General features: G+C 51.4%; 38 protein-coding genes, 3 tRNA genes and 1 pseudogene (1 of these 42 running past the window's edge). 24 read left to right on the forward strand and 18 right to left on the reverse strand.

Translation table 11 applies throughout. The features are described from left to right. Nucleotides 1-372 precede the first annotated feature (372 nt). The 7 genes from psbZ (at nt 373) to NDI52_RS23455 (ending at nt 3,626) form a co-directional block, all read left to right on the forward strand. On the forward strand, nt 373-564 hold the full coding sequence (psbZ, locus tag NDI52_RS23425; protein WP_190770969.1) for a photosystem II reaction center protein PsbZ: 192 nt from the start codon (nt 373-375) through the stop codon (nt 562-564). A gap of 166 nt (nt 565-730) precedes the next feature. Continuing rightward, the gene (gene ribH, locus NDI52_RS23430; RefSeq protein ID WP_190770968.1) at nt 731-1,291 is read left to right on the forward strand and encodes a 6,7-dimethyl-8-ribityllumazine synthase; all 561 of its coding nucleotides are present in this window, start codon (nt 731-733) and stop codon (nt 1,289-1,291) included. 53 nt (nt 1,292-1,344) lie between these two features. Next, a tRNA-Gly gene (locus NDI52_RS23435) sits at nt 1,345-1,416 on the forward strand. Nucleotides 1,417-1,495: 79 nt separating this feature from the next. Continuing rightward, nucleotides 1,496-1,567: transfer RNA gene (locus NDI52_RS23440), tRNA-Gly, on the forward strand. 79 nt (nt 1,568-1,646) lie between these two features. After that, nucleotides 1,647-1,718: transfer RNA gene (locus NDI52_RS23445), tRNA-Gly, on the forward strand. Between the two features lie 233 nt (nt 1,719-1,951). Then, the gene (locus NDI52_RS23450; protein ID WP_190770967.1) at nt 1,952-2,359 is read left to right on the forward strand and encodes a hypothetical protein; all 408 of its coding nucleotides are present in this window, start codon (nt 1,952-1,954) and stop codon (nt 2,357-2,359) included. Nucleotides 2,360-2,375: 16 nt separating this feature from the next. Continuing rightward, nucleotides 2,376-3,626, forward strand: a complete 1,251-nt coding sequence (locus NDI52_RS23455; RefSeq protein WP_199307607.1) for a glutamate-5-semialdehyde dehydrogenase — start codon at nt 2,376-2,378, stop codon at nt 3,624-3,626. A 368-nt stretch (nt 3,627-3,994) separates the two neighbouring features. Here the strand turns inward: NDI52_RS23455 and NDI52_RS23460 are convergent, their stop codons facing one another. From NDI52_RS23460 to lepA, 4 genes are all read right to left on the reverse strand, one after another. Further along, nucleotides 3,995-7,222, reverse strand: a complete 3,228-nt coding sequence (locus tag NDI52_RS23460; RefSeq protein ID WP_348256527.1) for a PAS domain S-box protein — start codon at nt 7,220-7,222, stop codon at nt 3,995-3,997. A gap of 627 nt (nt 7,223-7,849) precedes the next feature. Further along, a complete protein-coding gene (locus NDI52_RS23465; RefSeq protein ID WP_190770965.1) occupies nt 7,850-9,232 on the reverse strand; it encodes a UDP-glucose/GDP-mannose dehydrogenase family protein in 1,383 nt (460 codons plus the stop codon). An 83-nt stretch (nt 9,233-9,315) separates the two neighbouring features. Next, complete coding sequence (locus NDI52_RS23470) at nt 9,316-10,281, reverse strand: UDP-glucuronic acid decarboxylase family protein (protein ID WP_190770964.1); 966 nt, start codon at nt 10,279-10,281, stop codon at nt 9,316-9,318. Nucleotides 10,282-10,830: 549 nt separating this feature from the next. Beyond that, nucleotides 10,831-12,636: a translation elongation factor 4 gene (gene lepA, locus NDI52_RS23475; RefSeq protein ID WP_190770963.1), complete on the reverse strand. Its 1,806-nt coding sequence runs from the start codon at nt 12,634-12,636 to the stop codon at nt 10,831-10,833. Nucleotides 12,637-13,021: 385 nt separating this feature from the next. On the opposite strand from lepA, the gene NDI52_RS23480 reads away from it, so the two are divergent. The 8 genes from NDI52_RS23480 to NDI52_RS23515 all read left to right on the forward strand — a co-directional run bounded on the left by NDI52_RS23480 (nt 13,022) and on the right by NDI52_RS23515 (nt 23,575). After that, nucleotides 13,022-13,270 carry a hypothetical protein gene (locus NDI52_RS23480; RefSeq protein WP_190770962.1) on the forward strand — a complete coding sequence of 83 codons (249 nt, stop codon included), beginning with the start codon at nt 13,022-13,024 and terminating at the stop codon, nt 13,268-13,270. Nucleotides 13,271-13,495: 225 nt separating this feature from the next. Continuing rightward, nucleotides 13,496-15,385, forward strand: coding sequence for an ATP-binding protein (locus NDI52_RS23485; RefSeq protein ID WP_242035608.1), 1,890 nt, complete (start codon nt 13,496-13,498; stop codon nt 15,383-15,385). Between the two features lie 509 nt (nt 15,386-15,894). Next, a complete protein-coding gene (locus tag NDI52_RS23490) occupies nt 15,895-16,896 on the forward strand; it encodes a hypothetical protein (protein ID WP_190770961.1) in 1,002 nt (333 codons plus the stop codon). 61 nt (nt 16,897-16,957) lie between these two features. Beyond that, nucleotides 16,958-17,350, forward strand: coding sequence for a hypothetical protein (locus NDI52_RS23495; RefSeq protein ID WP_190770960.1), 393 nt, complete (start codon nt 16,958-16,960; stop codon nt 17,348-17,350). Continuing rightward, complete coding sequence (locus NDI52_RS23500) at nt 17,322-17,813, forward strand: hypothetical protein (protein WP_206754891.1); 492 nt, start codon at nt 17,322-17,324, stop codon at nt 17,811-17,813. Before NDI52_RS23495 ends, NDI52_RS23500 begins: the two co-directional genes overlap by 29 nt. Nucleotides 17,814-17,970: 157 nt before the next feature. After that, a complete protein-coding gene (locus tag NDI52_RS23505; protein WP_190770958.1) occupies nt 17,971-19,062 on the forward strand; it encodes a hypothetical protein in 1,092 nt (363 codons plus the stop codon). Nucleotides 19,063-19,457: 395 nt separating this feature from the next. Then, entirely contained in the window at nt 19,458-21,455 is a 1,998-nt protein-coding gene (locus NDI52_RS23510; protein WP_190770957.1) for a S8 family serine peptidase, read from the forward strand. 110 nt (nt 21,456-21,565) lie between these two features. Further along, entirely contained in the window at nt 21,566-23,575 is a 2,010-nt protein-coding gene (locus tag NDI52_RS23515; RefSeq protein ID WP_190770956.1) for a S8 family serine peptidase, read from the forward strand. 148 nt (nt 23,576-23,723) lie between these two features. Here the strand turns inward: NDI52_RS23515 and NDI52_RS23520 are convergent, their stop codons facing one another. The 3 genes from NDI52_RS23520 to NDI52_RS23530 form a co-directional block, all read right to left on the reverse strand. Further along, nucleotides 23,724-24,131, reverse strand: a complete 408-nt coding sequence (locus tag NDI52_RS23520; RefSeq protein WP_190770955.1) for a peptide chain release factor 1 — start codon at nt 24,129-24,131, stop codon at nt 23,724-23,726. Nucleotides 24,132-24,155: 24 nt separating this feature from the next. Beyond that, complete coding sequence (gene dxr, locus NDI52_RS23525; RefSeq protein ID WP_190770954.1) at nt 24,156-25,337, reverse strand: 1-deoxy-D-xylulose-5-phosphate reductoisomerase; 1,182 nt, start codon at nt 25,335-25,337, stop codon at nt 24,156-24,158. Between the two features lie 113 nt (nt 25,338-25,450). Then, nucleotides 25,451-26,641, reverse strand: coding sequence for a DUF3095 domain-containing protein (locus NDI52_RS23530; protein WP_190770953.1), 1,191 nt, complete (start codon nt 26,639-26,641; stop codon nt 25,451-25,453). A gap of 675 nt (nt 26,642-27,316) precedes the next feature. On the opposite strand from NDI52_RS23530, the gene pabB reads away from it, so the two are divergent. After that, nucleotides 27,317-29,110, forward strand: coding sequence for an aminodeoxychorismate synthase component I (pabB, locus tag NDI52_RS23535; RefSeq protein ID WP_190771479.1), 1,794 nt, complete (start codon nt 27,317-27,319; stop codon nt 29,108-29,110). A gap of 152 nt (nt 29,111-29,262) precedes the next feature. Here pabB and NDI52_RS23540 read toward each other — a convergent pair whose 3' ends face one another. From NDI52_RS23540 to NDI52_RS23555, 4 genes are all read right to left on the reverse strand, one after another. Continuing rightward, entirely contained in the window at nt 29,263-30,102 is an 840-nt protein-coding gene (locus NDI52_RS23540; RefSeq protein ID WP_190771480.1) for an alpha/beta hydrolase, read from the reverse strand. Nucleotides 30,103-30,463: 361 nt separating this feature from the next. Beyond that, nucleotides 30,464-31,666, reverse strand: coding sequence for a hypothetical protein (locus NDI52_RS23545; protein WP_190771481.1), 1,203 nt, complete (start codon nt 31,664-31,666; stop codon nt 30,464-30,466). 139 nt (nt 31,667-31,805) lie between these two features. Next, complete coding sequence (locus NDI52_RS23550; protein ID WP_190771482.1) at nt 31,806-33,074, reverse strand: DNA double-strand break repair nuclease NurA; 1,269 nt, start codon at nt 33,072-33,074, stop codon at nt 31,806-31,808. Between the two features lie 426 nt (nt 33,075-33,500). Continuing rightward, nucleotides 33,501-34,976 carry a carotenoid oxygenase family protein gene (locus NDI52_RS23555; RefSeq protein WP_190771483.1) on the reverse strand — a complete coding sequence of 492 codons (1,476 nt, stop codon included), beginning with the start codon at nt 34,974-34,976 and terminating at the stop codon, nt 33,501-33,503. On the opposite strand from NDI52_RS23555, the gene NDI52_RS23560 reads away from it, so the two are divergent. Next, a complete protein-coding gene (locus tag NDI52_RS23560) occupies nt 34,975-35,100 on the forward strand; it encodes a hypothetical protein (protein ID WP_277874356.1) in 126 nt (41 codons plus the stop codon). The two genes, NDI52_RS23555 and NDI52_RS23560, sit on opposite strands and share 2 nt — an antisense overlap. Here the strand turns inward: NDI52_RS23560 and NDI52_RS23565 are convergent. After that, complete coding sequence (locus NDI52_RS23565; RefSeq protein ID WP_190771484.1) at nt 35,097-36,542, reverse strand: folate/biopterin family MFS transporter; 1,446 nt, start codon at nt 36,540-36,542, stop codon at nt 35,097-35,099. The genes NDI52_RS23560 and NDI52_RS23565 overlap by 4 nt on opposite strands. A gap of 243 nt (nt 36,543-36,785) precedes the next feature. Here NDI52_RS23565 and NDI52_RS23570 point away from each other — a divergent pair, with 243 nt between their 5' ends. Then, entirely contained in the window at nt 36,786-37,487 is a 702-nt protein-coding gene (locus tag NDI52_RS23570) for a hypothetical protein (RefSeq protein ID WP_199307606.1), read from the forward strand. A 134-nt stretch (nt 37,488-37,621) separates the two neighbouring features. Here NDI52_RS23570 and NDI52_RS23575 read toward each other — a convergent pair whose 3' ends face one another. Continuing rightward, the gene (locus NDI52_RS23575; RefSeq protein WP_190771485.1) at nt 37,622-38,197 is read right to left on the reverse strand and encodes a hypothetical protein; all 576 of its coding nucleotides are present in this window, start codon (nt 38,195-38,197) and stop codon (nt 37,622-37,624) included. Nucleotides 38,198-38,888: 691 nt separating this feature from the next. Here NDI52_RS23575 and NDI52_RS23580 point away from each other — a divergent pair. Then, on the forward strand, nt 38,889-39,404 hold the full coding sequence (locus NDI52_RS23580) for a 2TM domain-containing protein (protein ID WP_190771486.1): 516 nt from the start codon (nt 38,889-38,891) through the stop codon (nt 39,402-39,404). A gap of 285 nt (nt 39,405-39,689) precedes the next feature. Here the strand turns inward: NDI52_RS23580 and NDI52_RS23585 are convergent, their stop codons facing one another. After that, complete coding sequence (locus NDI52_RS23585) at nt 39,690-39,812, reverse strand: hypothetical protein (RefSeq protein ID WP_277874838.1); 123 nt, start codon at nt 39,810-39,812, stop codon at nt 39,690-39,692. A 17-nt stretch (nt 39,813-39,829) separates the two neighbouring features. Between NDI52_RS23585 and NDI52_RS23590 the strand changes: the two genes are divergently transcribed. Together NDI52_RS23590 and NDI52_RS23595 are read left to right on the forward strand one after the other, a co-directional pair. After that, nucleotides 39,830-40,153 (forward strand): (2Fe-2S) ferredoxin domain-containing protein, encoded by a 324-nt coding sequence (locus tag NDI52_RS23590; RefSeq protein ID WP_347280192.1) that lies wholly within the window; start codon nt 39,830-39,832, stop codon nt 40,151-40,153. Nucleotides 40,154-40,184: 31 nt separating this feature from the next. Then, the gene (locus NDI52_RS23595) at nt 40,185-42,950 is read left to right on the forward strand and encodes an SMC family ATPase (protein ID WP_190771487.1); all 2,766 of its coding nucleotides are present in this window, start codon (nt 40,185-40,187) and stop codon (nt 42,948-42,950) included. A 256-nt stretch (nt 42,951-43,206) separates the two neighbouring features. On the opposite strand, the gene NDI52_RS23600 is transcribed toward NDI52_RS23595, so the two are convergent. From NDI52_RS23600 to NDI52_RS23615, 4 genes and pseudogenes are all read right to left on the reverse strand, one after another. After that, complete coding sequence (locus tag NDI52_RS23600) at nt 43,207-44,082, reverse strand: hypothetical protein (RefSeq protein ID WP_190771488.1); 876 nt, start codon at nt 44,080-44,082, stop codon at nt 43,207-43,209. 33 nt (nt 44,083-44,115) lie between these two features. Beyond that, complete coding sequence (locus NDI52_RS23605; protein WP_190771499.1) at nt 44,116-44,703, reverse strand: DUF1517 domain-containing protein; 588 nt, start codon at nt 44,701-44,703, stop codon at nt 44,116-44,118. A gap of 187 nt (nt 44,704-44,890) precedes the next feature. Continuing rightward, nucleotides 44,891-45,799 (reverse strand): annotated as a pseudogene (locus NDI52_RS23610) (ATP-binding protein); the annotation flags it as partial. A gap of 1,215 nt (nt 45,800-47,014) precedes the next feature. Continuing rightward, the gene (locus NDI52_RS23615) at nt 47,015-48,067 is read right to left on the reverse strand and encodes an oxidoreductase (RefSeq protein ID WP_190771490.1); all 1,053 of its coding nucleotides are present in this window, start codon (nt 48,065-48,067) and stop codon (nt 47,015-47,017) included. 544 nt (nt 48,068-48,611) lie between these two features. Between NDI52_RS23615 and NDI52_RS23620 the strand changes: the two genes are divergently transcribed. From NDI52_RS23620 to NDI52_RS23630, 3 genes are all read left to right on the forward strand, one after another. After that, nucleotides 48,612-51,395 carry an S-layer homology domain-containing protein gene (locus NDI52_RS23620; RefSeq protein ID WP_190771491.1) on the forward strand — a complete coding sequence of 928 codons (2,784 nt, stop codon included), beginning with the start codon at nt 48,612-48,614 and terminating at the stop codon, nt 51,393-51,395. 1,343 nt (nt 51,396-52,738) lie between these two features. Next, the gene (locus NDI52_RS23625; protein ID WP_190771492.1) at nt 52,739-56,737 is read left to right on the forward strand and encodes an Ig-like domain-containing protein; all 3,999 of its coding nucleotides are present in this window, start codon (nt 52,739-52,741) and stop codon (nt 56,735-56,737) included. Between the two features lie 177 nt (nt 56,738-56,914). Continuing rightward, a protein-coding gene (locus tag NDI52_RS23630) for a P-loop NTPase fold protein (RefSeq protein WP_190771493.1) crosses the window boundary here: on the forward strand, nt 56,915-57,671 show its 5' portion. The gene runs 596 nt beyond the window's last position; only the first 757 of its 1,353 coding nucleotides appear in the window; its start codon is at nt 56,915-56,917; its stop codon lies beyond the right edge, outside the window.

Raw genomic sequence — 57,671 nt, forward strand, 5'->3', positions numbered from 1 at the left:
AATGTTGGTGCTTTGCCCGCGAAGCGGGCAAAGCACCAACATTCTGGGGGTAATTTCATTACTGGAAATCTCCTTAACGTAGCCCGAATTTACGCAAGCTCACCCTAACGGCTGCATTTTTGGAGCCTGTTTTACCCATCGTAAAAATGCCCCCACCATCATGGCCAAAATAGAGGTTCCACTCAGGGGAACCCTCATGCCTTAGCTGCGTTTACTGGGGACAATCTATTTAACGAAAATGAATGTGAGTATAGAGGCCAGTTTTTTGATAGCTTAACTAGTGGAGCGATGGACGGTGAGCAGAGATAGGCTTTGCCTCTATTCGGATCCGACTAAATTTGCTTTGTTGGGAAACTGCTGGGAGAACCGCTGATGTTTACAATCCTGTTTCAACTTGCCTTGGCGGCACTGGTTGCCATGTCCTTCATTATGATCGTGGGTGTGCCAGTGGCCTATGCCAGCCCCCGGAACTGGGAACAATCCAAGCGCTTGCTTTATCTTGGCTCTGGAATTTGGGTGGTGCTGGTGTTGCTAGTGGGCGCGTTGAATTATCTGGTAGTGTAATCATCGGCCCAGTTTGGCAGGGAAGGGTTAAATTCCTGACTAGGCTTCCAACCCTTTCTCTGCCAAGCTTGCGACCCTGCGTGTGAGCCTCCCACCAAGTGGAGCCGCAGTGCAGTTTCACTGAGTGTCACAAGAAACAACTATGTTTCTGGAGGAGTAACGATTCATGGCGGTTTTTGAAGGTAATTTTTCCTCGACTGAGCCTCTGCGGTTCGCGATGGTCATTGGTCGTTTTAATGACCTGATCACCAACAAATTGCTGGAGGGTTGTCAGGACTGCCTGAAACGACATGGAGTTGACCCTGATCCCCAGGGACAACAGGTCGATTATGCCTGGGTGCCTGGATGTTTCGAAATTCCGCTAGTGGCCCGGCAGCTGGCTCTGAGCGCTCGTTATGATGCCATCATCTGCCTGGGTGCTGTGATTAAAGGACAAACGCCCCACTTTGATTTTGTGGCGGCCGAAGTTTCTAAAGGTATCGCAGCAGCCTCCTTTCAGACAGGTGTACCCGTCGTGTTTGGCGTTCTAACGACCGATACAATGCAGCAGGCTTTGGAACGGGCTGGCATCAAGAGCAATAAGGGTTGGGATTACGCCATGAATGCTCTAGAAATGGCTAGCCTGATGCGACAGATGCGCTCGCTTCCTGGGTATGACCCTGCGATCGCCGCATCTAGCAACCCTGTTGCGAGTTTGAAGAGTGCTGTCGCCCCCGATTCTCCTTAAAAAAACCTTGACAAGTGCACGGTCAGTTTGGGAGGATAGTAAAGCTGAAGTTTGCGGGTATAGCTCAGCGGTAGAGCGTCACCTTGCCAAGGTGAATGTCGCGCGTTCGAATCGCGTTACCCGCTTGGTTCCCCCAAAACGGGGTTAGAGATGTATGTCATGCATCTTTCACTCCAGGAACCGCTTGAAAACTAAAGAATAAATGCGGGTATAGCTCAGCGGTAGAGCGTCACCTTGCCAAGGTGAATGTCGCGCGTTCGAATCGCGTTACCCGCTTGGTTCCCCAAAGTGGGATTACAAGTGTGTCAAGCATATTTGTATCTCCAGGAGCCTACCGGTGAAAGTTGAAATAGATGCGGGTATAGCTCAGCGGTAGAGCGTCACCTTGCCAAGGTGAATGTCGCGCGTTCGAATCGCGTTACCCGCTTAGGGAAAAGGGATGAGCCTTGCTCATCCCTTTTCTTTTAATTCGTTGAGGTAGCAGGAGAGCGTGAACTCCAGGGATAAATGTAACGGCTTTGTCCAGTTTTTCTCTATCCCCTTGAGCCTTTCGATGGGAATCGTTAGAATCGAACTGACTTAAAGCTGACCGCGTTCGTTTTTTCATCGATAGTTTTCATCTATCCGTTATTAACCCCTTATTTGCTGAAGTGGCTGCCTGTGCAAGCGCAAAAACCTCAGAAGATTGATCTCAACGAAGAATACCCCTGTCCCTGTCGGCGGCGGGGTCAGCTGACTCCAATTGCGCTGACTGAAGCCTTTGGGTGTAACCGCTGTCAGCAGATATTTGTCGTCCAAGACAACGGCCATAGTATTGAGCAACTGTCCACCAACTACCCCTACAAGCGGGTATGGCGCTGGAACGGCTATCAGTGGAATGTGGTAAACCCATCTCTGGGCAAAGGGTACATTCCCCTGACGCTATTGATTATTTTCGGCCTGGTTTTCCTACTCCTGGTCACTACCCTCCAATCGCCGCTGATTTCCAGCGTGACATTTCGGGTGATTGCAGCGCTGGCACTATCGCTTATGCTGGTGTTTATGTTGTGGTTGGCCTGTAGGCGTTAGTCATTGGTATCGGCTCTTGGACTCTGCGCCCGATTTGCTGGAAGTTGTACAACGTGCCCGTGAGGCCGCTAGTGAGCTTGCCCTGGAGAAAGGGGTCAAGCGCAGTGCGGCATTACAGAGCATGGCAAAAGCCTTACTGGAATATCAAGATCACATTCTGGAAGCTAACACCCTCGACCTGGAAGCGAGCCGGGAGATGGCTATCCCAGAGTTGATTTTGGAGTGGTTGCGCTTAACTCCGGAGCGCCTGCACAGTGCAGTTCAAATCTTGCAGCGTCTGGCCGAAACCCCCGATCCCTTTCAACAATTAATCAACGTGTCGCAGCCCCTGTCCCTTGGACAGACTTATGGCCGGCTCATGCCCTTGGGGGTGATTGCCCTCGTATATGAGTCATTTCCGGAGCTTGGGGCGATCGCTGCTGGGATGTGTCTTCGCACGGGTAACAGTCTGGTGCTACGGGGCGGGAGTGAGGCCAGCCAATCGAATCTGGCGATCGCTGAAATCCTACGAACTGCCCTGGAGAATGTGGGCCTACCCACAGGATGCCTGGAACTGCTTCCCCCAGATCAGAAGGACTCCATACGGGAACTGATTACCCAGGACGACAGTATTGACCTGGTTATTCCCTATGGTCGGGCCAGCCTGGTACAGCAGGTTGTAAGGCAAGCAAGTGTACCTGTGCTCAAAACCTCTCTGGGCAACTGCTATCTGTACTGGGCTCCTTCGGGTTCCCTAGACGTCGTGCGTTGGATGATTTTAGACAGCCATCGCAGTGAGCCTGATCCCGTCAATGCCATTGAGAAGGTACTGGTTCACCATCGTCACGACCCCACTACGCTGCAAAGCCTGTGGCGCAGTTTGCGAGAAGAAGGATTTCAGCTGCGGGGGGATGGCGATCTGGTGGCTGACTTTCCTGATCTCGTGATTGCTGAGTCAGAGGATTGGGGCCGTCCCTACCTGAATCAAACTATCGCCTTCCGAGTGGTTGATAGTCCTGAGCAAGGGATTGCCTGGATGAACCGATATAGCAGTGGTCATGCAGATGCCCTGGCCACCGAATCCTATAGCGAAAGCCAACAATTTGCCACTCACCTGAACAGCGCTACGCTGTTTATCAATGCGTCCTCGCGGTTTTATCGCAATCCCCGCCAGGCAACACCAGTCGCGTTGGGGATGTCAAATCAAAAGGGACACCACCGAGGCTTCATTACACTCAATAGTCTGATGACAGTAAAACATGTTGTTCAGGGTTCTGGCATGATTTAGTAGGCTGAGGCCTCAGTTCGCGACCTATGCTTTTGTGTGGGGTGCGAAGCACTCCACACAAAAACATAGGTGATGAATTTCCGCCGCAGCGTACTAGTTACTTTTTGGACAATCGGCTAGTACTTGAGCACACGAACTTTGACAGGTAGGATGTGGCGGGTAAAGCCCGCCACATCCTACCTGTCAAAGTTCGTAACTTAACCTCAGTTCAGGATAAGCTGAAGTGCTCATTTTGGCGTGCGCAAAGCGCACGCCAAAATGAGCGTTTTCGAGTGCCGCGCAACGCGCGGCACTCGAAAACACCCTTAACCCGAACTCAGGTTAACTTATCAAAATCGGTGGGATGAACTACTCGTTGGATGGTGGCCTTAAGCAAGGTACTCAGAGATGAGAGCGACCAGACGCTTTAGACTAACAGGTTTGGTGAGGTAATCAACGGCTCCAGCTTCGATGCAGCGTTCGCGATCGCCCGGCATTGCCAAGGCCGTCAATGCCAGGATAGGAATGCTCCGCAAATCCGCTTCTGCCCGGATTTGGCGAGTCGCTTCTAAACCATCCATCTCCGGCATTTGAATATCCATCAAAATCAAATTGGGCCGATATTGATGAGCCATCTGCACAGCTTCGATCCCATTACGGGCTAATACAACCTCAAACCCATGGGCCTGCAAGTACCCACTCAAGGTGATAATATTCGCTTCGCTATCCTCAGCTAGCAAAATTGTTGGAGCTGTGCTTACCGGCGGAGAAGTTAGCGTTGCAGCCAACTCGTTTGCTTGAGCCGTACCCAAAGCCTGGCTGAGGGTTAGCTGAAACTGTTGGCGCACAATGGGTTTGAGCAAGTAAGCTGCGGCTCCCAATTCCAATGCACAAGAGCGCTCATCCACAACGGAGACAACAATAACTGGGATGTTCTGGGTAGCTGGATTTGTTTTTAATTCTGTCAATACGTCCCAACCCGAACGATCCGGCAGCAAAATATCCAGAATAATGATGTCAGGGCGTAGTTGTATAGCGGCTTCTACGGCTCCGCTGCCTATCGGGTGAATGAGCGTGGCTGCCCCTAATTCTGTTAAGTAGCGAGCAACTTGACTAGCAGCGGCTTCCGAGTCCTCTACGATAAGGACTTGCCGAACATGCTGCGCTAATTCTCCTAAAGGAACCGCTTCCGCTGGCAATTCTGAAGTAGCTGTTCGCGATTGCCACGGCAATGTAACCGTAAAACGGCTGCCTTTTCCTTCTTGGCTTTCCAACGTCACGCTTCCTCCATGCAGTTCTGAAATGCGGCGTACTAGAGCCAGACCCAGGCCTGTCCCGGCATATCGCCTAGAGAGAGAACTGTCCAACTGCACAAAGGGTTGAAAGAGCCGGGGGATATTTTCCTGGGAAATTCCAATACCTGTATCGGTGATGCTAAAGTCAACAGTTTCGCGGAAGGCATCGGCCCGCACTTGCAGTTGGATACTGCCCCCTTCTGGGGTAAATTTGACCGCATTACTTAATAGATTGACGAGCAACTGCCGGATGCGACGTTCATCCACCTCGATCTCAGTTAATTCATCGTCAATTCGACAATGAACCTTGATGCGTTTGTGGTGGGCCTGTTGCTTGACGAAATTCAGGCTGGAATCGCATAGTGCCTGCACACTGACAGGAGCGATCGCCAACTCCATCTTGCCAGATTCGACCTTCGACAAATCGAGGATGTCATTAATCAATTCCAATAAGTGCTTGCCACTTTGCTCAATCGTAGTCAGGTGTTCTCGTTGAGCCGGGGTGAGGGTTCCAAAAATCTCTTCGAGTAAGGCTTCCGAAAGCCCCAAAATAGCGTTGAGAGGGGTTCGCAGCTCATGGCTCATACCGGCCAAAAACTCATCTTTTAAGCGGGCAGCGCGAGCTAATTCTGCATTCGCCAGACTGATGCGTTCGCTACTCAAGCGCACCTGTTCTTCGGCTTGTTTGCGCCGCTTAATATCTCGCGCAATTTTTGACATTCCAATCAGCTCACCCTTCCGATTGCGAATCGGGGAAATCGTCAGGGAAATGTCGATGAGATGGCCCTTCTTGTGCTGTCGTACGGTCTCGAAATGGTCAATGCGATCGCCGTGTTTTAACCGTTCCAAAATTTGCACTTCTTCATGGGAACGATCGGCAGGCAGCAGTTTGGTAATGGATTGGCCTATGATTTCCTGGGCGGAGTAACCATAAATTTCTTCTGCCCCACGGTTCCAGCTATTGATGGTGCCATCTAAAGTCGTACTCAGGATGCCATCACCAGATGATTCAATAATCGCAGCCAACCGGGCATGGCTCTCCTCGGCTCTCTTCCGTTCAGTAATATCATTATTGATCTCTAGAACCTTGAGGGGTTGCCCCTCATCATTGCGCTGTAGAACCCAACGGCTCGCAACCCTAATCAGACCTCCATCCCGGCGTTTATGGGTAAGCTCACCTTCCCAATAGCCATTTGCCAATAGTTCTGCCTCAACCTCGGGCTGAGGTTGAGGAAACTGAGTCTGGAGTAATTGATGAGTCAGCTGCCCCAAAGCTTCTGTCCGAGTCCACCCATACATAAGCTCAGCCCCACGATTCCAAAAGGTAATCACCCCATCAAAATCACGGGCCATGATCGTGTCATGGGCCAGGTCTAATAGATGGGTTTGTTCTTCTAGAATCTGCTGAGTGCGTTGTCGCTCCGTCAGTTCCTGCTGCAACTGATGATTCATTTGGGACAGCTCAGTGGTGCGTTCCAAAACTCGCTTTTCCAACTCCTGGTTGGCTTCCCGCAGGGCAGCTTCAGTTTGGCGCAGAATGTCTTCGGCTCGTTTGCGATCGCTAATATCCGTTAGGAAGGTCAACACAAAGCGCTCGTCTCCAACTTGCACAGCGCTTAATCCTGCTTCGATGGGGAATTCTGATCCATCCTTGCGTTGTGCAAACAGGTTGCCGGCGTGGCCCATGGAACGCCGCATGGGCTGGTTGTAGTATTCAGCTCGAAAATGCTGATGTCCCTGACGAAAACGTTCCGGCATTAAGGATTCAATAGGTTGGCCCAATACCTCGTTGAACGCATAGCCAAAGATTTCTTCGGCCTTCGCATTGAAAATAACAATCTCCCCTTGGGCATTGGAAATAATGACAGCTTCCGAGGCCATTTCAAGGAACGTACGAAATTTGGTTTCGTTCTCTTGCAGTGCAAGGTTAAGATGCTCTTGATACTGGTCCGATTGCTTACGCTCGGTAACATCCTCTGCCAAGACAACGATTTGTTCGGGTACTCCAGTCGGGCCGTTGAGAGAAGCAGAGCGAGCATAGATCCAGCGTAGGGAGCCGTCCGGGCGGATAATGCGGTACTCCTGACGATAGGAGTTTCCCTGCCCTTGGGAGGCGATCGCCTCCATCACCCTATCCCTATCCTCAGGATGCAATGCCTCCATCCACGACAGAGGATTTTCATAAAGACTGGCACACGAACGGCCCCAAACCTGTTCATAGGTTGGGCTAACCTGAAGCAACTGATTACGATTTCCAGAGTAAATAAAAAAAATGTCTTGAACGCTCTCCACCATTCGTGTCAGCCTTTCCTGTTTGGCGATCGTTCCTGCATTAGTCTAACGACAGTCTAAAGCTTGTTGTAAAAGGAAATAATTACAAGTGGCGACGGTGTAATAGGTTCTTATATTTCAACCTGATGATTTCTAGTGGTGCGATATGTTTCACATACCGTACTGAATAAGATGCGTAATTTCTGTAAATATAGCAGTTCTCAACTGAAGGCATTATGGGCCAGTTCATGGGAGAATTGCATACTACCCATAAGCCAATTCTTCATAACTACATCCTCACTATTTTTCTCAAGCCCTTGATTTTGTATATGCGTCGCACAAAATCAAGGGCTTGAGAAAAATAGCGAAAGTATTGTGATAGCAAACATCATTGAAACTCGTTGAAAGGAGAGAAAAAGAAGCAGCCGTAGGTTGCCTCTTTTTACATGGAGTTCTTGACATTCAAACCCATCACAAGAAGACAGGACTGACGCATTTGTGCTGTGGGTGGAATGCTTCACATCCCCACCTACAACACAAATGCGCCAAGCCCAAGAGGAGAAAAAGAGGCAACCTATGGTTGCCTCTTTTTACATGGAGTTCTTGACGCTGATGCAGATGACAAAGGTTAGTAGTCGGCCGAGTTCAGATTTTCTGAACTCGGCCAACCTGATAAGTTTAACGGCCTACGCCAACATATAGGAACCCAGCACTTTCTAGGGTTTCCCGGTTGAGGAAGTTACGGCCATCAATTATCACAGGATTGTTCATCAGCTTAGCCATCTTGGTGTAATCCAGGGTATTAAACTGAGCCCAATCCGTTACCAACACCAGGGCGTCGCAGCCATCGGCCAGACGCTCAGGGTCAGTTTCAACTAGTACATTAGACAGACCATGACGCAGTCCGGTTTGAGAAACCAGGGGGTCATAGGCTTTCACTTTGGTACCAAGACGGGTCAGGTGCTCAATCAAATCCAACGCAGGTGCGTCCCGCATATCATCGGTGTCAGGCTTAAAGGTGAGACCCAGTAAACCGACAGTTTTGCCCTTCAGGATCTTCAGCACTTGCTGGAGTTTCTCCAGAGCAATCAACCGCTGACGCTTGTTGACCGTAACGGCTGCATTTAGCAACTGAGTTTCATAGCCGTAGTCGCTCGCTGTATGAATCAACGCTGCTACGTCTTTGGGGAAGCAAGAACCACCCCAGCCAATTCCGGCTTGCAGGAACTTGCTGCCGATACGGGAATCCAAGCCAATCCCCTTGGCAACCTGCGTGACATCCGCACCAACGCGATCGCAAATATTCGCAATCTCGTTAATAAAGCTAATCTTGGTGGCTAGAAAAGCATTGGACGCGTACTTCACCATCTCTGCCGAACTGAGGTCGGTCACGACCACAGGAACAGTGGGAGCACTCTTGTCTTCAGCAAATTGGCGCGACACGATAGGGGCATACAGCTCCTTCATCATGGCGATCGCCTTCGGGTTGTTGCTACCCAGTACGATGCGATCGGGGTTGAAGGTGTCATACACCGCCGAACCTTCCCGCAGAAACTCAGGGTTACTCACCACGTCAAATTCCGCTTGAGGCTCAGCCAGTGCAGTACCACCACCAGCGCTTACCAGTTCAGCCTGGCGTTCCCGCACGCCATCCAGCACCAGCATCCGTACCCAGTCGCCAGAACCGATGGGTACTGTGGACTTGTTCACAATCACCTTGTAACCACCATTGAGATGGCTACCAATGCCCCGAGCTACAGCTTCCACATAGCGGGTGTCGCTTTCTCCGGTAGGGAGTGGAGGTGTGCCAACGGCGATGAACAGAACTTCACCATGCTCTACACCAGCGGCCAAATCCGTCGAGAATTCAATAGTGCCGCTCTGAATGCAGGAGGTCATCAACTCGGAGAGACCCGGCTCATAAATGGGCGATTGGCCCGACTTCATCAGCTTGACCTTCTCTTCGTTGTTGTCGATGCAGATCACATGATGACCAATGTTGGCCAAGCAAACTCCTGTGACCAAACCTACATACCCAGTTCCGATGACACAAACGCGCATTAGACTGACCTCCTTAACAACAATTAGGACGTAGCGAAGAGGCTTGCGATAGGTTCACAAGCCGGATGAAAACCTTCCCCAAATTAGAGGGCAGATACCGAGCGAGCCGGTACGACCACGCGATCGCCCAACCGCTCCCGGAAATCGTCAATCGTCAGCTTCAGACCTTCCCTTAGGGGAATGGTGGGTTCCCAGCCAAGCCAGGTTCTAGCGCGGGTGATGTCGGGTTGACGACGGCGCGGGTCATCCTGGGGCAGGGGTTCGTACTTAAGAGCGACATCAGGGTTGATCATGTCCTGAATGGTCTGCGCCAATTGCAGAATGGTGTACTCATCGGGGTTACCCAGATTCACAGGGCCCATGTGTTCACCATTCATCAACCGCATCAGTCCTTCCACCAGGTCAGATACATAACAGAAGCTTCGGGTTTGAGAACCATCTCCATACACGGTCAGAGGCTTGCCCTGGAGCGCCTGCACCACCAGATTGCTCACAACCCGACCGTCATTCTCAAGCATCCGAGAGCCATAAGTGTTAAAAATCCGGGCGACACGGATTTCCACATCGTTTTGACGATGGTAGTCAAACGCTAGCGTTTCAGCCACCCGTTTGCCTTCGTCATAACAACTGCGAATACCGATGGTATTGACATTTCCCCGATATTCTTCAGATTGGGGATGAACCTCTGGATCGCCATACACTTCTGAGGTAGACGCCAGCAGAAACCGTGCTTTAACCCGTTTGGCTAACCCCAACATGTTCAGGGTTCCCATAACGTTGGTTTTAATCGTCTTTACTGGGTTGTATTGGTAATGAACGGGGGAGGCCGGGCAAGCCAAATGGTAGATCTGATCGACTTCTAACCGAATGGGTTCCGTAATGTCATGGCGGATCAGCTCAAAGTAGGGGTGCCCTATCCATTTCAGAATGTTGCGCTTATCCCCAGTGTAGAAATTATCCAGGCAGATCACCTCATGGCCTTGTTGCATTAATCGATCGATGAGGTGCGACCCGATGAAGCCTGCGCCGCCAGTAACGAGAATTCGCATAGACCTTCCTAACTAAAGATGTTTCAGGTGCAAGAACCGAAAAGTGCCCCGCCACCGATTGAGGTAGAACGCCCTTCCCATGCATTTGGATTCGGGGCAACGATAGGTGCTGACGTTTTTTTAATAACTTTCGTCTAGCAACTTAACAGAATATAAAAAGAAGGCGAAATCAGAAAATCGAGAGTTTACGGAATCTTTACTTCTGAATGAACCGTTGCTGAAGTTCGAAGAACAATCACAAAGTTTAGAGAGGAATTCTTGATAACAAGCTATTGATAACCAAGCTAAGTTTTGATGAGCATTTTGTCAGAAAAAACTCTAAGCTTTCCACCTAAAAACCTTACAGGACAAAGCTTCTAGAACATCTCAAACAGCAGCACAAGTCGATCAAAAAAGCTTCTCTACCTAAAGACAGAGAAGCTTTTATGTCTAGAAGTATTTGCAATGACCTCAACAATAGAACTGCAATTTCCTTGCGAAATTAGCACCGTAATCTGCGTGTGTGGGAGGTCTAAAACACTACTTCAAGAAAACATTTTTCAAGTAGAGCTACTGAAGTTTTAGAACTGCCATGAACGCTTCTTGGGGCACATCTACGGTGCCAATTGCCTTCAAACGCTTCTTACCCTTGGCTTGTTTCTGGAGCAGTTTTTTCTTCCGAGAAATATCGCCACCGTAGCATTTTGCTAATACATCCTTCCGTAGGGCTGGGATATTTTCGCTAGCGATAACTCGACTCCCAATGGAGGCTTGAATGGGAATCTTAAACTGGTGACGAGGAATCAATTCCTTCAGCTTCTCCACCAGAGCTTTACCCACGTAATAGGCTTTATCCCGATGCACGATGGTAGCCAGGGGGTCAACCGGATCGCCGTTGATCAGAATATCCAGTTTCACTAGAGGGTTTTCTCGGTAACCGATGAGCTGGTACTCCATGCTGGCATAACCGCGCGATCGCGACTTCATCTGGTCAAAGAAGTCTGTCACAACCTCAGCCAATGGCAGCTCATAAGTAATCGTGGTACGGCCCTGAGCCAGGTAACGCATGTCTTTGAAGACACCCCGGCGGCTTTGCCCCAGCTCCATTAAGGTACCGACAAAGCTTTCTGGCGCGATCATCTCGACCTTGACGTAAGGCTCCTCAATTTTTTCGCGATGCTGTGGGTCAGGCAAGTGACTGGGATTGTCAATCATCAGAATTTCCCCGTCAATCTTCGTCACCCGATAAATTACCGATGGAGCTGTTGTGATCAGATCCAGGTTATATTCCCGCTCCAGTCGCTCCTGCACAATTTCCATGTGCAGCAGTCCCAAGAAGCCGCATCGGAAACCAAAGCCCATAGCGCTGGAGGTTTCAGGCTCAAATTGCAGAGCCGCGTCGTTGAGGCGCAGCTTTTCCAGGGCCTCCCGCAGGTCTTCGAACTGCTCCGAGTCCGTTGGAAAGAGGCCACAGAACACCATCGGCTTAGCTTCGGTGTAACCCGGTAGGGGTTCCGCTGCCGGAGTTTTTGCCAGTGTAATGGTATCCCCCACACGGGCGTCTTCCACCGCTTTAATTGAGGCGGCCAGGTAACCCACCTCTCCTGCATGGAGCGAGTCCACTTGGATTTGGGTAGGAGATAGTACGCCTAATTCGTCAATTTCGTACTCCTTGCCGGAGGCCATTAGACGAACACGATCGCCCTTCTGCAACGTTCCATCCATCACCCGGAAGTACACTACTACACCCCGATACGGATCGTAGTAGCTGTCAAAAATCAGCGCCCGCAACGGTTGGCTTACCGTATCCTGAGGCGGTGGCACCAAATGCACAATGGATTCGAGAATGTCTTGAATCCCAATACCTTCTTTAGCAGACGCCAGAATGGCGCCACTGCAGTCAAGGCCAACAATTTCTTCGATTTCTTCTTTGACGCGATCGGGCTCAGCCCCTGGCAGGTCAATTTTGTTCAGAACAGGGATAATCTCGAGGTCATGCTCCAGGGCCAGATAGACATTAGCCAGGGTCTGCGCTTCGACCCCCTGGGAGGCATCCACCACGAGCAACGCCCCTTCGCAGGCCGCGAGAGAGCGGGATACCTCATAGGAGAAATCGACGTGGCCCGGAGTGTCGATCAGGTTGAGGACATACTCTTCGCCATCCAGGCTGCGATAGTTCATGCGAGCAGCCTGAAGCTTGATGGTGATGCCGCGCTCCCGCTCCAGTTCCATATTGTCGAGGAACTGTTCCTTCATATCGCGATCGCTCACGGTACCCGTATATTGCAGCAAGCGATCGGCTAGGGTGGATTTCCCGTGGTCAATGTGAGCGATGATGGAGAAATTGCGAATACGTGAGACAGGTACGTCAGTCATAGTGTTTGGGAGCCAGCCCGGTGGTCATTAAGTCTCTTGGAGCTAGGATGCCGTTTGTTTTTCCCAGCTTAAGATATTGTAATGCCTTCCCCTCTTCCTGATGGAGGGTGGATGGGCTTCCATAAGCCGGAGCAATCAGCCTTTCAAGTCTTAATTCACCCTAACAGTTGGCGCGGGGCATCTCACAATGAAGGGAATAATACGGTTAGGCATGCTTCGGAAAACTCTGGGTGCACGGTCAGGCTCCGAGCTCATCAGGAGAGATGCCTTAATCGGAACTCCATCCCTTGTGGGTCTCTGTTTTCGTTGCTTTAACGACAGCATATTCATGGGATTTGATTTTAGTTAGCCATTAACCATTGATTCTGAGCCAGGAGAAACCTCAATGACCGAGTCCACCGTGCAATCTGAACCCCCGTCCGAGAAAGAATCGCCAACCACCAAAGTCGAAATCTCGGTGCAAATCGATCCCGAATTGCTGGATCAAATCAATCACCTTACCTCTGACCCGAGCAAGGTTATCGAAGTCGCTGTTCGGCAATGGCTTAAGGGGGGTAACCGCCGCGATGACGACCTGACCCGTAGCCTCCGCCGGAACCCACCCGTGCCGCCCCGAGGTGAATGGAACGATTAATCTCCTGATTCTTAAACTGTAGGCTTGAAGAACTGCTTTGATCTGCATCTTCTCAGCACAAGGTGGGAACCCTAAGCTCGTTACTGGAGCAGCAGATTTAGTCAAGTTCTGGCACGTTCTGGGTTGCCTCTCCAGTTTCAATAAACCTCGGTGGTTGATAGCCTCGGTTCCTGCCTGAAGGGGCGAATGGCTGTTCGGCATCCGTTTAGTTTTTGCGGTAGATTGATGGCTGTTCCCAATGAGTTTCTGCCCACCTTCGAGCGATCGCCCCGTATGGTAGCCACCCCCGATGTGGATATATCAGCCTCTTTCACCGACCGATTTCATGTAGCGTTGACGGTCGATGATCGGGGCGTTTACCATTCCTTCTGCTGTACAGGTGCGGAATCTCCTGAGGCAGGTCAGGGTTTTGAACCGTGGCAAGCCTTAATTGGCATGTCCGTCACGGAAGCGCAACAGGCCTTTGTGCCGATGGCAATTGCCCCCTTTCTGGAACGGATTCAGCAATCTCTCAACTTCCTGATTCCCCAGGAATTTTCCTACCCGTTCCGGTACGGTGACAAGTTGCTGTTGTTTCGCCTTAACCTCAGCCCTATTCTGATGCCGGGTATTCCACCCACATTGGTGACGCTGTTAGGGCGATCGCTCTATGAGTGCAGCCGCAGCGAAGCCTGTGAGGCGATCGAACATCTGCCACCCATCACCCCGGGCCAGTTTGCACCCTACTCCAGCCGCTACGAAAAACTCCTCACCCAAATCGCCTGGAATACACGCCGCACCCTTGACCTTGACACCATTCTGGAACAGACTGTCAAAGGGTTGGGGCAATCCCTCAACCTGCATCGCTGCTTGATCTGTCTGTACACTCCGGGGAACGATAGCGTGCGTGTGGTTGCTGAACACAGCCGCCAACCCATCGAATCGTGGCTCAATACCGAACTCCATCTTTCAGAACAAGCTCACCTGACGGAGGCGTTGGAGAACCTCAAGCCCATTCAGGTCACCCCAGTAGAGGTGGAGGAACAGGTGCGATCGCTGCTCGTGGTTGCGACCTGTTATCAGGGCCAGCCGAATGGCTTGATTCTGATGTATACCTCCGATGACTCACCCCGGTTGACCTTGGGAGAAATTGACCTGATTCGTGAGCTATCAGATCAGGTTGGAACTGGGGTAGGACATGCCAAACTATTCGCTGCCAGCCGGAAGTTAGCCACAGATCTTCAGGAAGCAAACGACAGCTTGATGCAACAGCGGCAAGAGTTAGAAACTGCTCGCCGTCAAGCAGAAGAAGCGTCTCGGTTGAAATCCGAGTTTTTGGCCAACACGTCCCACGAACTGAGAACCCCATTAAACGGGATGATCGGATTTCTTAAGCTCGTGCTGGATGGCATGGCAGACACCCCTGAAGAACAACACGAATTTATCAATGAAGCCTACCGCTCAGCCGTTCACCTCCTCAGCATCATCAACGATATCCTCGACATCGCGAAGATTGAGGCGGGCAAGATGCAGTTGGAGCTCAACCCCGTCAGACTTGAGGAACTCCTGACGGATGTGGAGAACTTCACCCGCACCCAGGCTGAACAAAAGCTATTGAAATTTGAAATTCGTATTCCAGCAACTCGCGACCCGGTAATCCTCTATGGCAACTACCAGCGGCTTCTACAAGTCATGCTCAACCTGGTCGGCAACGCAATTAAATTTACCCACGAAGGCGGTATTACGATCGCAGCCGATGTCATTCCCAAGAAGATGGTGGATCAAGAAATGACCACCAAAAAACCCGGTGATACGACTGAAGAGAAAAATGCAGGCATCGTCAAAATTAGCGTGGCCGATACCGGCATTGGAGTTTCCCTGGAGAAGCAAGATCGCCTCTTCCAATCCTTCAGCCAAGTAGACGGCTCCAGGACACGCCAGTACGGCGGCACAGGTCTTGGGCTGACTATCTCCCAGCGTCTAGTCGAAACCATGGGTGGAGTTGTTAACTTCTACAGTATGGGTGAAGGGCTCGGCTCAACGGTTACCTTCACCATCCCCCTCTACCAAGAACCTGTCATTCTTGCAGACCAGGTTGCCGAAGACGCAGACCTACCGCTGGAATTAAGCACTTAAGCTTCTCTAACGGGCTCTAGGAGAGCAGCTTAATTGACTGTAATGTCTAGGTGTGGGGTTATCCCACACTTAAACATTAGACCTTTTACATGAATCAGTTTTTGAGGGCGTGAATCGTTGTGCGGCGAAGTTGCGCAACGATTCACGCTGGAAGTCTATTCAAACCTCAATTCGGGATGAGCCTAAAAGCCCATTGTTGCGTGCGCGAAGCGCACGCAACAATGGGTTTTTTCGAGTGCCACACAACGCGCGGCACTCGAAAAGGCCCTTAACCCGAACTGAGGTTAGCTTATGCAAACAAGAAGTGCCGTAAAGCAATTCTGGCAGCAAATTGTGGTACTTAAGTACTATTAATGGTACACTTGCATTCATTCCCTGGTCGCACTTCATATTCCTGAACATTGAGCGCTGCAAGCGCGAACTCCCCTCAGGTTGAAGCTCTGCCAGTAGTTTTTGGCGTAAGGGCGGTCGGGTTGTTTGTTCCATTTTCTGTCTTTCAGGAGTTGGCTATGCAAGGAACTCAAGAAGAGATACAAGCTATTCAGGCCAGGTTGCAGGCGATTAGTGCTCGCGAGAAATCCTATCGTCCCGCTACGGCCGCTCAAATGGTCGAAATGTTTCCCGCCAGTCGTCCTACCTCTGTGCCAGGGGCATCGGCTCCTCAGGCAGCGACTACCACCGGACTGACCCAGGAACAGCCAACCCTGCAATGGCCGAGTTCGATTCCTACTCCTCCCTTCAAGCCTTCCACCCTTGGAGTTCCTGATCGCTCTACTTCTCCCGTAACCGAGCGAGCCGCCCTCACCCAAATCGATGAAACGTGGCAACAGCTCACAGCTAAAGCAGAACATATCAATCAACTCGCCTCAGCTCAGGAAAATGCTCTGTTGGAGTTGCGGGCGATCGCCCAACGCCTAGAACGTGACTGGCGCGCCACCGGACTGGAGCAATTCCCTTACGCAGACAATACCGGAGACTTTTCGCCTCTCTACCGACAAAGTTCTGCGACCTTGACTTGCGTTGAACGAGACGACGATGGCAACTTCCTCCTCGCCAGCCGCACCTTAGACCTACTCAAAGCAGAACGGGAAGCCCTGCAGATGGCTCAAGTCCTGCGTAAAAAACGGCGGCATCAGTCTACTGACTTTTTGACCCCTGTTGGAGGAATCATCTTAGGTTGGCTCAAGAGCTTGTTCTCCGGTTTCTCTCGGCACCCTTCCCGCAACGGACGCCGGGTGGCTAGCGCAACCGCCACTACCGCTCCTGAAGGATCAGGGACAATATCACTGCCCATTGCAGTCCTTTGGCTTATGGGTTCTACGGTAGCCCGTATGGCTATTGATATTGTGCTGGCATCTCATCCAGGGCTATACCTCCCCGCAGTGCTTCTGATTGCGGCTCCAGCGGCGATCGCCATGTATCGCACAACTGTAGCTCCTGAAACCAGTATCGAATGGGGTTATCGCCTACTGCTCATCATGGTTGGACTATTGCTGGGGGGCCGTTTCTAGAACCGATAAGGCAGCAATTTGCAGTTACCCAGCAGTTTTCAGCAGTTAGGAGGGCTCATCTATGAAGCGCCATACCATTGACACCCCCGGAATGCATCCTTTACTCATGGGCGGCTTGATATTTGCATTTGTGGGTTTGGTGTTTGATTTTCGGGGATTGCTGCCCGGTCGGGCAACACACACCTCCTACGAAGCTTGCCAGGGAGAGGTTAATGCCCAGGTTGCATTATCTCGAGAGCAACTCGCTCAATTGCTGGCAATTCCAGAACGCGATACAAAGGAACGGGTTACGGCGGCCATTGGAACCCCTTATTGCCAGCTTCAGACCCTACAAGTGCGGGCCGGAGTTACAGCGGAGCGGCAGGTTTATCCCCTGGCATTTGATCCAGACACCCGACTGGTAGTTCTTTTCGAAGGCAACGAGTATGCGGGGTATCGGTTCAATTTCCAGTAAGATAATCGCCTGCCTGGTCGGTCTAGCACTTCTTCTGGGAGGATGTACCAACTCCGGTACGGTGTCTGTACGCACTGTGCCAATTCAACAAAACTGGGAACTGCAACCGGGGAAGCAAATTGCCGGGTACCGTGTCGCCAGCGGGCTGGGAGATATTTCCATCGAGGTGAAGGGGGAGCCTGTCTACGCTCCCTTCGATGGGCTACTGCAACCCAATGACATAGAGGGGTGCTATGTGTACACAAGCCCAGATGTACCAGCCTATCTGTTTCGGCTATGCGGGCTAGAACGGCCCCGGGTAGGCGACGTTCAGCAGGGGCAGCCCATGGGAAGAGCACAATTTCTCTCGTTTGCGACCCTGCGACGACAACCAGACGGCAAGTGGACGATGGTAGAACCCGCTAGCGATGTTCTAAACCGGATTCTTAACCCTAACGGTATGACGATGGGAAACGCAGGGTAGCACTTCACAACATGTAGGCTTGCGATCGCCACAATGGGTTTTCAACAAGCCTAAATTTTACTATGCAAATTCATCGTGTTCCTTAGCCGGGGTTTCTTCTCTAGACCGAAGGGATACTTCAATGTTTTTAGTCATTGCCCTGTGGCACCGATAGCCGATGAAACGCCTATCCTTATATCTAGTCAGCTCTCTGGCCGTTGTCCTCTATCCTAATCTGGCTCGGGGCGATGATTTAACCACAGCTTTTCAACTGCCTCCCGTTCCTACACCGCAGCCATCACCTTCTGCAAGGGAGACGGCTGGCAGTCTTCCAATTCCACCGACCGCAGCGGAGGCTCCCATTCAGGGAATCGTGCCTCAGAAACCGTTGCCTCCGCCTCCCCCTCGGCCAGAAGCTGAGGCACCAACTATCACAGCAACCGAATCCACGGCTCCACCAATTTCCCATAATGAGGCATCTAGCCCGCCGGAACCACCACCGACCGATCCAAACGTTGTTAAACCTGTAGAACTATCCTTTGGCCTGGAGGAGGGAGGGCCAACGGTTGCAGTCGCCTCTATTGCGGCACCCGCCCCTGGGGCAGCGATCGTCCAGGGCAGCAATTCAGATCCGCTAGAGCCACTGTTTGAAGGAGGAGCCAACTCTCTAGTTGCACGAGTGGTCGGCAGTGCAGAAGGAACACGTACGGCGGAGGGCCAGCGTACCCCTGCCTTCTACGGCCACCGTGACCCCGGCAACGGAGTTTGGAATTTGGGTAGTTTCTCTTATCAGCATGGAGCCGCGTCCCCTGAAGAAGCCGATGAAAAGCAGTTGAAACGCCTCCGAAAACAAGCGGCGACCCTTCAGGAAAAGGCGGTTCGGGCCGGGATTGACATGTCTCTTGCTGAGCAGCTGAACGGTATTGATCTGGCGAACCAGTCTCCCCGAGCGGCTCTCCACCGAGGGGGATATATTGACCGGCTAGCGGAGTCCCGCCAATTTCAGATGCAAGGGGACGAAGCTATCCTCTGGTCAAGAACCCGTGCATTCTTAGATCCAGATACCCAGAAGTGGAACGCCCCTGGTTTAGGGAATACGGCCCATGGTGTTACCCGCGACCAGGAACGACGGATGCGGGCGATCGCCCGAGCTCTCAACACCTATCAACAACAAGTAACGGCTCAGGCTAACACGAGTAGTTCCCCATACAATCCATCATCTGAAGAACTGGCCACCTTACGCCTACTTAGTTTTGATATATCTCACTGAGACATTGCTATTCCTATACTCCTAGGACTTACACAATAAGAATGCGTAAGTTCTGATTCTCAACACAAACCGATTTCTTAGTGTTTGTAATGTTGATTTAGTCAGAAACCGTAATTTTTCAGCTTGGATTGGTATAAAGTCTTGCACCAGTCAGTTGAAATACGAAGCTTAATAACTGCTTTTTCAATAAATTTTGATTCATTCTTTCCGGATTTTCTAAAATCCAAAAAAGTCAGTTTTTTCCCTTAAGCGGAAGTACCGCCCTACCCAGTTGCAGCTAAGTCCGCCTTGAGGATTCCGCCGTTGAGCGGTTTATTTAGCTGTGATGAAGTGAAGGTGGATTGCCACCTTTGGAGTTCCTGGGCAATCCGGTTTTATTGAGGGAAAAGACCGGTATGAGATTTTGGCCGGATGATCTATTGTTTGATGATCAATGGTACTTGCATAACACGGAAGAGCGCAGAGCTGGGCGATCGCTACAGTCCTCCTGTGACCTTAATGTTTTAGCCAGTTGGCAGCAAGCAATCACGGGTACGGGCGTCATTATCGGCATTGTTGATGATGGAGTCGATTACCTTCACCCCGATCTCAGGGCTAACTATCGGGCAGATTTAGGCATCGATTTAGTTGATGGAGACAATAACCCCATGGCAGAGTCTGACCACGGTGACCTTCATGGCACCAGTGTTGCAGGCATCGCAGCAGGACGAGGCAACAATGGCATGGGGATTACAGGGGTCGCACCCACGGCATCCTTTACAGCTATCCGTTTAACTTCAGGCTGTGTGAGCGATCGCCAGGAAGCTCAGGTCATGAACCATCGGTTTCAATCCATTGCTATTTACAACAACAGTTGGGGCCCAATGGACGGGTACGGCCTCACGGCACCAGGTCCACTATTTCAGGCAGCTTTGGCTCGGGGAGTTCAGCAGGGGCGGAATGGCCTGGGCAGCCTCTACGTTTGGGCCGGGGGCAATGGTCGTCGAGAAGGCGACAATGTCAACTACGATGGCTACGCCAATTCTCGCTATGTGATTGCAGTCGCCGCCATTAATGCGCAGGGGCAGCAGACCGAGTACAGCGAGTCCGGAGCTTGCCTCCTCGTCTCAGCCTTTGGGGATGATGGATATGATCAGGGCATCACCTCAACGGATTTACGACGCTCAGAAGGCTATAACTTTAACGGCCTGGGCATATATGGTGCAAACTATAGCGATTTAAACTACACCAACGATTTTGGTGGCACTTCGGCAGCAGCTCCTATGGTGTCGGGGGTACTGGCACTCATGTTACAGGCCAACCCCAACCTATCCTGGCGGGATGCCCAACACATTCTGGTAGAGACAGCCCGACACAATGACCCTAGCAATACTGATTGGCAACGCAACGGTGCAGGGCGCTGGGTAAATCATAGCTATGGCTTTGGAGCCGTGAATGCAACAGCAGCAGTTAACCTCGCGCGTACCTGGCAACCTGTGGCTTCAGAGCGCTCTAGCGTGGTCTCCCCCGTGCAAGTCAGAGCCTCCATTCCCGAACAACGACAGGGAGCACGCTCAACCATACTCATGGAAGACAACTTGCAAATCGAGCGAGTTGAAGTTGTTTTTAACGCCACCCACACCCGAAGCTCAGATCTGCGTATTGTTCTTACGTCTCCCGATGGTACAGCTTCGGTGTTGGCTAAGACCAACCGTATGGCTCACTTCGGCAGTTACCGCAACTGGGTCTTTACTTCGACTCGCCTGTGGGATGAATGGTCTGCGGGAAACTGGACTCTAACCGTGAGCGATGGTCGCACCGGGCAAAGTGGTGTCTGGAATTCCTGGCAATTGCGGGTGTATGGCATTGGGCAGGGAGAAAGTACAGTCGTGGATAACCGACAGGCAACCTATCGTCAAGATACGCTCACCAGCCGAGGCGATCATCACGTACTAAAAGGGTTTGGGGGCGATGACCGGCTATTGGGGGGTGCAGGCTCTGATTACCTGATGGGAGGAAATGGTGCAGATTTACTGCGGGGCGATTACGGCAGCGATCGCTTAGTGGGCAGCTACGGCAACGATGTTTTGTTGGGTGGCAATGGAACGGATCATCTGCGAGGACAGCAGGGACAGGACTGGCTCCGAGGCGGCAAAGACCGGGACCAACTCTGGGGCGGCGCAGGAGTCGATACCTTTGTCCTGGATGCTGGCAACATGGGCACTGTCGATCGCATTTGGGACTTTCAGGCCGGTGTGGATTGTATCAAAGTGGGTTCAACGCTACAGGGTGGACCTTTGAGCTGGCAACAGAAGGGCAACAACACCCTTCTCAAAGTAGGCCAGCAAGCCCTGGCATGGTTAATGGATGTCAATGCCTCTCAGCTTTCAGGTACAGAGCTCGCATTAGCTTGAGGCAAGTAAAGCGATCGCCCCATTCTAATAAAGTCGTGTGCATTATCAATTCGTTATCAGGATTTGGGTAGTCTTCTGGAAGCCATCCCCGCCCTTCTGCTTCCACACCTATGGCATTCTTTCCCAACGATCCCCTATTTCCCGATCAGTGGTACCTGCGTAATCGAGGTCAGGCTCTCAGTACTGGGCAACCGGGAGGACGAGTGGGTGAGGACATTAACGTCTTACCGGCCTGGAATTTGGGGCTAACAGGGCAGGGCGTGTTAATGGCATTTGTGGATGACGGCGTAGAGATAGGGCACCCCGATTTAGCTCCTAACTACCGCGCTGCCTTTAGTTATGACTTTAATGACGAGGATAGTACCCCCCAAGCTAGACAGGCCAACGAAGATTGGCACGGTACCAGCGTGGCCGGTATCGCGGCCGGTCGAGGGGGCAATGGGGGCGGTATAACGGGTATTGCCCCTTACGCTTCCTTTGCTGCGCTGCGTTTAACAGCGGCGGATACCACCGACGAGCAGGAAGCTCGTGCCCTGAATTACCGTTTCCAGGCGATCGCCATCTACAACAATAGCTGGGGTCCCCCCGATAGGGCGCAGCTTCAGGCTCCAGGACCCCTACTAAGAGCAGCTCTCAGCAGGGGCGTCACCTACGGTCGGGGTGGGCTTGGCAGTATCTACGTATGGGCCGCGGGCAATGGGCGCGAACAGGAGGACAACGCCAACTTTGACGGTTATACCAACTCTCGATATGTCATTTCAGTCGCAGCCCTTGACCATAAGGGTCAGTTTTCTCCCTATAGCGAGCCAGGAGCCTGCATTTTAGTTTCGGCCTACGGGGACGACTATATTACAGGAATTGCCACAACCGACCTGCTGGGCAACTCCGGCTATAACCCCGATATCGGCTTCAGCACGGCTCCAAATTACAGCAATCACAATTACACCAATAATTTCAATGGCACCTCAGCGGCCACCCCTATGGTGTCAGGGGTGGTAGCCCTCATGTTGCAAGCAAACCCTAACCTGACCTGGCGGGATGTGCAGCACATTCTGGTACAAACAGCCCGGCAAAATGACCCGGCCAACGAAGATTGGCAGTTGAATGGAGCCGGTCATTTGATCAACCACAATTACGGCTTTGGGGTTGTAAATGCAGGAGCCGCAGTGCAACGGGCTCAAACCTGGCAGCGAGTTGCCCGTGAAGTTTCCTTCCGTTCTCCTGTTCTCCTGGAAAACCGCTCGATCTTCGATAATGGCACCGCCCTTAGCTCGACCTTTACCCTGGAGGACAATGTGCGGATCGAGCGGGTCGAACTGGTGTTTGATGCCGATCACGCTCAATCGAGTGATCTTCAAATCGAGCTATTTAGCCCAGATGGGACACCGTCAATTTTGGCGCCAGCGGGGTTTCGTCCTAACCAAGGAACTTATAATAACTGGGCGTTTACCTCCACCCGCCACTGGGATGAGCAGGCCGCAGGCACCTGGACGCTACAGGTCAGAGATCAAATGTCTCTGAATGAAGGGGTTTGGAATTCCTGGCAACTGCGGGTATATGGCACACGAACATTTCTAGCTACCGATCGCGCCGATACGCTCCGAGGAAGTGCCCGCATTGATGCGATCGCCGGCAAAGAGGGCAACGATATCTTGTACGGATTGGCAGGCCGCGATCGCCTGCTAGGCGGAACAGGGGCGGATACCCTGTCAGGGGGACTGGGGGGTGATCGGCTCTACGGTAGCTTTAGCACGGATATCCTCAGTGGAGGAGACGGTAACGATTCGCTTTATGGCGAACAAGGCAACGATAAATTGCGGGGAGGGAACGGGCACGACCTGCTCGTTGGAAGTACGGGCGCAGATACCCTGGTGGGTGGCGCTGGGGCTGACATCTTTAAGTTAGAGCGCTTCCTGAGCCCAGATCGAATTCTGGACTTTGCCGATGGCATTGATCGTCTGGGCATCTCCCCTACCCTGCAAACTGCCAATTTTAGCTTTACAGACCAGAGCAACGGCACGATGATCCGGCTCGGTGGCCAAAAGCTAGCGTTTTTAGTTGGGATCCAGAGCAGTCAAATCAGTGGGGCAGACTTCACTGCTTATTCCCCTTCAACGTGAGGGCTTACGCATGTGGGTGGTGTACGTCGCACACCACCCACATGCGTAAGCCCTAATGAAAATGTGTCTAATGTTCTACATCCTGCTGAGGGGAGGGCCTCAACTCACGCACCCTACCAACTGGGTGGGCTATGTCGAACTTTGAGTCTTACCGCCAGTAGCGGCGACCCGTCAGAAACACCCCGACAATCATGCCCATGAGAGTGGACTCGTCAAGGGTCACCAGGGAAAACCCAGGCAGGAGCTGACGAATAAACGTGACCAGAATCAGGCAGCCGATCAGAGCCCATAGCACACCGCTATTGATGATAATTTCGGGACGGAGGGTTTCTAAAAGCCAGACGGCGATCGCCCCAACTCCTACCCCAATCGCAACAATCATCAATAGACCCAGGGGAGGCGTGAACAACAGTTGCAAGACCTGCTCGAAATTAGAAACCTGAATCAAAATGCCGAGCAGCATCTCAATACCGAAGATGATGACCAGCGTCATGGCGGCGATCAGCAGCAACGGGACCCAGGGCAAAGAGCGCAAGCGTTGAAAGGGATTTCGCATCGATTCTGCAACCGAAGATTCAGATTATGCCACCACTCTAACGGACTGCTGGCTTACCGTCAGCACCTCCTGGCGAGCCCAACGATCGGCTGCGAGAATATCATCCAGGCTGGGCTGGGAGTGGTTGTCGGCCTGGTGGCGATCGCACACCGTCTCAATCAAGCGGGGAATATCAAGAAACGCAATCTTTTCCTGCAAGAACAGCTCAACGGCCTGCTCATTCGCAGCGTTCAACACGGCTGGCATGGAGCCACCGGCACGCCCTGCGGCATATGCCAGGCGCATACAGGGATATTTCTGATGGTCAGGCTCCCGGAACGTGAGTTGGCCACACTTCACCAGATCCAGCCGTTCCCATTGAGTAGGAATGCGATCGGGGTAAGACATCGCGTAGAGCAGGGGCAGGCGCATGTCGGGCAGACCCAACTGAGCTAACACTGAAGTATCTTCTAGCTCAATCAGAGAATGGATGATGCTTTGAGGATGGATGACAATTTCGATATGGTCGTAGTCCAACCCGAATAAAAAGTGAGCTTCAATCACCTCTAACCCTTTGTTCATCAGGGTGGCTGAGTCGATAGTGATTTTGCGGCCCATGCTCCAGTTGGGGTGCTTCAGGGCGTCAGCTACAGTAACACTGGCCAACTTCTCGACCGGCAGATCACGGAACGCTCCACCCGAGGCTGTGAGGAGAATGCGGCGCAACCCACCTTCAGGTACCCCCTGCAAACATTGGAAGATGGCGGAATGCTCAGAGTCAGCAGGCAGTAACTTTACACCATGCTTTTGAATCAGCGGTAGCACGACAGGGCCACCGGCAATCAGCGTCTCTTTGTTAGCCAGCGCGATGTGCTTGCCTGCTTCGATGGCTGCAATGGTGGGAAGCAGCCCTGCGCAACCAACAATGCCGGTAACGACGGCTTCTGAGTCGCCATAGCGGGCAACTTCGACAATCCCCTCTTCCCCAACTAAGAGCGTGGGGGAATGATCGAGGCCAGCGATCGCCTCGCGCACTGTCTCTAACTGCGTCTCATCGCAGATTGCCACAATCTCGGGGCGAAACTCCCGCACCTGTTGGGCTAATAACTCGGCATTGCGCCCGGCTGCCAACCCAACGACCCGAAACTGATCGGGATACTCGCGCACAATGTCCAGGGTTTGTGTTCCAATTGACCCCGTCGAACCCAACAGTGTAATGGCTTTCACAGTGGCTTTAGAATTCAGCAACCCTAATATAGAACGCCATGGGGATCAGAAACACCCCAAGTTTTTTCAAGTGATATGGAAAGGAGCCATGCAATCCCCTCCCTTGGGGGAAATTAGGCCACTCCAGCCATCACTCTCTTTTGAAGACGCCGCTTCATTGCTTTAGCTGCCAGGGTATAGCCACCATCGGCCCCATCAATGAAATGCACCTGCCGACCGTTACGCTCAAACACGACGCAGGTCATCAAAGCCCGATCGGAAATGTGCAAGCCGTAGACGAGATTGCCGGCCTGAAATTCCCGTTCCAGGTACTCGGTAAGAGCCTGGGTTTGAGCAGCGGTACTGACCAGAACCATGCGTAACATATCGTCAAATTTTTGAAAGTCTGTCGTCGCAATAACTCCTTCCTTGTAGATACCCCAACTTACCGCTCCAACGTTCAATTTGAGGGTCATGAATACCCAGCCCAGCACGTTCTGAGCCCAACTGTTGGCAAGGTAAAGCAAGCGATCGAGAAACGAGAGCGATCGCACCCGTAACTGTGTTTCAACTGCCAACTGCCGAATGTTAAATGTTAAACGCAGACGCTTCGGATGAATCGGGTTGTACTCAGTATCCGTTCCATAAATGCGCCGTAGAGCTTGGATGACACCACCATAGACTTGCTGATGGGAATGAGAACTGTGAGCCGTTGCACCAACCATCAAACTGATAGTTTGACCTGTAGCACTGAAAATGTCTTGCCAACGACATTCAAGCCCTGAAAAATTGGGATCCTTACGACTAATGGCTGAAACTTGATACGGATTGTCGGGAGAATCATCTTTGACCAAATCCGTCGCATAAGTGAGACCTTTGCCGGAAAAATTAGCCTGGGTGTAGTGTTTCGATACAGCAACCTTCGCCACTTTCACGTCGTAGTTTTTAGCCGTTACCACCGATACAGGCACAACACCCACCCGCAAGTCCAATTCAAACCGAGAGCGGGCCAAGCGGCGCAATCCAAGTAAGGCTTCGCGGGCGGCAGCTAACAAGGATGGGGGTACCACAAGGGTCATACCATCTCCCCCAAACACAAAGGGAATATCTAATCCCTTCACTTCATTCAACACAACAGCGATAGAACTGGCCCCCAAAAACGTCACCATTTTGTATTTGCCCTGGGCGATCGCTGGAGTGGAGTTTGTAATATCAGTAATCAGGATGTACCAATCATCCGGAATGGACGTAAAGTTATCGGGATTCACAATATCCCAAAAGCTTTTAAGCGTGGGTAACTCTGCATAAAAGAAATCTGTGACCATTGGATTTGCAGTCTCGTCGAAGGGAGATTGTTTCTTTCAGCAATCCGTAAAACACCCTGATTTCTATCGAAACCACGGACAGAAAGTTATTATCAGCACAAACTCTCTAAATCAGTACAGTTTTGTCAATAGAGATAGTAATCTCTCGTGCAGCGAGCCTTTGAAATTGCGACCTACAGACGACTGATAGCACCCCAAAACTGATAGATTAGTATCCTATCAGAGCAAATCGTATAGTAATCTTGCCTGACATCAATCTTGATTGATATTTTAGCGAACTCATCCCTTCATTTACTTCTGGCCGTAAAGATCTCTACAAAGACAGATTCTGACCCTGCATCAGGCACTAGATGGAGGAGTGTAACTAAAACACTCAAGCCAGTACCTATTTAAGCTATTGGGGGATGAAATTCCTGACAGATCACTGCCTTGTATATTTAGTACGTCCAGATTTCATAGATAGATGTTCCATCATTAAGCAATTTAAGGCGATGAATGTCTCTATAGAGAGGTATTAAAAAATTAGTTATTTAAGCGCTAGCCGAAGGCTTAGAAGGTGTTTGAGGAAGTTGTTGCTTCGTGCCCTTAACCCTAGGACAACAACGGGCAGGTTGCTATTCCTGACAGGATTGTAGAGAATTTTTAAGTTCAGCCATATCAGGAAACCAGAACTCTGTGAAATTCGGTGAGTCTCTTAACAGCGTCATCTTGCACGATGCTCAAACTCAGCAGTGGTTATGGTTCCACGAGCCTGTTCAACTCCATGTAGCGTCTGACATTGAGTCTGTCTCTACAGTTTTAGAAACCGTTGAACGAGAAGCGCACGCTCACCATCTCTATGCCGCTGGCTTTGTTGCTTACGAAGCGGCACCTGCCTTTGATTCTGCATTTGTCACAAAGCCTGCGGGTAACTTTCCCCTTGTATGGTTTGGCTTGTATCGGCAACCTGAAATTATTACCCTGCCAGCCATAACCGACGCTGTTATTCCCGAGTTCTCCTGGCAACGCTCCATCTCTGAGGCGGATTATCGCTCAGCACTCGACCACGTTAAGGAGTGCATTCGTCGAGGAGAAACCTATCAGGTCAACTATTCGTTTCGGTTACAGGCACCCGCAGCGTTTGGCTCCGCTACCTCAACAGACCTTACCCCTTGGGCCTTCTTCTTGCACATGATTCGTGCTCAGGGCAGTGGATACGGAGCCTTTGTACAGACGGAGGGCTGGGCGATTGCCTCTGCCTCCCCCGAACTCTTCTTCCAACGAACAGGGCGAGAGTTAATCTCCAAACCGATGAAGGGAACAGCGCCCCGAGGCCTTTGGTTTGAGGATGACCAGGCCCAGGCCGAGGGACTGCGCCACTCCGAGAAAAATCAGGCCGAAAACCTGATGATTGTCGATATGGTACGCAATGACATGGGGCAGATTGCCGACATCGGCAGTGTCACCGTACCCCACTTGTTTGAGGTGGAACAGTACCCAACACTCTGGCAAATGACCAGCACTGTCCGCTGCACCACGGATGCCAGCTTAACAGAGATTTTTCGGGCGCTTTTCCCTGCCGCCTCCATTACAGGTGCTCCCAAGGCCCGAACGATGCAAATTATTGCGGAGCTGGAGACGTCGCCACGCCACATTTACACGGGCACGATTGGGTACATTCGTCCGAATGGCGATGCTCAGTTCAATGTGGCCATTCGGACGGTGTTAAGCGATCGCCCCCAACCTCCCCAGCTCCCTCACGCTGAATACGGCGTCGGCGGTGGCATAGTCTGGGACTCTGAAAAAGCATCCGAGTTCCAAGAATGCTTCACCAAGGCCCGCATCCTTACCCACTGCCCACCCGATTTTGATTTACTGGAGTCCCTGCTTTGGACACCTCAAGACGGATATTTCTTGCTAGAGCAACATCTGCAACGGCTGCTCAAGTCTGCTCGTTATTTTGGTCGTCACGTCGATATTGCCCAGTTGCATCAAGACTGCGCAGCTTTCGTGAAGACCATGCTGCCCCAACCCCATAAAGTGCGCCTGCAGGTTCAACAATCCGGTGAAATTCTGTTACAGGCCCAACCATTAGAACCGTTTAATACCCCTTACAGCCTTCCCCTGGCCCGCTATCCTGTTAATCCAAATCATCCATTTCTCTATCACAAAACAACATATCGGCAGGTTTATCAGCAGGCGATCGCAGCAGCTCGCGCCCAGGATGTGCTGCTATGGAACGATCGCCACGAACTGACTGAATCCTGCATTGCCAACTTGGTTGTGGAATGGGATGGGCAACTCGTGACTCCGCCCCTTTCCTGCGGATTGCTTCCTGGCGTGTATCGATCCTATCTACTGGAGCAAGGAAAGATTGTTGAGCGTGTCGTTCGGGTCGAGGACTTGCCGAAGTGTTCGCGTGTATTTCTGATTAATTCCGTAAGGGGATTGTGGGAAGTTGATTTAGAGCCGTGGAAAAAGGCTCTGTAACACTACCGTTTTTCAAAGGCGCATCGGGCAATTGTTAAACGCTGCATAGCGTTGGTCATGTTTCAAACATGTGGATAGAGTGTGATGAAAGGGGCACTTCATGCCCCTTTCATCACACTCTATCCACATATCTAGAACATTACCAATAGCATTTAATGACGGCTTTGCAAAAATGCGTCAATAGCCGCGTTGCAAGAATCTGGCTCCACCAAATGAGGCCAGTGGTTACCCGGCACAGAGGTAATTTGCAATTGCGTCAGATATTGTCGGTAGGGTCTAATTTGCCATGCCTGGCGATTGAGCCCTTGTTCAGGCAGGATGAGCAGCGTAGGAATATTGACCTTCTCTATCAGTCCGGCCCGTTGTAGAGTGTCTTCAAAGACGCCATTACGAGCCGCGATCGCAAACTTACTGCCCCAAGTGCCATCCGGCTTCTGCTCCATCCCTGCCTTGAATACGTCCTGCTGACAAGTGTTCCAGTTGCGATACTGCTTGAGGGTACGAGCGATCGCCTCCGCCTCGTCGTAGTTCTTAAACGGCCCTGTCACCTTCAAAAAGGGCAACGTGCGATAGAACAGTGGGAAAGTTGGACGCAGTAAACTCGGTAGCCGATTCACAAAAAATGGATCAACCAACACTAAACTCTTAATACGTTCTGGATGCTGCCGGGCCCAGATCAACGCGATCTTAGCAGCCCAAGAATGGGCAACCACATGAGCAGCAGGAAGGTGACATTCCGTGACCAACGCTTCGAGGTCAGCGGCGATCGCATCTGAACGGTACTCCGATTCGGGCGGCTTGCTACTTTCGCCATGCCCTCGTAGATCAGGCGCAATACAGTAGAAGCGTTGGCTCAGTTGTTCTGCCAGACGACACCACACCAACGCATGATCCGCCAGGCCATGCAGCAAAAGCACAGGTTCCCCAGTTCCCCATTCCAGATAAGACAAATCCAGCCCAGGAAAATTCAAGCTTTTGCGGTTGGGTTCCATTCGCTCTAGTGCTCTTTGTGCTCACGCTTTACCCTATCCGTTATACCTGGACTGTGGACTAAATCAACGTCAGTTCGCGATAAGCCGAACCGCCCATTATTGCGTGCGCGACGCGCACGCAATAATGGGCTTTTTCGAGTGCCGCGCGAAGCGCGGCACTCGAAAAAGCCCTTAACCCGAACTGAGGTTAAATCAGGTTTTACTGAGCTGAGAAGCTTGCTACGCAAGCTTCTCAGCTCAGTAAAACCCAGAAAGCCCGCCATACAGGGAAGTGCGCTCGCAGAGCGCACTTCCCTGTATGGCGGGCAGAATGAGCCCAAACTCCAGTTATACAGCACTGTGCGGATTGGTTAAGCGTAATTCACGCATCTTCATTGCTGGATTTGGGTTGAATCTGAGCATAGAAAATGCCCAGAAAAACTGCAAATGCATAAATCAACGTGCCAATGCCGTAAGCTGTATTGCCGATCGCATCATCATTTTTGAGTTGCCACAGCATGACGAGGATAAAGTGCCAGTCGTGCAAAACATTTTCACCGCCGAGAAGGGGCAAAGCCTGTTCTTGAGCATCTTTGATGTAAATTGACACATCCCAAAAGTTCTCACCAACCCAACATAAAGCAACGGCTCCGGCATACGATTGGCGCGTGAAGAAGAAGTAACCACTCATGAATGCAGGAACAGCAATTTGCATGGCGGAACCCGCCAGCAGATGAATCAACTGTCCAAACATGCTAAATATCGTATGCCCGGCTTCATGAAAGATGAGATTCACCCCATGAATGAACCCCATCAAGGGGTTCGTACCATTCACAAAATCATCGAAATTGTAATCACGCGCACAAAACAGCCCGTAAAATGCCAGCAAACTAATCAGCGCTAGTTTTGGATAATTAAATTTGAATGTCCATACGGCAGGCGATTTTGGAGCACGAGTTTTTTGGACATTCGCACCCGGTGTCCTTTTTACAGCGGCCACAGCAACGGCCTGGGGTGTAAAAGATGTCATCCACTCAGGTTGGCTAGATTTGGACCTCTGCCCCCGCACTTCAATAACCTGAAAGCGCTGAGTTGACCAGGATGCCAGTTCCCGTTGTAGCAACGTGAGCGCTATCCGCTGATCGGGAAGTGGATCAGCGTGCAAGGTCAAAATCAGGTGCTCATCTTTGAGTTGAACCTGGGTGGTAATTTGCTTGTGGGCAAGCGCTTTGTTGAGAAGTTGGGCGATCGCCCCTTCATCTCCCCATTCGGCCAATCCCTTCAAAAGCCCCCGCTGATGACCGGTAAAGTTCACAATCCAGTCAGGTTCCGCCCCACCCAATTCGCGGGCCATGAGGGTAACCGTCCGAACTCCGGGTATTTGTAGCTTCAACAAACCCCGTACCACAAGCGGCACAAGTTCCTCCTGAGCAGGTGTTGTTGCACTTTCTAGCCCCAGTTTCAGATACCCGTCATCGAACACGACGGTAGTATCGATATGCTGAGCTTGGAGTGCATGATTGAGGAGTTGGGCGATCGCCTCCTCATCCCCCTGCCGGGCCAGTTCCACCAGAGCCGAGGTCATAGCCGTGCCAATTTCTTCAGGAGTTTGCTACTCCCAGCATTCCCCACTCAAAAAGAAATCTTTCGTTTTAACTGGTGCGGCCAAATGGATTGGAAATAAAGGCAGTGCCCTTATCTCCAATCCATGTGGCTCGATTAGCTCAGGCAATACTGCCGCGCTTACGGGCTTCCTTGTAAGAAATGGCCACATTTTTAAGCCCTGCACGAATCATCTGTTGCTCTAACAGGGCGAAGAAACGGGCGCGATCGCCCCCCCGGACTACTGCCTGGTTATGGGCCTCTGCCAGAGCCACAGGATATCCCTGCCCCTTATCGACCTGAGTCATTGTCAGGCTGAGGGCTGCATTGAGCAGTTCTGCATCCTCTGCGACCCAGGCAGGAAACTCAACCCGAGCAATCTCTGAGCCCATGTGGACGTAGCAGAAGTAGGTACGATGGTGATCGTAGTAATCCAAAATTCGAGCGGAACTACGCCAAATTGCACTTCGTTGGCCTGGTTTTAGCACGATGCCCCAGAGGGCTGTGTCGCGCAGAGGTGCAAAGACCTGACAGGGAGCAATGTCCGTTTGACCCGGGCAGTAACTCTGGCAATCCGGCTGATCCTTCGGACAGGTATGAAGCCGCAAAAAGTTAAGCGATTCGCCACTACGAGCTGCACTGAGATAGCCCACCAGAGGCACCCGCAACAGCCGCAATGTTTCCCAGGCATCCAGGATAGGCAGCAAAATGCGATCGCGTGCCTCCGCCGGCAACGGATCAAGAAACCAGTGGGTGAGGGAACCGTCAACCATGGCGAGGGTGGGAGACAGGGAGGCAGGGGGCGGGGGCGATGGCATTGCTTCTGTCTTCTGCCCTCCAGCCCTCTCTTCTACTCTTAGGCTCTCCTGTCTCAGCTCTCTACCTTCCATCTCCGCTGCGGCAAGCTCCGCCAACACCGTTGCTTCAGAAGCCGTCCGACGATAGCCCATCCACTCCTCTGTACTGATGCCCCATTGGCGAGAGCTGTAGAGATCTTCGGGGCGATAGAAAATTTCGGGCAGGCTATCGAGGAGAGGGTGGCGATTTTGACCATAGTGCAGCACAATACGCCCGACATTAATCAGGTAACAGTAGGCGATTTCGTGGTGACTGGGAGCAATTTGTGAACCATCGGTGGCCAGGACAGTATGGTTGGGTGGTGCTGGAGCAAGGGGAATGCAGGTATCCAGAGGTTCTTGAGGAATAGCGGCACTGAAGCCGAGGCGATCGCCCCACATTTGCCGCAGGTTCACCAGTTCGGCCTGCCGTCCTCGGGCTTCTTGTAAAAACTGTTGGGCTCGATCTAGCCGCTGACGGGTAGCCGCGGCTTCATCGTTGAGGTGTTGCCCAATATCTTGCATCTGCCGGGCCAGCTTGACGAGATCCAGCATGGTTCATCCGTATTACTCGCTGTTCAGCAGCATAGCTCAGTTTACGGGTGAAGTACTAGCAATCCCTTCGCCATTTTCTCAAGCCCTTATCGCGCTTTGCGCTTGAATCAGCCACGGTTGTTTTTGTGAGAGCTGCGCGAAGCACGGCTCTCACAAAAACAACCAAGTTCAGGACTTGCGCATTTGTGTTGTAGGTGGGGTGCTTCTCACCCCACCTACAACACAAATACACTACAGATAGCGGGCTTGCGTAAGTCCTGCAAGTTTTAAGCGGTTGAAAAGCGCTGTCAGAATAACAGTAATTCTCCATGGTGAGCTTTAAAGCCTGAAAACCGCTCACCTGGGACGAGCGGTTTTCAGGCTAGATTTGAAGATGAGAATTGCTGGAACAATAGCGAGCCGGTTGATCGGCAACAGCTATTGTATTTACCCGAAGTACTCAGGAGTGAAATTACCATGCAACCCATAAGGAACATGGTGTTTCAGCTTCAGTTTTGCCACGGGCTCTGATAGGTCGCGGGCATCCAAAATCACCAGTTCCGATCGCTCACTATGACCGTTATAAACCAGGGTCAGCAGCCAGCCTTCATCCTCAGCCTTGCTATCGGGGAAGGGAACAAAGACAGGTTCGCTGACATAACCCCAGGGGGCAGCGCTCCAGAGTTGGCGATCGCCCGTCTCAAAGTCAATCTTCAAAATCGCTTGCAGAGGTGCATTTCCCGTAGGGGCATGGGCAGCGCCCATGTAAAGCATTCGGTAAGAACGCCCAACCCGATCGGGGTGGGTCGCGGGAAACTCGCAACAACGCTCTTCCAACAGCTGTCGATTGACAGCACCCGTTTTGGGGTTGATGCGGGAGCGCCACAACTGACCAGGAGCCAGCTCATCAAAGTCCACATCCACAAAGTCCTGATCGGGCTTCAGCTCAGGGAAAAAGCCGTAGCAGATAGAATCCACCACAATTTCTTCACCATCCTCAAAGGCATTGGCGTGATGGAAAACAAAGCCCGCTTCTGTCGGGAAGATCTGCATCGGGCTACCATCCCGAGGTACCACGAGAATATTCGTGGGTTTATCGAGTTGGAAGGTAAGGCATTCTCCAGCACCCTTCATACCTACAGCAAAAGGAAGGGGGTTGAACAGGATGGATGCCTGGAAGAAGATTGCGTGGTTAGGGGTAATGGCGAAGTCGTGCATGAATGCGAAACCGGGGACAGCATGGCGGTGCTGTTCAACAACGGTTCCGGCTTCATCGAGTTCAAACAGGGTGAGAGTAGTGGAAAGCCCAGCTTTGATGGAGAAGTTCACCAAGCGGGGAGCACCCCCAGCGCGATCGCAGACTGGATCAATCCAGGGATGCGCCGAGAAAGAATCTCCCGGCTTTAAGACGCCATCCAGGTACTCCATGCCCAGCGTGTCCAGGGTAGCGGGGTCAAGGCGATGGGGCTCAGCGGCTTCCCAAAGAGCCAGTAGCTTATCGCCCCAATGAATGACGTTGGTATTCGCGATATTCTTCAGGCGGAAGTCGAAAGCGTTAGCCAACCATCCGCCAGGCTTTTGGGTGCCAAACACACCCCGATAAAGAATTTTTTGAGCCTTTTCTTCGGCAATAAACCCTTCTGTACGCACAAAGCGGTTGCGGAAATGAGCTTTGCCGTCCTTAAAGGCGATCGCACAGATCATCCCATCCCCATCGAAGGGATGACGGTAGCGCTGACCGCCTCTCTCTAGCAAACCTGGGCCATTGCGAAACAGCGTACCGTGGAGTTGCAGAGGAATTTCCCCTTCCACTTCATCAATGGTGTAATCAAGCTCCTCGGTGAGGGAGCGATAGCCCGTGCGCCATTCATCGCGGGTATAAGGGTTCTTAGGGGCACTCAGAAAGGGAGTTACGGTTTCCATGGATGTAGCAAGGTTAGGGAGTAAACAGCCGTGTTATGAGGATGGAAAAGTTGCGCTCGTCACAGGGGCGATCGCCGTTAAACGGCAGGCTAAACGTCAAGGGGTTGTCAATCGAAGGACTTAACCTTCGTCACGTTGGCCAACACCTGTCGGAATGCCAGGGCCAAAAGCCAGAGAATTAGCTTCCACCGGGCCATCCGGGTGCAGAGGTGCTACGCCCGACCCCGCCAGCTTCATTTCGTCACCTGAATGAATGGTGTAATTCTCCGAATCCTGTGCTGGAATTAGCCCCAGGAAGGGAAAGGGCAGCAGGGTGGAAAGGTTGGTGAGCACGACCAGCAACCAAAGGTTCGTGAAATTGGATTCGCTGATGTGCAACCAGTGCATCATGCCAGCGCCCAGTTCGTAGGACAGCAACCCAGCCAGGTTTGTTACTGACATTAGCAGGGCAAACAAGGTAGCTTCTACTCCCGGAGGGCAGAGCCGCGCCGCTAATACCAACACCGGCATGTAAGCAATCTGCCCCATGACCGTCAGAATTAAGCTGTCGCCCAGACTGAACCAGTGGTCATCAATACCGAGGGCTCGATTCGCATGGGTCACCAGCAGCAGCATGGTCATTCCCAGAGCCGAAGAAATCACCATCGTCCAGGCAAAGAGCTTGCGGAACGAAACGGCTCGGAAGAACCGTTGGAACGTCCAAATTCCAACCAGCGAGGCGAGGCTGGTGACCAGCCGCACCCGTCCTAAAAACTCCGAGGAGAAGCCGAGCTCGTTGGTAGTGAAGTAGAAGAAGGCTGATTCCGCCGTAGGGGTGGCTTGCCACAGAAAGAGAAAAGTGGTGGGCATCCAGATAGACTTTTGCCGCACAGCTCCCCACAGGCTCTTCACCTGCTCGCGCACAGCCCCCCAATCGCTCCCCCGATCAACCCGTGGCTCTTGGATGGCCCAGGCCACCATGGAAACCAGCAACGGAAAGCTAGCGGTGATCGCAAATAGGGTATTCGGGCTGAACCTTTCTAGTAGAGAGCCGCTGAAATAGGCTGTAATCAGACCGCCCAGGGCAGAGGTTCCCCAGCACAAAGCTTGCAGCGAGCCAGCGTCACTGACGGATTCGGTGCGGGCCCGCTCAACGACGAGGGAATCGACAATGACGTCACTGACGGCGATCGCCAGAGAGCTGAGGGCGATCGCTAACCCAGCCGCCCAGGCAGAATGCACGACCGTTGCCATGGCAATCCAGGCGGCGGAACCCAACAACCCTGACAAGATGAGGTAGGGGCGACGTCGATACCCAAACAGTGGCAAGCCATCCGACAGGAAACCAAACAGCGGCTTCACCATCCAGGGAATTGCGGCTACCCCTAGCAGGGCTGACATCTGGGCCGGTGTTAACCCCAGGTCATCTTTCAAGAAGAAGCTGACGGCCAACCGGGCCAGCCCAAGAATCCCCTGTACGAAGTAGACCAGAAGAATGGCCATCAACTCAGGGGTAGGTTCATTACCGAAGAAAACCCGATTGGTCAGGGAAGTCTTCAGATCCGACAAGCGGAGTGAAGCTGTCATAGAGAGAAGCGACGAAAATGGACAGGCAGTTTCAAAAAGTTTTATTAAGAAATGTAAGACTTTTCACTATGATAGCGCTCTCCCTTAATTGAGCAAGAAAGCCCAGCAGAATGAATTGTTTCAATCAGGACTTACGTATTTGTGTTGTAGGTGGGGACTTTGCACCTTACCTACAACACAAATACGCTAGCTATAGCGGACTTGCGTAAGTCCTGCCGAATTAAGCCCGGTTGAATCAGGTAGATGGAAGTCATCTATTGTGCTTCCTCCCTCCATCGGACAAAACGGGCCAACATCAGGGCTGTCATAGGTGCATTGAAATTATTCGAGAGAATTCGCTACGACTATAGGGAGAAACACCGCAAAGACAACGAAACAAGCAACGATCGCCTTATTGCTAAGCCTATGATGCCCCGATTCTTTTCGAACCCTCTTCCTGGCACTGCCATTGTGGCTCTGAGCAGTCTTGCGTTCCTGATGGGCGGCTGTGATACCACGACCACTGACCAGTATCAGGCATCTGCCATTGTGACGTACACCTGGCAGGTGGACTACATACGCCAGGGTGGAGGGAGCGATCGCCCACCCCGTATCGAAAAATTTGCCTCCACATCCCTGGAGAATAAGAATGGGCAGCGGCCTGAGAATGCCGTCACTGGCCCCGATGACAAAGGGCTCTGGTGGCCCGACTCACCCCCACGGCCTACGGTGGACGAGATGGAAGATCGGAAAAAGAATCAAGAAATCATTGGCGATCCGCGTCTACAGAAGAACGTGGAATATCAAATCACCTACCGAGTGCCAGGAGAAGCCAACCGTACTTTGCCCACTCGCTACGATGTCTACCGCCAAGTGGTCAAGGCTTACGAAGAGCGCGTTCCCCTGGAATTTGTCACGGATGCGAACGAATCAATCGTGACTCAAGCGAAACGAATCTCGAAGTAATATGACCTCCCGTTGAAGAACCCTAATATGCAGGGGTGTGGCTCATCACTGCGTATTGATATGACGGCTCAAAAGCCAAGACACCCGGTGTTTTTCGAAACACCGGGTGTCTATCAAACGAAGCACCAAATTGCTTAGTCGATATAGCCCATCAGCAATTCGCCGTCTTCCAGTTCATTGTCTGCAATGGGGCGACCACCGGGTAGCAGGGGGGCATCCATTAGACGAGCATCGCTGGCGAAGATGGGGCGACCGCCAGGCAGGGTTAGATCATCCCGAATCACGATTTCGCTGGTGAAGATAGGACGGCCACCGGGGATGGTGGTGTCAGCAACCTGAATGTGGCTAGCCTGAATGGGGCGATCGTTGAGGATGGTTCCGAAAATTTCCATATGGCTAGCAGCAATAGGACGAACACCCGCAACAGAAATGCTTTCCGCTACTTCAATCTGGCCAGGGCCAACAGGACGGTTCCAGATTGAACCGGACGGTTGCATTTCAGCATTTTTAGCGACGGCTAGAGCCGATGTTTCCTTCGCTTCAGTCTTGGTCACGGTTTCCTCCGGAGTGGGTGATGGTGCTTTGGTTGCAGGTGCTCCTGATGAGCCATTTGAATGATTAGCTTCTGTTTTTGTCTCGGCCACAGTCTCCTCCTTTGCAGCAGTTTTCGAGCTGCGCGCCCGTCGTCTGCTGGTTTCAGCGCCTTCCATGGGTCGCTCCCTCGTGCGTTTTCAAAACGGAACCTCCGGCGCACTTACACGAGCACCGAGAAGTCAGAATATCCCAACTGCCAGTTATCACAAGCGCTTATAAATCAGCCGGATGGCTTTTGATTAAATACAGGCCCAACAAGGGCCAGAGTGATCTGATTATACGGGCAAACTGGCTAGCGTAAATTTCGGGCAGGGGTTGAATTTACCTGATTTTTTTAATAACTAATTCCAATATCTTGAATCAGTTCAAGGTATCTAACCTCGATTCGGGATAAAACCAAGTGCCCATTTTGGCAGACGATCTGTGCAATCAAAATAGGCTTTTTCGAGGGGCGTTCAAGGCATGCCCCTCGAAAAAGCCCTGAACTCGACTCAGGTTATCTAGGAGGCTTATGAAATCTGTTAGGATAGCGCACTCATGCGATGTGCAGCAGTTTTTAACCCGCTACATATTGCATCAGCACGCAAAGCTAGCCTCTTAAAGCTTCCTTAAAATAAATTTATTCTTGATTGCATTTTGTAACTTTTATGCCGTGGGAATTTTGTTAAGACACAGGTATACCGCGTCTGTGCCCTAACAGAATGAATATATTGGCTGCCTAATTAGTACAGGAATCCGCACTCAACCGCTCTGTCGGGTCGGGCAGACTTTGCGTATAACAGAGGATAAGGATAAGAGTGGATAGCCATGCAAAAGGTCGAACAGGAAGTGATTGTGGAACCCTCGCGTCAGTTCTACAGCCAGGAGGAAGTGCACGAGATTTTGGAATTGGCGATCGCCCGTCAGGCAGAGAATGCCAATCAGACCGAACTGACCCGTGCCCAACTGCTCGAAATTGCTGAAGATATGGGCATTCCCATCACCGAACTGACCGTGGCTGAGCGTGACTGGGAGATTAACAAAGGGGAATCTCGCGAACGGCAAGCATTTGACCAGTTTCGGCGCGATCGCTTCCGCCACCGCTTTGTCCGTTATTTAATTGTGAATGGAGCACTTGGAGGCATTGCCCTGCTCAGTACAGGTAGCCCGCTGGGAGTGCCGTTGATCGCCTTGTTCTGGGGTATGTTCGTGGCCCTGGATGCATGGAATACGTTTTGGTCTCAGGGGAGCGATCGCTACGAGCGCGCTTTTGAGAAATGGCGGCGGCGCAAGCTCTGGCGGCGCACAATCAACAATTTTATGGAACGGCTGATGCCTCGTTAAGGCAGTTTGACGTGAGAACCGCTTGTGATAGCACAGCATTAGCAGGGCTTGATGCAGTGTGAAAACTTTTTGCTGCCTGCTGAGCTCAAACAGAGCAGATGAGAAGCAGCTCGCGCATTTGAAATGAGACCCTCCTGTGTGAATCGTTGCGCGGCTTCGCCGCGCAACGATTCACACCCTCAAAAACTGATTCATGCACGAGATCTAGTGAACTTGTTAAGCTGAAGGTTGTCCAATTCCTTTACAAACCGGACACTCATTTTTGCGCGCCGTTGCCCGGTGGGTCTACTCTACACCTCCTGGAACGCCCCGTTGAAAGGTTTGCTCAACCGACAGGGTGTCTGAATTGAATGATGATCCGGCCCGACGCTGGTCTGCTGGGGCGACATTCAACTCATCGTGTTCCACCTTATTCCTCCACACTTGTGCCTGAGTCTTCTTCCCCAAAACGACGCTTAGTCGTTGTTTGCCAAAACCGTTCCTGCCTCCGCAGTGGCTCCGATGCTGTGCTGGCCGCCTTGCAAGCTGCGGCCCCGTCTGGTACATTTGTTCAGGCGACGGGTTGTTTGGGGCAATGTGGTGCTGGGCCAATGGTGCTGGTCAATCCCGATGGCATCTGGTATTGCCAGGTGGATGTCGCCGATGTGCCCGAGATCGTATCGGAGCATTTTGAGGGCGATCGCCCTGTTCAACGGCGATTGCACCCCCGATTTCACCCGCGTTTCGATGCCTCCAGCTATAATTCCTGAGCCTGCCTTCTGACCCTTTCCTGCCGCGTCCATGCAGATTCTCTCCGTCACGCTTCAGAACTTCAAGGCGCACCGCGATCGCTTCATTGCGTTCCAGCCCGGAACGAATGCTATTTGTGGAGAAAATGGAGCCGGAAAGACCAGCATTTTGGAGGCAATCGCCTGGACGCTGTTCAATCATCGGGGCAATTATCGAACCGAAGATCTGATTCGCAACGGAACGGGTAGCGCGCAGGCCCGCGTTGCCTTCATCTCCAGCCGTGATGGTCGGACCTATGAGGTAGAACGTTGCACCTCCAAGGGGTACACCCTGTATGACCCGCAATTGGGTCAGCGATTGGAGTATCACAAGATCGAAGAGGACGTGTTGCCCTGGCTGCGAGAGCACATGGGTGTTGCACCGGGTACTGACCTGGCGCGGCTGTTTGCCAACACGATTGGCGTTCCTCAAGGAACTTTTACAGCAGACTTTTTGAAAGCTCCCGAAGACCGCAAAAAGGTGTTTGACAGCATCCTCAAGGTAGAGGAGTACAAGCAAGTCAACCAGGAAATGTTGAGCCTGGAAAAGTATGCCAGAGCCCGGGTCGATGAACTGGAGCAGGCGATCGCCCGCTATGACACCGAGCTTCAAGCGCTGGAACCGATCCAGACCCGTGTAACAACTCTGCGCGAAGAGTTAGCGGCAAATGAAGCAACCCTGGCTCAGTTGCAGGCAGAATTGGCCGGGTTACGTCAACAGCACGACCATCTGAGTGCACAAGCAGCACAGGTGCAAGCACTCGTGGCTCAGCAGCAGCAAATGGCGGCGCAGATGGAAGGGAAACGCCAGGCGATCGCTCTCTTAGAAACGGCTGTCAAAGACACGAAACTTCGCATTCAGCAATGTGAGGCAAGCCGTGCTGACTACTTAGCCTACGGGGAGCTGCAACAGACTATCCAGCACCTCGACCAGCAGTTGCAGGAACGCAGCAAGATCCAGCGACAACGAGATTCCTTCCAAAAGCAGTTGGCTACACAAAATGCCGAGATTGCACGGCTTGCCTCCCGTATGGAGCAACTTGCCCGCTACGCCGAAGAACTGGAAACCTTACAACCCTACGTAGCCCAGCAAACCCGTCTGGAGCAACAGCAGGAAGCCCTGGCAGTTGCCCTGCAAGAAGTGGGCGCTGCTCGAGCAGAAATGGATGCCCTCACCCGCCAGTTGACCAAACTCCAGAACCAGCAGAAACGGCTGAGCCAGGATGTAGGGCGGCTACAAACCCTGGCTCCCCAGGTACAACGGATTGCCGGGTTGGAACAACGGCGCGATCGCCTGCAATCCCAACTCAGCCGCATTGAGGCAGCCCGACAATTTGAAGCCGAACTACGACAACTCGTAATGGAAGGGGAGGGGCGGCGCGATCGCCATCAAATTCAGGTCAAGCAAGCCCAGGCAATTCTAAAGCAGATTCAGCAGTCAGTGCCACTACTGTCTTCCGCGTCTGTCGAGTCAGCTCTAGAGGCGGTGCAGGCGGGTGTTGAGTTAAATACTGAATTGCTAGATACCCTGCACGAAATTCTAGTGGACCTGGCTCAGCAGATTAATGTGGAACACCTCAACCACGAGTTGCACAGCCTGGGGCAACAGATCACGATCGCTCGTCAGCAGGCTGCCGATTACAGCACTCTTCCCCAAAAATCCTCCGATTTAGTTCAACTAACCCAGGAAGTCGGCCACCTCAAAAATCAATTGGAGGGGTTACAAGCCTCCTTAGAGGAGGAAAAGATGCTGCAGGGGCAACAGGCGCAACTGGTGGCGAACCTTAAGCAGTTAAATAACCCGAGAGGCCGCTGTAGCTTGTTGGCCGATGAATTGAAGCAGCAGTCAATGCTGAAAACCCAGCAGGCAATCGCCACGGAAAAAATCACATCCCTCTCCACCGCATTAACAGAGCTAGAATCCCAACTCCAACGCTTCACAGATCTGGAACAGCATCTCACCCAACAGCGGGCCAAGCTCCAGAAACACCAGGAGGGTTATCTGGCCTATCGGCAGAATGAACCTGCGATCGCCCAACTGCCTCACCAAGAGGCCGATCTGCAAAACGCCATTGCCACCCTGCAAACCTTAGAAGTGCACTATGCCGAGTTAAAGCAGGAGAGCGATCGCCTCGCGGTTGGCTTCGACCCTCTGGCCCTCAAGACTGTGGAGGCTCTCTACGCTGAAACCCAACGAAAGGCTGACCAGATCAGCGGAGCCTTGCCGCCCCAACGCACCCTGATTGCCGAGTTAGAAGATCAACTCAAAAAGCTTCAGGAGATCCAGGCAAGACGGGATTTGACTCGCAAAGACCTGAAGCAACGGGAGCAGAACCACAAGTTCATTCGATTCGCCCGCAAAGCTTATAAGGAAGCTGGCCCTCGCATTACCGAACGCTACTTGCAAAGTATTTCCCGGGAAGCCGATCGCCTGTTCCGCGAGTTGCTAAATCGCCCTAATGTAGCTCTGGAATGGACACGTGAGTATGAGATTCGCGTACAGGAAGCTCAACATACCCGCCGATTTACAAATCTCTCCGGTGGCGAGCAGATGTGTGCAGCCCTGGCAGTGCGGCTCGCTCTACTGCGGGTATTAGCAGACATTGATGTAGCGTTCTTTGATGAGCCGACGACGAATATGGACCGACAGAGACGAGTGAGTCTGGCAGAGGCGATCGCTAATATCAAATCCTTCCAACAAATTTTCGTCATCAGCCACGACGACACCTTCGAAAGCGTCACCGAAAACGTCATTGTTCTGAAACGAGAAGCATCCTAATCGTTACTCGATCTTAAAAGCTAAAACGCCCTTATTAAGGGCGTTTTAGCTTTATCAGGACTTACGCGTGTATGTTGTGAATGGTGTACGAAGCACGCCGCTCACAACACAATGCACTAGTACGCTGAGGCGGAAATCCATCACCCATGTTTTTGTGTAGGGTGCTTCCCACCCTACACAAAAACATGGGTTGCGAACTTAGGCCGCAGCCTGCTAGGTACAGTAGACGCGCGTGAACCCCAGTTATGTAAAGAGCTTAGCGGCGTCTTCTACCACCACGGAAGCTAGGACGCGGAGCCGATCGGCGGGAACCGGAACCGGAGCCGAAGGAGGGCCGATTCCGCTCGGCCTGGCGGTTGTTACGACGCAAGTTGCTGTTGCCAACACCACTACCTGAAGGACGGTTACGGTTAGTCCGCGAGCCAGTACCCACGCTGGGAGTGCGGGAGGTGCCAACAGTCGAGCGCAGTCGCCCACTTGTACGCAATTGGCGGTTCCGATATTCAGCAGGGGGTGCCTGGTAGCGGGACTGATAACGCGAAACGGCTTCGTTGTAGTTGCGGCCATAACCGCCATAACCCACCAGGGCTACACCCGGCCGATAAACCGGCGGCATGTAGTACTGTGGCCGGAAAAGTAAGCTGCCGATCGCCTGTCCTGCTAGTGCTCCAGCAAACGGAGACCAGAAGCTTGGCTCTCGGCGAACAATGACAACTTCTTCCTGCCCAGTTTGAGAATTAGTTTGGGTTTCGGTGACGTTGTGAACGTATTCAATCCGAAAATCTGATGTTAGATACAGCGCAGGTTGCCCATTCTCGACCCGCAGTTCACTGGATTTGCCAGCGGAAATTTCTTCATCTGTCAGCCGGGCCAAGGGTAAGTTTTCGCTACGAAACATGGACTGTCCAGGCTGCGTATTCAGTAACACCAGAGTATACTCACCGGTGCTGTCATCATAGGTGGCCTGCTGCAAAGGGTAAGTACCATCCGCAATAGAGTTAGTAGGAGCAGGTGCTGTTGTTTGCTCCTGCGGCGGTTGTGCCGTGGGATAAGTATCAACGGTCGAGCAGGCGACAGAAGTCCATAGGAGAGACAGCGCCATTAAGGAAGCAGAGAGTTTACGTATCATCATGGTTAGGGGGAAAAGCGTGATGAATCAGAAAAATTAGAGTGGAATGAGCTCAGGGAAGTTTTCAATCAGTTGATCAGATGTCAGTTCATCCCCTAATTGCGCTGGAGAAAAATGGATCTGAATTGCCCTTAAAACTCCCCGGTAGTGCAGATTGATGAGAGCTTTCAAACCAGCCTTTAGAGCGGTGATGTCGGCCAGATTGTCTTCTAATTCAGGGACTTCGCCCTCTAAAGCGACGGCAATCATAACAACTACATTCTGCGTCACCGGAATTGCGAAATCTTCCTGGCCATCGGAGAGGAAATCTGTCGCACTACCATACCGTGTGGCCGAATCAGTAAAGAGTTCTTCCACATAATCTCCGGCTTCGCCCTCGTCCCAAAGAACGTCGCCTTCGTTGGCGGCTGAGCGCCAAAAGGTCTCATATTCCAGCAGGCTTTCACAAACTCGCACGAGTTGCTCACCCAACACGCGCATATCGCCTTCTGCGTCGATCGCCTCCTGCCCCGCCTGATTGAGCACGCCCAACAGAGGTGCAACTTCTCGACCCGCAAGATGTATAAAAATACGACACACGACAAAACGTGTCTGCCCTGTGAACTGATTGAAGCGATCGCGCAAACTCATAGCGATTCAAGTTGCCTAAATAAAGCGCACAACTTTAAATTTTAAAGAGTGGAGTGGGCGATCGCCTTAAGCTAAAGGGCGATTAATGGTGTGATTTCCGTAATGGTTTAGGTAGAGATTTATTCTCTTCCTCCGGGCTTGGAAGTTCGACGTCTTTGAAACACGCCTTGAGAAGTAATTCCTAGCTTTTTACTGGAACCTTTTGCAGCTTGGGAATCTGGATAATGAACTCCGTGCCTCCACCTTGTGTAGCGGCACACTCTAGTTTGCCATTATGTTTTTCAGTAATGATTTGATGGCTGATAGACATCCCGATACCAGTTCCCTTTCCTACAGGTTTTGTAGTGAAGAATGGATCGAAAATGTATTTGCGCACCGATTCAGTCATTCCTATTCCATTGTCAGCAACCGCGATTTGAATCCCTTCTGAACCATTCATTGAAGTGCGAATGGTAATGCATCCGGGGTTTTCTTTATTTTCCTGGTGTGTCCGTTTAGCACTTAGTTCTTCCAATGCATCAATAGCATTTGCCAGGATATTCATAAACACCTGGTTGAGCTGTCCGGCGTAACACTCAACTAAAGGTAAATGTGCATAGTCTCGAATCACTTCAATCTCTGGACGTTCGGGTTTTGCTTTCAAACGATGTTGCAGAATTAGCAAAGTACTGTCGATGCCTTGATGAACATCAACTGCTTTGAACTCCGATTCATCCATCCGGGAAAAGTTACGCAGCGATAAAACGATATGACGGATGCGATCGGTACCTACCTTCATGGAATCTAGCATTCTGGGTAAATCGTCCTGTAAGAATTCCAGATCTAGTTCTTCTTCAGTAGCTTGAATTTCAGCAGAAGGATTGGGATAGGCGGCCTGATAACATTCCACCAAACGCATCAAATCACAGGCGTACTCCTGCACATAGATTAGATTACCGTGGATGAAATTTACGGGGTTATTGATCTCATGGGCAACTCCAGCCACCAGTTGGCCCAGGCTAGACATTTTTTCTGCTTGAATGAGCTGAGACTGGGTTTGCTCTAACTCCTTAAAGCTCTGAATGATTTCGACTTGAGCCTGTTGAAGTTGTTGGTTCTTCTGAGCTAATTCCTGAGATTGGCCTTCTATTCGATGCGCTTGCTTAAAACGCTTACCAATGAGTGAAGCAATGATGCCTGCGAACGTAATTCCCAGCAAAGTACTGATGATGACCAGTACTTTTAAGTTAAACAATGCGCTTCTTAAAGCTTGAGAATGGTTGTCTAATAATTGCTCTTGACGAGAGTTAAAGTCACTATAGTTACGATCTACCTCATTCATGCGGACAAGAGGTATCTGGGCAGTTGCCTCTTCAATACGTTGCTGTTTAAGTAGTTCAAAAACCTCTCGGGCAAGCTGATCATGCAGCTCTCCCTCAGCGATAATATGCAGCAAACGCTCTCGCTGTTGAGGCTCTTCCACGGTAGTTTTCAGGAAATCAGCTTCTTCCTGAAAAGCCACAAACCCTTCATTATAAGATTGTAAATAGCTTGAATCTTGAGGGAAGAGTACTTGCCCCCGAACATTTCTCACCATCCTTGAGAGACCATAGATCATCTCGTTCATGGCTTGTATAGTCGATTGCTCCGATTGAGCTGCCTCCGATAGCTTTGTTACCCGCTCAACCGTTGTGTAAACGGCGATCGCCGATATACCTGACAAAAGAACCGGAATTGCATAGAAGGTCAACAATTTATAACCGAACTTAAACCGCCGTGCCACGCTCTAGCCTGTCTACAAGTTGTAATAATGTTGATTTTCCTTGAGTATTCCCGTGAATCCAGCACGAATCACTACCAGATAATATTTAGTATTTTCAGTTTCGAATATTAATATCACGGCGTGTTAACTATTGATCATTACTTATACCGTTTTTATATGAAGCTGCACAGAATGAGAGTTGGGGCGGGTACCCGCCGCAACTCTCATTCTGTGCAGCTTCACATTGATTTGGTATTACAGTAAAAAGTAGTGTAATACTTTGCGTCACTTTTCAGCACAATTATTTAACCTTGCTTGATACAGAAGTATATTTCTCAACAGAAGCCTCAAGGAAACTAATAATTCATCTCAAATTATTTAAGTAGTTAAAATTGGGTTGTGCAACAGCGTTTTGCGTCATCGTTTACTGTAGTAATTCAAAGGATTTCACATCGTATGGCGATGGCTAGTCGAGGATTACTGTACATAAAGCGAACATAGCCAAAGCTCATTTCTGATACTTCTCGTTGTAGCGTATAACGGTTAGCAGTCACAAAGATTCTGTTACCAGGTGCAGGGAACGGTGCGTTTTTCCTCATTGCTCTGGACCGCAAGTTCGATAATACGAATAGTATCTCTTGCTTCTTCAGGTTCAACAGCCAGTTCAGCTCTCCCACTCATAGCATGCACCAGGTTTTCATAGTAGGCCTGATAGCATCCAGGAAGGGTTTCGATATGTCCTTCAAAGTGCAGGCCCTGAATCTGAGTGATGAGGTTTCCCCAGTGCTCCTTCGGTTCTGTACCCCAATCGACTTCTAAAGGGGTATGGCCTTGTTTCAACGCGTTTTCTTGAGGGTCATAGCCATATTTAATAAATGACCCCTCTGTACCATGCAGAATAAACCGTGGACAAGGCTCTCGCACGAGCATTCCCGCCTTCAGGGTGACCTTTAGCTGGTCATAATGCAGGATTAACTCAAAATTATCATCTGCACTCCCTCCATCCCGCTGTACACGAATGTCTGCAGTAACCATGCTGGGCAAACCAAACAACACTTGAGCCTGATCAATTAGGTGGGAGCCAAGGTCAAACAGGATGCCGCTTCCTTCCCCGCTCTTTTCCTTCCAGGCGTTAGGTCTTATATAATTTCTAAAACGATCAAAGTGAGATTCATACTCGACTAAACGGCCTAAGAGTTTATTCTCTAACAACCTCTTGACAGTTAGGAAATCCCCATCCCATCGTCGATTGTGATTAACGCTGATAATTTTGCCTTGCTGACGAGCTAGTTTAATGAGCACCTGTGCCTGCTTTGAGCTAGCTGTGAAAGGCTTTTCAACAACCACATGTTTCCCGGCTAGTAAGGATTTTTGAGCTAGATCAAAATGTGATGCATTGGGCGTTGTAATTACTACCACATCGATCGCGCTATCTTCTAGAAGAGTTTCAATGTGGCGAACGACCTCAACATCGGGATAGCGAGTTTGAGATTCATTACTGTGCCTTTCAACAACGGTTTTCAGACGAAGCTCTGGCACCGCTTGAATCAGAGGCGCATGAAAGACACGAGCCGCACTCCCATAGCCAACCAAACCTACATTGATTTCCTTGCCCATGGTGCACCGACCTAAAAAATCATTCTTTCCCCACAGTAGAGTGAGTCATTAAAAATTGAATCTCCGTTTTGACAGGAAATTCCATACTCACACCTTGTACTTTACTAAAAACCAAAAACCGGGTTTTCCCATTGTGATGGCGACGCGCCACAACGGGAGAATCTCATTTTTAGAGAGTTTCATTTTTTGCCCTGTACTAAGAGTATTTCTACAGGATCAGGACTTACGCAAGTCCGCTATATCTAGAGCATTTATGTTGTAGCTGGGGTGCTTCGCACCCCAGCTACAACATAAATGCATAAGTCCTGATGATTTGTGAAATGTTTTTGAGAGGGGTCGGTATACCCACTCCTCTCAAAAAACATTTCGGATGCCTAGTATTGCCTCAAAACCAGCCCCTGATTTTGCGACCCCAACCCTATATCGCAATTCAGACCTGAGTTCTGAGGGCACGATGTGAAGAAAGCTATATGAAGTAACCGCCCCATTCTGAAAGTCCTGTGGCATCATGCCAGAGGAACGGAGTCATCATTTTTGGATTGCTATGGTTCAGGCTACTGTTACCCAAACTCTGTACGTTAACCCGGTCAGCGGCGATGATCGCGGCAGTGGAAGCCAGTCAGCTCCCTACAAGACCCTCACCCGAGCGTTACGGCGGGCAACTTCAGGCACGTTGATTCGACTGGTGCCGGGACGCTATGGGGCAGCTAACGGTGAAACGTTTCCTCTGGAACTTGGAGCGGGAGTGCAAATCTTTGGCGAACTTGCCAACCGGGGCCAGAGCGTCGTGTTTGAAGGCGGCGGCGACTTCCTCAGCCCCATCTTTGCACGGCAGAATACTGCCCTCCGGATGGGAAATGGGGCAACAGTGCAGGGAATTACAGTGACAAATCGCAATCCTCGTGGCACTGGAATTTGGGTAGAAGACGGGGCGGGGGCGATCGCCAACTGCACCTTCCTTAACTGCGGTCGCGAAGGCATCCTCACTACAGGCAACGCCAACGTAAGCATCACTGACAGTACCTTTCAAGGGAATGCAGCCAGTGGGATTTCCCTCACCCGCAACAGCAAAGGAGAACTTCGCCGCAACCTGTTTCAGCAGACCGGCTATGGCATTGCCATTAGTGACACTGCAGCTCCGCTACTAACAGAAAACCGTGTTATCAACAACCGGGCTGGCATCGTCATTTCTGGCTCAGCTCGACCCGTATTGCGGAATAATCAGGTAGAGGGAAACCAGGCTGATGGCCTCGTTGTCATGAACAACGCGGTCCCAGATTTAGGACAACCTCAAGATCCCGCAGGCAATATTTTCCGTCGGAATGGCGAATCAGATGTTCGTAATGCCAGTGCGGCTCCATTGCTATCGGTCGGAAACGACCTCAGCCCTACTCGCGTTAACGTTAACATCAGTGGCAGTAGCCAGGGAGTTGAATTTCAGGCTAGCGAAGTCAACGAGCAAATCCGTACCGTGATTCCCCGCCCGGTTCCGGCTCCCCCGACCGAACAACCACCCGTAACGCCACCCCCACCGACCACCCCTCCACCTACCCAGCCTTCTCCAGGTACCCTGCCTGACGTCGTTGGGCACTGGGCTGAGCCCTTCATCCGAGCCCTGGTAGAACGGAGCCTGATTGGGGGTTACCCCGATGGCACCTTTAAACCCGAAATCAGCATCAACCGAGCACAGTATGCCGCTCTGATTGCACGTGCTTTCACCTTACCCGATCGCCGTTCCAGCTCCAGTTTTGTGGATGTGCCTGCCAACTTCTGGGCGGCGGAGGCGATCGCTAAGGCCGAGGCCATGGGTTTCATTGTTGGATTTCCCGATGGCACCTTCCGGCCCACCCAAAATCTCACCCGTGTGCAAGCCACCGTTTCCCTGGTCGGCGGATTAGAGCTGAGCGGTAGCACTCCCGAAACTCTGAATGTATATCGCGATCGCGCCGAAATTCCGACTTACGCGACAGTACCTGTGGCGATCGCCACGCAAAAACGTCTGGTCGTGAATCATCCTGACCCCAGCCGCTTTGAACCGCTAATCGACATCACTCGCGCGGAAATTGCAGTGATGATTTACCAGGCTTTGGTGGCAACGGGAAAGGCCCGGGCAATCGGTTCACCCTACATAGTCATGCCGAGCGCCGCCGCTGTTTCCTTTTCAGATGTTCGCAGCCACTGGGGCGAAGACTTCGTGCGGGGTTTGGCCAGCCAGGGTTTCATTAGCGGCTTTGAAGATGGTCGCTTTCAGCCGGATGGCCCAATTACGAGGGCACAGTATGCAGCCATCATGGTCAATGCTTTCAATCCGGTCCCAGAACGGGCTGTGATGCCATTCAGCGATGTCCCCGAAAATCACTGGGCGGCGACAGCAATTCAACGAGCCTACCGAGGACGGCTACTTTCAGGCAACGCCGATGGCACCTTCCGGCCTGACCAAAACATCCTCCGAATTGAGGTCATCCTATCTCTGGTGAATGGCTTGAAGCTGCCTACCGGCGCTCCTACACTGGTCGAGCGATATCGCGATCGCGACACCATTCCTTCCGTTGCCCATACCTCCGTTGCCAGCGCCACTGCCAACAACCTGGTGGTTAGCTACCCTGATGTGACACAGCTCAATCCCACAAGGGCAGCCACCCGCGCCGAGGTTTCAGCCATGGTATATCAAGCCCTGGTGTACTGGGGGCGATCGCCTGCCATCCCCTCACCTTACATCGTTACACCAACTACCACTCCGCCCGATTCGGGTACCCCGACCTCATCATCGGACACTACGCCGCTAATCGTGATCGATCCTGGCCATGGGGGTACGGATACAGGCTCCATCGGCCTGAACTATTTGCTTGAAAAAAACGTGAATCTAGCAATTGCGCTTGAAACCGCTCGCATTCTTCAAGAATTCAAATTCCGAGTGTTGCTAACCCGAAAGGATGATCGTGTGCTCGCATTGGAGGAGCGAGTAGCGATCGCAGAACAGGCTAAGGCTGATCTATTCATCAGCATTCATGCCAACTCAGCGGGCAGTGATCACCCCGAGGTCAATGGGACTGAAACCTATCACTATCCCAATTCTACCGAAGGTGCTGAGTTGGCCCAGTCGATTCACAACAATATTACACAGGCGATAGAGACAACGAATCGAGGTGTAAAGACAGCCAATTTTTTAGTGTTAAGGCAAACCACAATGCCAGCGGTGTTGGTAGAAACCGGGTTTGTGACGGGGGCAGCGGATGCCCCACGACTGGCAAATCCTACGTTTCAGAATACAGTGGCACGGGCGATCGCCGTCGGAGCGTTCCAATTTCTAGAAGACCCCGTTGGGTAGCACAGCCTTAGCAAACGGCTGTATCCCGATTGTATAAGTGCGTTTGGCATTACCTATCGGGCTCTCACAACTGGGGTGCAGCCTAATAATTGTGCGTAAAAATTCTGAATATTGGAATATTCAAGTTGATAGAATGCCAATTTCTACTGATAAATTCCTTATTTTTTTAGAGTAAGTGCTGCCATTTTTCTTAAAGTCTTTAACTCAAGATACTAGAGAAATATAAAATCCAAAATATTGCTTGAACAAGCTATGACACACTAAAGCAATAAATTAACGCCCGTAAAAACACATACTATTTGCATTTTCAAGTTACTAAAATGCCTGATTTTACCGAAAAATTCCTTGCTTCTTAAAGTAAGTATTGCTGAAATTTTTCAGCTTAAAATAGAAATAAAATTAAAGAAAAAGGATTGGTAAAGCTATCGAGTTTGACAGTGAGCGAGCTGTTTCATTGGGTATATTAATGAAGTGAGAAGTTCATGGGTAACTACACAAGCGTAGAGATTGCTCTGAAAGATCACTGCTGAAATTTAAGCGGCTCAGCGCTCCTCTCATCCTCCTGAGACATGAGAAAACTGAATCCTCAGCCTCATGTCACAGAAGCATAAGAGGTAAATACTGCTTATATCAGCAAAAAATTTAGAGCATTCTTCAATGCCTAATTCTATTTGGTTAAGCCATGCCCAACTCATTCACTTCATGCTCTGTAACGTACAGTTGCCCTATTTCCCAATGTGGCTCTCAAACCCTTACACAACTTCGGAAATTATTTGAAAAGTGCTGAGAAACATTCATTTTTTATTAGGTAATACCCATAAAAAATGAATGTTTCTTCATGCTCTCGCAAAGGTGCTCGTGGTGATCGTCCTCAGTAGTTCTTTAGATAGCGATCGCATATCGAATTCCTTCTCATCTGGATCTTCTAGATAGTGAACTCTCGGTTCACCTGGCTTTGCCACGAGACTTTCTATTTCAGTGTAGTTATTCAATAAATTCCAGCATGATTTGCTCGGCTCTGACTCCGTCCAGAAGCCGCTCACTGCAGCTGCCTTACGCTGTTTCTAACAATGCGTCATTGGCATTGCACCAGCGGCTTGATAGTAGGTCTCCTCCTAGGTGGAATGACTTATGCTTCCCTCCGCCTTGTGGCCAGAGGCAATGTAACTGAAGAATGGCTCAAAAGCTGATGACCTGACAAGAACATGTGCCTGCCTCAACAACATCTAACTGCAGTGCCACATTCAGTACAACTCACAGCTTGATGTAATAGCTCACCCGCCCATAAGTAACAGCATTTCTAGGGCGATCGCAAACTTTGCAACCCATAAAAGGATACTCTCATGGCATTACCTGGTGTTAGTACTCTCTTCAATTTCAACGGCACTGCTACCTCTCTAAGCACTAATGAAGTTCGGCTCACTGAGGATGTAGGAAGTCAAAGTGGCTCAGTCTTTTCTAAAACCCGTATTGACGTTACCACCAACTGGACCCTTTCATTTGAAGTCTACTTGGGCACCAATGATAGAGGTGCAGACGGCATTGGTTTCGTACTTCATAATGACCCGCGTGGTGCATCCGCAATTGGTTCTACTGGCGCAGGCTTAGGTATCGCAGGTGTTCAGAACGCTTTTGGGATTGAATTTGACACTTTTCAAAATACTGGCGATCCCGCTGCAGATCACACAACCTTTGTCGACCCAGACACCAATACCCAAAATTTATCCACCCTAAAGACATTAAGTAATATTGAAGATGGTCAATACCATACCGTTGTCGTCAATTGGACTGCTAGCACACAAACTCTGAGCTATACATTTGATGGCGTCGCAATGTCGTCGCAAAGTGGGCTAGGTAACCAATTTGGGACAAACCCCTCTTCAGTCTACTGGGGTTTTGGTGCTGGAACGGGAGGTTCCACAAATGAACACCGCGTTAGACTACTAGACTTTACGGGGACTTTGTATGACGGGTCTGGCAGTGTTATTGATACAACGCCTCCCAATGCACCTAGCATCACAGGTTCGCCGCTGACCAATGATACGACTCCTACCCTTAGCGGTACAGCAGAACCGGGGTCTACTGTCAGAATTTATGACGGTGGAGCACATATTGCCTCTGTCGTCGCTACGGATGGTAACTGGTCTTATACTCCGTTGGCCCCATTGTCCCAAAATCTCCATAGCTTTACCGTTCGAGCTGCCGATGCGGCTGGAAACATCTCTGCTGCATCCAATCCCCTGAATGTCAGCATTGATGCGACTCCTCCTGGAATCCCTGTCTTTACAGGTCAGGCTCATACCAACGACACCACTCCTGCTCTAAGCGGTCTAGCGGAACCCGATGCCGTAGTGGAAATCTTTGATGAGCAAGGTGGTTCGCTGGGTACTGTAACGGCAAGTGGAAGCGGTAGTTGGTCCTTCCCTATTACTACGACTTTGAGCGAGGGGGGGCATGTTTTTACGGCTCAAGCAAGAGATGCGGCTGGAAATCCTTCAAGCCCATCCAATCTATTCCTCCTCACTGTTGATCTAACAAACCCTAATGCGCCGACCATCCAAAGTTCTGCCGAGACGAATGATACAACTCCCGAACTCAGGGGGTTAACGGAACCCGGTGCAACGGTAGCAATTTTCGATGGTGATATGCCCTTGGGAACGACCACGGCTGATGAAGCTGGCCGCTGGTTCTTCAGCCCGAGTGAAAGGTTGAATGATGGCTCCTATCCCTTTAAAGCCAAAGTAACGGATCTTGCAGGTAACTCTTCAGGTTTCTCCGAATTTATAACCGTTTCCATTGATGGAACGGCTCCGGGTGCACCCACGCTCTCAGGGAATGCCAATACCAACGACACCACACCTGGACTTAGCGGCTTAGCAGAAGCCGGAGCTACAGTGAATGTTTTTGATGGTGATAACTGGATTGGCTCGACTGTTGCGGATGTGTCGGGTAACTGGTCCTTCTCTCCCACAGAGGCACTGTCTACTGGCCCGCATACCTTTAAGGTTAAGGCAACGGATGGCTTTAACAATACCTCAGATTTCTCTATCCCCCTCACAGTCACGGTCGACGTGTCTGCCCCCGCTGCCCCCACTCTCAAAGGCGCCACACGAACCAACGACAACATACCTACCCTCAGCGGTAACGCAGAATCTGGGGCTACGGTAGAAATCTTTGACGGAAATACCTCCCTTGGTACTGTGATTGCCGTTGATGGCCAATGGAGCTTTGCCCCTGATGCCGCTCTCAACGATGGAAACCATACCTTCACAGTGAAAGTCACGGATGCGGCTGGAAATATCTCAGAAGCATCCAATTCCTTAACAACGCAGATTGACAGTACTCGCCCTGCGACACCAACCTTGACGGGAGCAGCTCTAACCAATGACACGACTCCCGAACTGAGCGGCACTGCAGAGGCAGGAGCAGTAGTCGGTATTTTTGAGGGCGGCCTATCTGAGGACGGCACACTTCTTGGCACCGCGACAGCCGATAGCACGGGGCACTGGTCTTTCTCACCCACCGAATCACTGGCAGCAGGGCCGCATACCTTCATCGTCCTATCCAGGGATAGCTTCATAAATGTCTCAGAACCATCCTCTCCTCTAGAGATGATGATTGATGTAGCGGTTCCCAGTGTGCCAACCCTTACAGGGGCGGCCCGGACAAACGATACGACCCCTACCCTAAGCGGTGATGCAGAAAGCGGTGCAACGGTAGAAATCTTTGATGGAGATGTCTCTCTTGGTACGGTTGTAGCGGCTGATGGCCGCTGGTCATTTACCCCAGGCACAGCCTTAAACAATGGCTCCCATAGATTCACAGCTAAGGCGACTGATGCGGCTGGCAATACGTCTGAGGCATCTGCCCCGTTGACGGCAGAAATTGATGGAACAGCCCCCACAGCTCCCACCCTCACCGGAACTGCATTTACCAATGACACAACTCCCGACCTGAGTGGTGAAGCCGAAGCAGGCTCTAACTTGGAGATTTTTAACGGTTCAACCTCCCTGGGAACTGTTGTAGTCGGTGATGCAGGGCACTGGTCCTTCTCACCCAGCACGCCCCTCGACCAAGGTACCTATACGTTCACGGCACAGGCAACGGATACCTTTGGTAATATATCCGCCACCTCTATTCCTCTAGCGGTCACCATTGACACGATGGCCCCAGAGGTTCCTGCTTTCACAGGCGATCCATCCAGGTACAACAACTTGCCGACCTTCACGGGCACAGGAGAAGCCTCCGCCACCCTGCAAATCCTTCGTGGAACAACTGTCCTGGGTACAACAACTGTAGACGATACAGGCCATTGGACGTTTACGCCCGCAAACCCACTGGTTGCAGGACAGTACACACTGACCTGCCGAGCCATTGATGCAGCAGGCAACATGAGTGGTGAATCGGCTCCCCTATCATTCAACGTCTTCCCCTGGGGTGTGACACCATTTGACGACGTCGTTACTGGAACCGCAAACGCAGATGTGATCTCTTCCCTCGCTGGAGATGATGTCATTTACGGCCTGGGTGGTGATGATCAACTAGTTGGTGAGGAAAATAATGACCGTCTATACGGCGGTGAAGGCAACGATAGCTTGCTAGGCCGTTCAGGGGACGATCGCCTAGAGGGCGGCCTTGGTAACGACGTCCTCACGGGCGGAACGGGCTCTGACACCCTACTGGGTGATGAGGGACGCGATCGCCTGAGCGGTGACACGGAGAATGATCGCCTCGATGGTGGCAACAATGACGACACCCTTTTTGGCGGAACGGGCTCTGACACTCTGCTGGGCGGGGCCGGGAACGATCTGCTGGCAGGTAACCGAGATGACGATCGCCTGTACGGTGGAGATGGCACAGATACCCTCTTCGGTGGCTATGGTGCTGACAACCTATTCGGTGGAGCGGGTAACGACCACCTGCAAGGGAATGGCGATAACGACCTCCTGGATGGTGGAATTGATCACGATACCCTCTTCGGTGGCAACGGAGACGATACCCTGATCGGCGGTACCGGCAACGATAACCTATACGGTCAGATCGGCAATGACACTCTTCTAGGTGGTAACGGAAATGACGTGATGGATGGCGGTCCTGGTCTAGATGTGCTGACAACGGGTGCCGGTAGCGACACGATTATCGTTTATCCCAAGGAAGGTCTCAATCAAGTCACAGACTTTGCGGATGGGATGGACCGCATTAAACTGGGTGGCAGCCTGATCTTTGGTCAACTGTCAATTCAACAACGCCAGCGTGATGTGTTAATCTCCCGTGGTGATGAGCAGCTCTTGTTGCTGCAAAACATGACAGTCGGACAAATCACTCGGGCAGACTTCACCTAAATGCTCTCCAGGATTGAGCATTGAATGCAGCTCAATCCTTAGTAAACAAAGTTGCCATACCCAAAGAGACACTGGAAGTTTTTGCGAACTCCCAGTGTCTCTTTGGGTATGGCAGCTCAGTTCAATTTCTCAAATGCTATGATTCCCACAACAAAATGACACTGAGGTACCCTTCCAGTGCTGGATGTACGGGATTTTTTCAATGCAACAAACCCCAGCCGAACGTTGAATGTGGAGAATGCGGGCGATCGCGAACTCTACATCGATTTCTCCGCTGTGCGCGGTGGGCAAATCATCCAGGAACTGAAGGACAACATCAGCTTTTTCTCGCCCAATGCGCCAACCTGCACGTTATTCACCGGGCACATCGGTTGTGGCAAATCTACCGAACTACTGCGGCTGAAGAAAGAGCTAGAAGAAGAGGGCTTCCACGTCATTTACTTTGAGTCAGATGATGACCTGGAAATGGCGGATGTGGACATTGGCGATGTCTTGCTGGCGATCGCCCGCCGCGTTAGTCAGAGCCTGGAATCTCTGCAACTGGCAGAGCCAAAGGGACTCAAATCCATCCTTCAAGGGGCTGCAAAAATCCTGACGACGGAAATTGAATTTGTGGGTGCAGAGGCGGAAGTAGCTGGTATGGGAGCTTCCGTCAATGGGGATGGCGAGTTTTCCCTATCCCTGGGAATTGGTAAGCTCACGGCAAAGGCGAAGAATGATTCGACCTTACGCGATCGCCTCAACAACTACCTGGGGCCACAGAAGAACAAGCTGGTGGAAGCAATCAATACAGAATTGCTGGAGCCGGCGATCGCCCGTCTGAAGCAACTTGGGAAAGTTGGATTGGTGGTGATTGTAGATAACTTGGATCGCATCGACAATCGCCCCAAAGCTCACGGACGGCCTCAACAGGAATATTTGTTTATTGACCAGA

The organism is Leptolyngbya sp. PL-A3 (genome assembly GCF_039962325.1).
Taxonomy (GTDB): Bacteria; Cyanobacteriota; Cyanobacteriia; order Elainellales; family Elainellaceae; genus Vacuolonema.

Bases quoted from the DNA above. Each gene is read 5' to 3' on its own strand.
- NDI52_RS23480 (WP_190770962.1), top strand. From the start codon at position 13,022: ATGACCGAGTCCACCGTGCAATCTGAACCCCCGTCCGAGAAAGAATCG.
- NDI52_RS23545 (WP_190771481.1), bottom strand. From the start codon at position 31,666: ATGACCTCGGCTCTGGTGGAACTGGCCCGGCAGGGGGATGAGGAGGCG.
- NDI52_RS23495 (WP_190770960.1), top strand. From the start codon at position 16,958: ATGAAGCGCCATACCATTGACACCCCCGGAATGCATCCTTTACTCATG.
- NDI52_RS23510 (WP_190770957.1), top strand. From the start codon at position 19,458: ATGAGATTTTGGCCGGATGATCTATTGTTTGATGATCAATGGTACTTG.
- NDI52_RS23490 (WP_190770961.1), top strand. From the start codon at position 15,895: ATGCAAGGAACTCAAGAAGAGATACAAGCTATTCAGGCCAGGTTGCAG.
- NDI52_RS23575 (WP_190771485.1), bottom strand. From the start codon at position 38,197: ATGGAAGGCGCTGAAACCAGCAGACGACGGGCGCGCAGCTCGAAAACT.
- NDI52_RS23550 (WP_190771482.1), bottom strand. From the start codon at position 33,074: ATGCTGGATCTCGTCAAGCTGGCCCGGCAGATGCAAGATATTGGGCAA.
- NDI52_RS23500 (WP_206754891.1), top strand. From the start codon at position 17,322: ATGCGGGGTATCGGTTCAATTTCCAGTAAGATAATCGCCTGCCTGGTC.
- NDI52_RS23595 (WP_190771487.1), top strand. From the start codon at position 40,185: ATGCAGATTCTCTCCGTCACGCTTCAGAACTTCAAGGCGCACCGCGAT.
- NDI52_RS23515 (WP_190770956.1), top strand. From the start codon at position 21,566: ATGGCATTCTTTCCCAACGATCCCCTATTTCCCGATCAGTGGTACCTG.
- lepA (WP_190770963.1), bottom strand. From the start codon at position 12,636: ATGACTGACGTACCTGTCTCACGTATTCGCAATTTCTCCATCATCGCT.
- NDI52_RS23565 (WP_190771484.1), bottom strand. From the start codon at position 36,542: ATGACAGCTTCACTCCGCTTGTCGGATCTGAAGACTTCCCTGACCAAT.
- NDI52_RS23505 (WP_190770958.1), top strand. From the start codon at position 17,971: ATGAAACGCCTATCCTTATATCTAGTCAGCTCTCTGGCCGTTGTCCTC.
- NDI52_RS23555 (WP_190771483.1), bottom strand. From the start codon at position 34,976: ATGGAAACCGTAACTCCCTTTCTGAGTGCCCCTAAGAACCCTTATACC.
- psbZ (WP_190770969.1), top strand. From the start codon at position 373: ATGTTTACAATCCTGTTTCAACTTGCCTTGGCGGCACTGGTTGCCATG.
- NDI52_RS23580 (WP_190771486.1), top strand. From the start codon at position 38,889: ATGCAAAAGGTCGAACAGGAAGTGATTGTGGAACCCTCGCGTCAGTTC.
- NDI52_RS23570 (WP_199307606.1), top strand. From the start codon at position 36,786: ATGGAAGTCATCTATTGTGCTTCCTCCCTCCATCGGACAAAACGGGCC.
- NDI52_RS23620 (WP_190771491.1), top strand. From the start codon at position 48,612: ATGGTTCAGGCTACTGTTACCCAAACTCTGTACGTTAACCCGGTCAGC.
- NDI52_RS23470 (WP_190770964.1), bottom strand. From the start codon at position 10,281: ATGCGAATTCTCGTTACTGGCGGCGCAGGCTTCATCGGGTCGCACCTC.
- NDI52_RS23465 (WP_190770965.1), bottom strand. From the start codon at position 9,232: ATGCGCGTTTGTGTCATCGGAACTGGGTATGTAGGTTTGGTCACAGGA.
- NDI52_RS23540 (WP_190771480.1), bottom strand. From the start codon at position 30,102: ATGGAACCCAACCGCAAAAGCTTGAATTTTCCTGGGCTGGATTTGTCT.
- ribH (WP_190770968.1), top strand. From the start codon at position 731: ATGGCGGTTTTTGAAGGTAATTTTTCCTCGACTGAGCCTCTGCGGTTC.
- NDI52_RS23560 (WP_277874356.1), top strand. From the start codon at position 34,975: ATGGATGTAGCAAGGTTAGGGAGTAAACAGCCGTGTTATGAGGATGGA.
- NDI52_RS23530 (WP_190770953.1), bottom strand. From the start codon at position 26,641: ATGGTCACAGATTTCTTTTATGCAGAGTTACCCACGCTTAAAAGCTTT.
- NDI52_RS23600 (WP_190771488.1), bottom strand. From the start codon at position 44,082: ATGATGATACGTAAACTCTCTGCTTCCTTAATGGCGCTGTCTCTCCTA.
- NDI52_RS23485 (WP_242035608.1), top strand. From the start codon at position 13,496: ATGGCTGTTCCCAATGAGTTTCTGCCCACCTTCGAGCGATCGCCCCGT.
- NDI52_RS23625 (WP_190771492.1), top strand. From the start codon at position 52,739: ATGGCATTACCTGGTGTTAGTACTCTCTTCAATTTCAACGGCACTGCT.
- NDI52_RS23520 (WP_190770955.1), bottom strand. From the start codon at position 24,131: ATGCGAAATCCCTTTCAACGCTTGCGCTCTTTGCCCTGGGTCCCGTTG.
- NDI52_RS23615 (WP_190771490.1), bottom strand. From the start codon at position 48,067: ATGGGCAAGGAAATCAATGTAGGTTTGGTTGGCTATGGGAGTGCGGCT.